Annotated in this window: 63 protein-coding genes (1 of these 63 cut by a window edge); 30 read left to right on the forward strand and 33 right to left on the reverse strand. The window is 65.8% G+C overall.

The features are described from left to right. Positions 1–20: 20 nt before the first annotated feature. From rpsC to SLG_RS17695, 13 genes are all read right to left on the reverse strand, one after another. Positions 21–716: a 30S ribosomal protein S3 gene (gene rpsC / locus SLG_RS17635; protein WP_014077873.1), complete on the reverse strand. Its 696-nt coding sequence runs from the start codon at positions 714–716 to the stop codon at positions 21–23. Between the two features lie 3 nt (positions 717–719). Further along, the gene (rplV, locus tag SLG_RS17640; RefSeq protein ID WP_014077874.1) at positions 720–1,103 is read right to left on the reverse strand and encodes a 50S ribosomal protein L22; all 384 of its coding nucleotides are present in this window, start codon (positions 1,101–1,103) and stop codon (positions 720–722) included. Next, positions 1,103–1,381, reverse strand: coding sequence for a 30S ribosomal protein S19 (gene rpsS, locus SLG_RS17645; protein WP_014077875.1), 279 nt, complete (start codon positions 1,379–1,381; stop codon positions 1,103–1,105). The genes rplV and rpsS overlap by 1 nt, the downstream gene beginning before the upstream one ends. A gap of 3 nt (positions 1,382–1,384) precedes the next feature. Further along, on the reverse strand, positions 1,385–2,221 hold the full coding sequence (rplB, locus tag SLG_RS17650; protein ID WP_014077876.1) for a 50S ribosomal protein L2: 837 nt from the start codon (positions 2,219–2,221) through the stop codon (positions 1,385–1,387). Positions 2,222–2,235: 14 nt separating this feature from the next. Next, positions 2,236–2,553, reverse strand: a complete 318-nt coding sequence (locus tag SLG_RS17655) for a 50S ribosomal protein L23 (RefSeq protein ID WP_014077877.1) — start codon at positions 2,551–2,553, stop codon at positions 2,236–2,238. Continuing rightward, positions 2,546–3,172 (reverse strand): 50S ribosomal protein L4, encoded by a 627-nt coding sequence (gene rplD / locus SLG_RS17660; protein ID WP_014077878.1) that lies wholly within the window; start codon positions 3,170–3,172, stop codon positions 2,546–2,548. Before rplD ends, SLG_RS17655 begins: the two co-directional genes overlap by 8 nt. A gap of 3 nt (positions 3,173–3,175) precedes the next feature. Continuing rightward, on the reverse strand, positions 3,176–3,937 hold the full coding sequence (gene rplC, locus SLG_RS17665; protein WP_014077879.1) for a 50S ribosomal protein L3: 762 nt from the start codon (positions 3,935–3,937) through the stop codon (positions 3,176–3,178). 239 nt (positions 3,938–4,176) lie between these two features. Next, entirely contained in the window at positions 4,177–4,488 is a 312-nt protein-coding gene (gene rpsJ, locus SLG_RS17670) for a 30S ribosomal protein S10 (RefSeq protein ID WP_014077880.1), read from the reverse strand. 142 nt (positions 4,489–4,630) lie between these two features. Next, positions 4,631–5,821, reverse strand: a complete 1,191-nt coding sequence (tuf, locus tag SLG_RS17675) for an elongation factor Tu (RefSeq protein ID WP_014077881.1) — start codon at positions 5,819–5,821, stop codon at positions 4,631–4,633. A 108-nt stretch (positions 5,822–5,929) separates the two neighbouring features. After that, a complete protein-coding gene (fusA, locus tag SLG_RS17680; protein ID WP_014077882.1) occupies positions 5,930–8,023 on the reverse strand; it encodes an elongation factor G in 2,094 nt (697 codons plus the stop codon). A gap of 256 nt (positions 8,024–8,279) precedes the next feature. Further along, a complete protein-coding gene (rpsG, locus tag SLG_RS17685; RefSeq protein ID WP_014077883.1) occupies positions 8,280–8,750 on the reverse strand; it encodes a 30S ribosomal protein S7 in 471 nt (156 codons plus the stop codon). A gap of 15 nt (positions 8,751–8,765) precedes the next feature. Next, positions 8,766–9,137, reverse strand: coding sequence for a 30S ribosomal protein S12 (rpsL, locus tag SLG_RS17690; RefSeq protein WP_014077884.1), 372 nt, complete (start codon positions 9,135–9,137; stop codon positions 8,766–8,768). Positions 9,138–9,428: 291 nt separating this feature from the next. Next, on the reverse strand, positions 9,429–10,748 hold the full coding sequence (locus tag SLG_RS17695) for a sensor histidine kinase (protein ID WP_014077885.1): 1,320 nt from the start codon (positions 10,746–10,748) through the stop codon (positions 9,429–9,431). A gap of 352 nt (positions 10,749–11,100) precedes the next feature. Here SLG_RS17695 and SLG_RS17700 point away from each other — a divergent pair, with 352 nt between their 5' ends. The 8 genes from SLG_RS17700 (at position 11,101) to SLG_RS17735 (ending at position 18,500) form a co-directional block, all read left to right on the forward strand. After that, positions 11,101–11,832, forward strand: a complete 732-nt coding sequence (locus tag SLG_RS17700) for a class I SAM-dependent methyltransferase (protein WP_014077887.1) — start codon at positions 11,101–11,103, stop codon at positions 11,830–11,832. 105 nt (positions 11,833–11,937) lie between these two features. After that, a complete protein-coding gene (gene ubiB / locus SLG_RS17705) occupies positions 11,938–13,476 on the forward strand; it encodes a 2-polyprenylphenol 6-hydroxylase (protein ID WP_014077888.1) in 1,539 nt (512 codons plus the stop codon). Positions 13,477–13,936: 460 nt separating this feature from the next. Continuing rightward, on the forward strand, positions 13,937–15,193 hold the full coding sequence (coaBC, locus tag SLG_RS17710; protein WP_014077889.1) for a bifunctional phosphopantothenoylcysteine decarboxylase/phosphopantothenate--cysteine ligase CoaBC: 1,257 nt from the start codon (positions 13,937–13,939) through the stop codon (positions 15,191–15,193). Continuing rightward, on the forward strand, positions 15,174–15,644 hold the full coding sequence (dut, locus tag SLG_RS17715; protein WP_014077890.1) for a dUTP diphosphatase: 471 nt from the start codon (positions 15,174–15,176) through the stop codon (positions 15,642–15,644). The genes coaBC and dut overlap by 20 nt, the downstream gene beginning before the upstream one ends. Then, positions 15,641–16,033, forward strand: a complete 393-nt coding sequence (locus tag SLG_RS17720) for a hypothetical protein (RefSeq protein ID WP_014077891.1) — start codon at positions 15,641–15,643, stop codon at positions 16,031–16,033. Before dut ends, SLG_RS17720 begins: the two co-directional genes overlap by 4 nt. Then, a complete protein-coding gene (locus SLG_RS17725) occupies positions 16,033–16,791 on the forward strand; it encodes a HesA/MoeB/ThiF family protein (RefSeq protein ID WP_014077892.1) in 759 nt (252 codons plus the stop codon). The genes SLG_RS17720 and SLG_RS17725 overlap by 1 nt, the downstream gene beginning before the upstream one ends. Beyond that, a complete protein-coding gene (locus SLG_RS17730) occupies positions 16,788–17,162 on the forward strand; it encodes a DsrE family protein (protein WP_014077893.1) in 375 nt (124 codons plus the stop codon). The genes SLG_RS17725 and SLG_RS17730 overlap by 4 nt, the downstream gene beginning before the upstream one ends. A gap of 87 nt (positions 17,163–17,249) precedes the next feature. Further along, on the forward strand, positions 17,250–18,500 hold the full coding sequence (locus SLG_RS17735) for an MgtC/SapB family protein (protein ID WP_041392189.1): 1,251 nt from the start codon (positions 17,250–17,252) through the stop codon (positions 18,498–18,500). 43 nt (positions 18,501–18,543) lie between these two features. Here the strand turns inward: SLG_RS17735 and SLG_RS17740 are convergent, their stop codons facing one another. Beyond that, positions 18,544–19,413, reverse strand: a complete 870-nt coding sequence (locus tag SLG_RS17740; RefSeq protein ID WP_014077895.1) for a pirin family protein — start codon at positions 19,411–19,413, stop codon at positions 18,544–18,546. A 73-nt stretch (positions 19,414–19,486) separates the two neighbouring features. Beyond that, positions 19,487–20,266, reverse strand: a complete 780-nt coding sequence (locus SLG_RS17745; RefSeq protein ID WP_014077896.1) for a class I SAM-dependent methyltransferase — start codon at positions 20,264–20,266, stop codon at positions 19,487–19,489. 153 nt (positions 20,267–20,419) lie between these two features. Here SLG_RS17745 and SLG_RS17750 point away from each other — a divergent pair, with 153 nt between their 5' ends. Then, entirely contained in the window at positions 20,420–21,502 is a 1,083-nt protein-coding gene (locus SLG_RS17750) for a branched-chain amino acid aminotransferase (protein ID WP_014077897.1), read from the forward strand. Positions 21,503–21,531: 29 nt separating this feature from the next. On the opposite strand, the gene SLG_RS17755 is transcribed toward SLG_RS17750, so the two are convergent. After that, on the reverse strand, positions 21,532–22,524 hold the full coding sequence (locus SLG_RS17755) for a proline iminopeptidase-family hydrolase (protein ID WP_041393672.1): 993 nt from the start codon (positions 22,522–22,524) through the stop codon (positions 21,532–21,534). A gap of 206 nt (positions 22,525–22,730) precedes the next feature. Between SLG_RS17755 and SLG_RS17760 the strand changes: the two genes are divergently transcribed. Next, positions 22,731–23,627, forward strand: coding sequence for a pirin family protein (locus SLG_RS17760; RefSeq protein WP_014077899.1), 897 nt, complete (start codon positions 22,731–22,733; stop codon positions 23,625–23,627). A gap of 61 nt (positions 23,628–23,688) precedes the next feature. Here the strand turns inward: SLG_RS17760 and SLG_RS17765 are convergent, their stop codons facing one another. Continuing rightward, on the reverse strand, positions 23,689–25,239 hold the full coding sequence (locus tag SLG_RS17765; protein ID WP_014077900.1) for a TetR/AcrR family transcriptional regulator C-terminal domain-containing protein: 1,551 nt from the start codon (positions 25,237–25,239) through the stop codon (positions 23,689–23,691). A gap of 216 nt (positions 25,240–25,455) precedes the next feature. On the opposite strand from SLG_RS17765, the gene SLG_RS17770 reads away from it, so the two are divergent. Then, positions 25,456–26,004: a hypothetical protein gene (locus tag SLG_RS17770; protein ID WP_014077901.1), complete on the forward strand. Its 549-nt coding sequence runs from the start codon at positions 25,456–25,458 to the stop codon at positions 26,002–26,004. A 76-nt stretch (positions 26,005–26,080) separates the two neighbouring features. Here SLG_RS17770 and SLG_RS17775 read toward each other — a convergent pair whose 3' ends face one another. Beyond that, entirely contained in the window at positions 26,081–26,974 is an 894-nt protein-coding gene (locus SLG_RS17775; protein ID WP_014077902.1) for an SDR family NAD(P)-dependent oxidoreductase, read from the reverse strand. Between the two features lie 536 nt (positions 26,975–27,510). Here SLG_RS17775 and SLG_RS17780 point away from each other — a divergent pair. From SLG_RS17780 to SLG_RS20705, 4 genes are all read left to right on the forward strand, one after another. Beyond that, on the forward strand, positions 27,511–30,687 hold the full coding sequence (locus tag SLG_RS17780) for a TonB-dependent receptor domain-containing protein (RefSeq protein ID WP_014077903.1): 3,177 nt from the start codon (positions 27,511–27,513) through the stop codon (positions 30,685–30,687). Between the two features lie 162 nt (positions 30,688–30,849). Further along, positions 30,850–31,785: an SDR family NAD(P)-dependent oxidoreductase gene (locus SLG_RS17785; protein ID WP_014077904.1), complete on the forward strand. Its 936-nt coding sequence runs from the start codon at positions 30,850–30,852 to the stop codon at positions 31,783–31,785. Between the two features lie 173 nt (positions 31,786–31,958). Then, positions 31,959–32,945 carry a zinc-dependent alcohol dehydrogenase family protein gene (locus SLG_RS17790; RefSeq protein ID WP_014077905.1) on the forward strand — a complete coding sequence of 329 codons (987 nt, stop codon included), beginning with the start codon at positions 31,959–31,961 and terminating at the stop codon, positions 32,943–32,945. 332 nt (positions 32,946–33,277) lie between these two features. Further along, the gene (locus SLG_RS20705) at positions 33,278–33,976 is read left to right on the forward strand and encodes an alpha/beta hydrolase (protein WP_083853432.1); all 699 of its coding nucleotides are present in this window, start codon (positions 33,278–33,280) and stop codon (positions 33,974–33,976) included. Between the two features lie 86 nt (positions 33,977–34,062). On the opposite strand, the gene SLG_RS17800 is transcribed toward SLG_RS20705, so the two are convergent. Then, a complete protein-coding gene (locus tag SLG_RS17800; RefSeq protein ID WP_014077908.1) occupies positions 34,063–35,232 on the reverse strand; it encodes an amidohydrolase family protein in 1,170 nt (389 codons plus the stop codon). Between the two features lie 206 nt (positions 35,233–35,438). Between SLG_RS17800 and SLG_RS17805 the strand changes: the two genes are divergently transcribed. The 3 genes from SLG_RS17805 to SLG_RS20610 all read left to right on the forward strand — a co-directional run bounded on the left by SLG_RS17805 (position 35,439) and on the right by SLG_RS20610 (position 37,767). Continuing rightward, on the forward strand, positions 35,439–36,176 hold the full coding sequence (locus SLG_RS17805) for a TSUP family transporter (RefSeq protein ID WP_014077910.1): 738 nt from the start codon (positions 35,439–35,441) through the stop codon (positions 36,174–36,176). Continuing rightward, positions 36,167–36,973: a ferritin-like domain-containing protein gene (locus SLG_RS17810; RefSeq protein ID WP_014077911.1), complete on the forward strand. Its 807-nt coding sequence runs from the start codon at positions 36,167–36,169 to the stop codon at positions 36,971–36,973. The genes SLG_RS17805 and SLG_RS17810 overlap by 10 nt, the downstream gene beginning before the upstream one ends. 95 nt (positions 36,974–37,068) lie before the next feature. After that, a complete protein-coding gene (locus tag SLG_RS20610) occupies positions 37,069–37,767 on the forward strand; it encodes a M23 family metallopeptidase (protein ID WP_148276640.1) in 699 nt (232 codons plus the stop codon). A gap of 45 nt (positions 37,768–37,812) precedes the next feature. Here SLG_RS20610 and SLG_RS21555 read toward each other — a convergent pair whose 3' ends face one another. Further along, a complete protein-coding gene (locus SLG_RS21555; RefSeq protein ID WP_014077913.1) occupies positions 37,813–37,962 on the reverse strand; it encodes a lmo0937 family membrane protein in 150 nt (49 codons plus the stop codon). 240 nt (positions 37,963–38,202) lie between these two features. Here SLG_RS21555 and erpA point away from each other — a divergent pair, with 240 nt between their 5' ends. Together erpA and xth are read left to right on the forward strand one after the other, a co-directional pair. Next, positions 38,203–38,526 carry an iron-sulfur cluster insertion protein ErpA gene (gene erpA / locus SLG_RS17820; protein ID WP_014077914.1) on the forward strand — a complete coding sequence of 108 codons (324 nt, stop codon included), beginning with the start codon at positions 38,203–38,205 and terminating at the stop codon, positions 38,524–38,526. Positions 38,527–38,575: 49 nt separating this feature from the next. Further along, a complete protein-coding gene (gene xth, locus SLG_RS17825) occupies positions 38,576–39,355 on the forward strand; it encodes an exodeoxyribonuclease III (RefSeq protein ID WP_014077915.1) in 780 nt (259 codons plus the stop codon). A gap of 6 nt (positions 39,356–39,361) precedes the next feature. On the opposite strand, the gene SLG_RS17830 is transcribed toward xth, so the two are convergent. The 3 genes from SLG_RS17830 to SLG_RS17840 all read right to left on the reverse strand — a co-directional run bounded on the left by SLG_RS17830 (position 39,362) and on the right by SLG_RS17840 (position 41,925). Further along, positions 39,362–39,697, reverse strand: coding sequence for a cupin domain-containing protein (locus tag SLG_RS17830; protein WP_014077916.1), 336 nt, complete (start codon positions 39,695–39,697; stop codon positions 39,362–39,364). A gap of 14 nt (positions 39,698–39,711) precedes the next feature. Continuing rightward, the gene (locus SLG_RS17835; protein ID WP_014077917.1) at positions 39,712–41,223 is read right to left on the reverse strand and encodes a YifB family Mg chelatase-like AAA ATPase; all 1,512 of its coding nucleotides are present in this window, start codon (positions 41,221–41,223) and stop codon (positions 39,712–39,714) included. Between the two features lie 84 nt (positions 41,224–41,307). Then, complete coding sequence (locus tag SLG_RS17840; protein ID WP_014077918.1) at positions 41,308–41,925, reverse strand: winged helix-turn-helix transcriptional regulator; 618 nt, start codon at positions 41,923–41,925, stop codon at positions 41,308–41,310. Between the two features lie 306 nt (positions 41,926–42,231). On the opposite strand from SLG_RS17840, the gene SLG_RS17845 reads away from it, so the two are divergent. The 5 genes from SLG_RS17845 (at position 42,232) to SLG_RS17865 (ending at position 45,058) form a co-directional block, all read left to right on the forward strand. Beyond that, positions 42,232–42,612 (forward strand): DUF1428 domain-containing protein, encoded by a 381-nt coding sequence (locus SLG_RS17845; RefSeq protein ID WP_014077919.1) that lies wholly within the window; start codon positions 42,232–42,234, stop codon positions 42,610–42,612. Next, the gene (locus SLG_RS17850) at positions 42,609–43,388 is read left to right on the forward strand and encodes a VOC family protein (RefSeq protein ID WP_014077920.1); all 780 of its coding nucleotides are present in this window, start codon (positions 42,609–42,611) and stop codon (positions 43,386–43,388) included. The genes SLG_RS17845 and SLG_RS17850 overlap by 4 nt, the downstream gene beginning before the upstream one ends. Then, the gene (locus SLG_RS17855) at positions 43,385–43,882 is read left to right on the forward strand and encodes a VOC family protein (RefSeq protein ID WP_014077921.1); all 498 of its coding nucleotides are present in this window, start codon (positions 43,385–43,387) and stop codon (positions 43,880–43,882) included. The genes SLG_RS17850 and SLG_RS17855 overlap by 4 nt, the downstream gene beginning before the upstream one ends. After that, on the forward strand, positions 43,879–44,529 hold the full coding sequence (locus SLG_RS17860) for a glutathione S-transferase family protein (protein ID WP_014077922.1): 651 nt from the start codon (positions 43,879–43,881) through the stop codon (positions 44,527–44,529). The genes SLG_RS17855 and SLG_RS17860 overlap by 4 nt, the downstream gene beginning before the upstream one ends. A gap of 73 nt (positions 44,530–44,602) precedes the next feature. Next, entirely contained in the window at positions 44,603–45,058 is a 456-nt protein-coding gene (locus SLG_RS17865; protein WP_014077923.1) for an SRPBCC family protein, read from the forward strand. A gap of 160 nt (positions 45,059–45,218) precedes the next feature. Here the strand turns inward: SLG_RS17865 and SLG_RS17870 are convergent, their stop codons facing one another. From SLG_RS17870 to SLG_RS21835, 9 genes are all read right to left on the reverse strand, one after another. Further along, on the reverse strand, positions 45,219–45,479 hold the full coding sequence (locus SLG_RS17870; RefSeq protein WP_014077924.1) for a hypothetical protein: 261 nt from the start codon (positions 45,477–45,479) through the stop codon (positions 45,219–45,221). 36 nt (positions 45,480–45,515) lie between these two features. Then, positions 45,516–45,779, reverse strand: a complete 264-nt coding sequence (locus SLG_RS17875; protein WP_014077925.1) for a hypothetical protein — start codon at positions 45,777–45,779, stop codon at positions 45,516–45,518. Positions 45,780–45,805: 26 nt separating this feature from the next. Then, positions 45,806–46,099: a hypothetical protein gene (locus SLG_RS17880; RefSeq protein WP_014077926.1), complete on the reverse strand. Its 294-nt coding sequence runs from the start codon at positions 46,097–46,099 to the stop codon at positions 45,806–45,808. Between the two features lie 10 nt (positions 46,100–46,109). Beyond that, on the reverse strand, positions 46,110–46,442 hold the full coding sequence (locus SLG_RS17885) for a hypothetical protein (protein WP_014077927.1): 333 nt from the start codon (positions 46,440–46,442) through the stop codon (positions 46,110–46,112). Between the two features lie 13 nt (positions 46,443–46,455). After that, on the reverse strand, positions 46,456–46,746 hold the full coding sequence (locus tag SLG_RS17890; protein ID WP_014077928.1) for a hypothetical protein: 291 nt from the start codon (positions 46,744–46,746) through the stop codon (positions 46,456–46,458). A gap of 196 nt (positions 46,747–46,942) precedes the next feature. Then, positions 46,943–47,323 (reverse strand): envelope stress response membrane protein PspC, encoded by a 381-nt coding sequence (gene pspC / locus SLG_RS17895; protein WP_014077929.1) that lies wholly within the window; start codon positions 47,321–47,323, stop codon positions 46,943–46,945. 1 nt (position 47,324) lies between these two features. Beyond that, entirely contained in the window at positions 47,325–47,591 is a 267-nt protein-coding gene (pspB, locus tag SLG_RS17900) for an envelope stress response membrane protein PspB (RefSeq protein WP_014077930.1), read from the reverse strand. Between the two features lie 3 nt (positions 47,592–47,594). Next, positions 47,595–48,266 carry a phage shock protein PspA gene (gene pspA / locus SLG_RS17905; protein ID WP_014077931.1) on the reverse strand — a complete coding sequence of 224 codons (672 nt, stop codon included), beginning with the start codon at positions 48,264–48,266 and terminating at the stop codon, positions 47,595–47,597. 89 nt (positions 48,267–48,355) lie between these two features. Beyond that, the gene (locus SLG_RS21835) at positions 48,356–48,526 is read right to left on the reverse strand and encodes a hypothetical protein (protein WP_014077932.1); all 171 of its coding nucleotides are present in this window, start codon (positions 48,524–48,526) and stop codon (positions 48,356–48,358) included. 183 nt (positions 48,527–48,709) lie between these two features. On the opposite strand from SLG_RS21835, the gene pspF reads away from it, so the two are divergent. Both pspF and SLG_RS17915 read left to right on the forward strand, forming a co-directional pair. Next, positions 48,710–49,762 (forward strand): phage shock protein operon transcriptional activator, encoded by a 1,053-nt coding sequence (pspF, locus tag SLG_RS17910; protein WP_014077934.1) that lies wholly within the window; start codon positions 48,710–48,712, stop codon positions 49,760–49,762. A gap of 202 nt (positions 49,763–49,964) precedes the next feature. Continuing rightward, a complete protein-coding gene (locus SLG_RS17915; RefSeq protein WP_014077935.1) occupies positions 49,965–50,576 on the forward strand; it encodes a superoxide dismutase in 612 nt (203 codons plus the stop codon). A 525-nt stretch (positions 50,577–51,101) separates the two neighbouring features. On the opposite strand, the gene SLG_RS17920 is transcribed toward SLG_RS17915, so the two are convergent. Next, the gene (locus SLG_RS17920; protein ID WP_041393676.1) at positions 51,102–51,557 is read right to left on the reverse strand and encodes a universal stress protein; all 456 of its coding nucleotides are present in this window, start codon (positions 51,555–51,557) and stop codon (positions 51,102–51,104) included. A 142-nt stretch (positions 51,558–51,699) separates the two neighbouring features. Between SLG_RS17920 and SLG_RS17925 the strand changes: the two genes are divergently transcribed. From SLG_RS17925 to lpdA, 3 genes are all read left to right on the forward strand, one after another. Continuing rightward, entirely contained in the window at positions 51,700–53,007 is a 1,308-nt protein-coding gene (locus tag SLG_RS17925; protein ID WP_014077937.1) for a pyruvate dehydrogenase complex dihydrolipoamide acetyltransferase, read from the forward strand. A gap of 68 nt (positions 53,008–53,075) precedes the next feature. Beyond that, positions 53,076–53,471: an acyl-CoA thioesterase gene (locus tag SLG_RS17930; RefSeq protein ID WP_014077938.1), complete on the forward strand. Its 396-nt coding sequence runs from the start codon at positions 53,076–53,078 to the stop codon at positions 53,469–53,471. Between the two features lie 60 nt (positions 53,472–53,531). Continuing rightward, positions 53,532–54,717 carry the 5' portion of a dihydrolipoyl dehydrogenase gene (lpdA, locus tag SLG_RS17935; RefSeq protein ID WP_014077939.1) on the forward strand. The gene runs 230 nt beyond the window's last position, so only the first 1,186 of its 1,416 coding nucleotides appear in the window; the start codon lies at positions 53,532–53,534; the stop codon falls past the right edge of the window.

Consider the following 54,717-nt stretch of genomic DNA (forward strand, 5'->3'; position numbering starts at 1 on the left):
CTCTACCTTGCTCTCAATTCTCAGCGCGCCGGACGCACGCCGGAGGTCTGAGCCTCCAGCATGAGCCGGTCGGTCGCCATCGGATCATGGCCGAGAATCTCGCCCTTGAAGATCCAGACCTTGATTCCGCAGACGCCATAAGCGGTGTGCGCCTCGGCCTCGGCATAATCGACGTTCGCGCGGAGCGTGTGCAGCGGCACCCGGCCCTCGCGATACCACTCGACGCGCGCGATCTCCGCGCCGCCCAGTCGGCCGCCGCAGGTGATCCTGATGCCTTCCGCGCCCAGGCGCAGCGCGCTCTGCACGGCGCGCTTCATGGCGCGACGGAAAGCGATACGCCGCTCGAGCTGGTCAGCGACACCCTGTGCGACGAGCTTGGAATCGATTTCCGGCTTGCGGATCTCGACGATGTTCAGGCTCACGTCGGAGCTGGTCATCGTGCCGAGCTTCTTGCGCAGCTTCTCGATGTCCGCGCCCTTCTTGCCGATGATGACGCCCGGGCGGGCGGCATAGATCGACACGCGGCACAGCCGCGCCGGACGCTCGATGACCACCTTGGAGATCGCGGCCTGCGGCAGCGTCTTCATCACGAACTTGCGGATCTTCAGATCCTCAAGCAGCAGGCGACCATAATCCTGGCCTTCCGCATACCAGCGGCTGTCCCAGGTGCGGTTGATCTGCAGGCGCAGACCGATCGGATTGCTCTTGTGACCCATGGATCAGGCCTCCTCTTCCGCTGCTTCACGCACGACGATGCGCACGCGGCTGAAAGGCTTCAGGATGCGGGTCGACTTGCCGCGACCGCGCGCATGGAAGCGCTTCATCGTGAACGACTTGCCAACCGACGCCTCGGCGACGACGAGCGCGTCGACATCGAGATTGTGGTTGTTTTCCGCATTCGCGACGGCGCTCGCGAGCACCTTGCGAACATCGACCGCCATCGCGCGCTTGGAGAAGGCGAGGACGTTCATCGCGTCCTCGACCTTGCGGCCACGGATCAGCGCGGCGACGAGGTTCAGCTTCTGGGCCGAGCCGCGGATCTGCGTGCCGACGGCCAGCGCCTCGTTCTCGGAGACGCGGCGGGGAGCCTTTGCCTTGCCCATTAGCGCTTGCCCTTCTTGTCAGCGGCGTGGCCGGGGAAGTAGCGCGTCGGCGCGAACTCACCCAGCTTGTGGCCGACCATGTCTTCGTTCACCGAGACGGGAACGTGCTTCTTGCCGTTGTAGACGTTGAACGTCAGGCCAACGAACTGCGGCAGGATGGTGGAGCGACGCGACCAGGTCTTGATCGGACCAGAGCGGCCACCCGCGTCCTGCGCGGCTTCTGCCTTCTTGAGCAGATGCAGGTCCACGAAGGGACCTTTCCAGACGGAGCGAGCCATCGCTTACCTCTTCTTCTTCGCGTGACGCGACCGGATGATCATCTTGTCGGTCGCCTTGTTGTGACGGGTACGAGCACCCTTGGTCGGCTTGCCCCACGGCGTGACCGGGTGACGGCCGCCGGAGGTCCGGCCTTCACCACCGCCATGCGGGTGATCGACCGGGTTCTTGGCGACGCCGCGCGTCAGCGGCCGCTTGCCGAGCCAGCGATTGCGGCCGGCCTTGGCGAGATTCTGGTTGGCGTTGTCCGGGTTGGACACCGCGCCGACCGACGCCATGCAGTCCGAGCGGATGTAGCGCTGCTCACCCGACCCGAGACGCACGATCACCATGCCGCGATCGCGACCGACGAGCTGCGCATAGGTGCCGGCGGAGCGGGCGATCTGGCCGCCCTTGCCCGGCTTCATCTCGATGTTGTGGATGATCGTGCCGACCGGCATCTGACCCAGTTCCATCGCATTGCCCGGCTTCACGTCGGTCTTCTTGCCGGCGATCACCTTGTCGCCTGCGGCGAGACGCTGCGGCGCGAGGATGTAGGCCACCTCACCGTCCGCATATTTCACCAGGGCGATGAAGGCGGTGCGGTTGGGATCATATTCCAGATGCTCCACCGTGCCCTCGACGTCCCACTTGCGACGCTTGAAGTCGATGATGCGATAGCGCTGCTTGTGGCCGCCCGCGATGCCGCGCGAGGTCACATGCCCCTTGTTGTTGCGGCCGCCGGTCTTGCGCTTGCCTTCGGTCAGCGCCTTGATGGGCTTGCCCTTGTGGAGCGCCGAGCGGTCGACGAGGATCAGGCCGCGCTGGGCCGGGCTCGTCGGGTTGTAATGCTTGAGTGCCATTTCTCAGTCCGCCCTCAAATGCCCGTGGTGACGTCGATCGACTGGCCTTCAGCCAGCGTCACGACGGCCTTCTTCACGTCGGAGCGCGTGTAGGGCTTGCCCTTCCAGCGCTTGGTCTTGCCCTTGGTGACGATCGTGTTGACCGACTTGACGTTGACGCCGAACAGCGCCTCGACAGCGGCCTTGATCTCAGGCTTGGAAGCGTCCTTCGCCACCTTGAACACAACCGCGTTGTGCTCGGAGACCAAAGTCGCCTTTTCCGTGATGTGCGGCGCAAGCACGACGTCGTAATGACGCGTCGCGACTGCTGCCTGTGCCTGCTTCTTAGCCATTGAAGCGCGCCTCCAGCTGCTCGACTGCCGCCCGGGTCAGCACCAGGCTGTCCGCACGCAGGATATCGTAGACATTGGCGCCGATGGCGGGGAGCACATTGACACCGACGAGATTGGACGAGGCCTTCGCGAACGAGACGTTGATCGCCTCGCCGTCGATGAACAGCGTCTTGCCGAGGTTGAGCTTGGCGAGATGGCCAGCCAGTTCCCGGGTCTTGCCGTCCTTGACGTCCAGATTGTCCAGAACCGTGAGCGAGCCGCCCTTGGCCTTGGCCGAGAGCGCCATCTTCAGGCCGAGCGCGCGAACCTTCTTGTTCAGCGAGTGGCCGAAGGTGCGGGCACGCTGGCCATGCGCCTTACCACCGCCGATGAAGATCGGAGCGCGGCGATCGCCGTGACGCGCCGTACCGCCGCCCTTCTGGCGACCGAACTTCTTGCCGGTGCGAGCGACGTCCGAGCGCTCGCGGGTCGCGGCGGCCGGAGCACGACGCTTCTCGAGCTGCCAGGTGACGACGCGATGCAGGATGTCCGCGCGCGGCTCGACGCCGAAGACGGCATCGTTAAGCTCCACGTCGCCGGACGACTTGCCGCCGTCGAGAGTGATAACCTTGACCTTCATCGATCAGCCCTCCTGGCCTTCGGTCGCCTCAGGCGCCGAAACATCCTGTGCGGGCGTCTCGGCCGGAGCATCGGCACTGTTGTTGTTCGCAGCAGCCTTCAGGCTCGCCGGATAGGGCGCGTCGGTCGGACGATCGACCTTCACGGCATCCTTCACCAGCAGCCAGGTGCCCTTCGAGCCAGGGACGCTGCCCTTGACGAAAAGCAGGCCGCGCTCGACGTCCGTGCGGACGATCTCGAGATTCTGCTGCGTGCGCTGACGGTCGCCCATGTGGCCGGCCATCTTCTTGTTCTTGAACACGCGGCCCGGATCCTGACGGTTACCCGTCGAACCATGGGCGCGGTGGCTGATCGAAACACCGTGGGTGGCGCGCATACCGCCGAAACCCCAGCGCTTCATCGCACCGGCAAAGCCCTTGCCCTGCGTGTGACCCGTCACATCGACGAACTGGCCCGCCACGAAATGGTCGGCGGCGATTTCCGCGCCGACATCGAGCAGGGCATCTTCGGCCACGCGGAATTCCGCGACCTGTGCCTTGGGCTCAACTTCCGCCTTGGCGAAGTGGCCGCGCTGCGGCTTGGCGACATTCTTCGCCTTCGCAACGCCTGCGCCGAGCTGAACGGCTACATAGCCATCACGATCCTGTTCGCGACGAGCGATGACCTGGTTGCCTTCGAGTGCCAGAACGGTGACGGGCACATGGCGGCCATCGTCCTGGAAAAGGCGGGTCATGCCCACTTTCTTCGCGATCACGCCGGTACGCATGATCAAATCCTCCAAATAGAGGCCCATGCGGTGCGCACGGGCTTATCCAACGAAAAACCGCCCGAGGCCCGAAAGCCCAAGCGGCCAACCCAATGTCTCGATGCGTGCACCCCGTCCGGGCTGGATGTTTTCCGATCCGACCAGCGGGGGAAAACGACGGAGGACGCTGCCCGGCCGGAGCCGGCGGTATCCAAATGTCCTTGCGAGGCACCCCTCAAGGGGGCACCCCGCCACGGCCATCAGGCCAGTTTGATTTCGACGTTCACGCCGGCAGCAAGATCGAGCTTCATCAGCGCATCGACCGTCTGCGGCGTCGGCTGCACGATATCAAGCATGCGCTTGTAGGTGCGAACCTCGAACTGCTCACGGCTCTTCTTGTCGATGTGCGGTCCACGATTGACCGTGAACTTCTCGATACGCGTCGGCAGCGGAATGGGACCACGAATAAGAGCGCCCGTGCGACGGGCGGTGTCGGCGATGTCGCCGGTCGCCTGGTCAAGCACGCGATGATCGAATGCCTTCAGGCGAATGCGAATATTCTGCGTTTCCATGTCCACTACCGATGTGAAAGAGCCAAAACAAAACCGCTCCACCCTGATGGCTCAGGCGCCCATCCGGCACTCACGAGCCCGCGCGAAGCGGCAAAAAAGCAAGCCGCCCGAATCATCCGACCCGAGCGGCTCGCTGCCTATATTACTTGGAGATCGAGCTGACAACCCCCGAACCGACGGTACGGCCGCCCTCGCGGATAGCGAAGCGCAGACCCGGATCCATCGCGATCGGAGCGATGAGCTTGACGCCCAGCTTCACGTTGTCGCCCGGCATGACCATCTCGGTGCCCTCGGGGAGCACGACTTCGCCGGTCACGTCCGTGGTGCGGAAGTAGAACTGCGGGCGATAGTTCGCGAAGAACGGCGTGTGACGGCCGCCTTCGTCCTTCGAGAGGACATAGACCTCGGCATCGAAGTCCGTGTGCGGGTTGACCGAGCCGGGCTTGGCCAGAACCTGGCCGCGCTCGACTTCCTCACGACCCACGCCGCGGATCAGCGCGCCGATGTTGTCGCCGGCCTCGCCCTGATCGAGCAGCTTGCGGAACATCTCTACGCCGGTGACGACGGTCTTCTTCGTGGGCTTGAGGCCGACGATCTCGACTTCCTCGCCAACCTTGACCACGCCGGTCTCGACGCGGCCGGTCACGACCGTGCCGCGACCCGAGATCGAGAACACGTCTTCGATCGGCATCAGGAACGGACGGTCAACCGGACGGGCCGGCTGCGGGATGTAGGCGTCGACAGCAGCCATCAGCTCCTTGATGGAGTTCTTGCCGATCTCGTCGTCACGGCCTTCGAGGGCCGCCAGAGCCGAACCCTTGACGATGGGAATGTCGTCGCCCGGGAAGTCGTAGCTGGAGAGCAGCTCGCGCACTTCGAGCTCGACGAGCTCGAGAAGCTCCTCGTCATCGACCTGGTCGACCTTGTTCATGTACACGACCAGCGCCGGGACGCCGACCTGACGGGCAAGCAGGATGTGCTCGCGGGTCTGGGGCATCGGGCCGTCGGCCGCGTTCACCACCAGGATGGCGCCGTCCATCTGCGCCGCGCCGGTGATCATGTTCTTCACATAGTCAGCGTGACCCGGGCAGTCGACGTGCGCGTAGTGGCGGTTGTCGGTCTCATACTCGACGTGCGCGGTCGAGATGGTGATGCCGCGCTCGCGCTCCTCGGGAGCCTTGTCGATGTTGGCATAGTCGGTGAACGTGGCGCCGCCCGTCTCGGCCAGCACCTTGGTGATGGCGGCGGTCAGCGTGGTCTTGCCATGGTCGACGTGACCGATGGTGCCAATGTTGCAGTGCGGCTTGTTCCGCTCGAATTTAGCCTTAGCCATTTCCTACCTCTTTTCGCTCGAATAGCTTGGGTTCAACCGCTCGGGGAAGCCTCGCGAAGGCGCCCCCATAACAGCATATTTTCATAAATCCAGCCTGAAACTGCCGGCTCAGGCGAGCTTCGCCTTCACTTCGTCAGCCACGTTCTGCGGCACTTCGTCATAGTGCGAGAACTGCATGGAATAGTTCGCACGGCCCTGGGTGAACGAGCGGAGCGAGTTCACATAGCCGAACATGTTGGCCAGCGGAACCATGGCTTCGACGACCTGCGCATTGCCGCGGCTGTCGGTGCCCTGGATCTGGCCACGACGCGAGTTCATGTCGCCGATGACGTCACCCAGATATTCCTCGGGCGTCACCACCTCGACCTTCATCACCGGCTCGAGCAGCGTGATGCCGGCCTTCTGCGCGACTTCACGCATCGCGCCGCGACCCGTGATTTCGAACGCCAGGGCCGACGAGTCGACGTCGTGATAGGCGCCGTCATACAGGTTGATCTCGAAGTCGATGATCGGGAAGCCGATGAGCGAACCCGTGGCCGCCGTCTCGCGCATGCCCTTCTCGATCGCGGGGATATATTCCTTGGGAATATTACCGCCCTTGATCTCATCCTTGAAGATGATGCCCGCACCGCGCTCGCCCGGCGTGACCTTCACCTTGATGCGGCCGAACTGGCCGGTACCGCCCGACTGCTTCTTGTGCGTGTAGTCGACGTCGACGGCCTTCTTGAGATACTCACGATAGGCCACCTGCGGCGCACCGACGTTCGCCTCGACCTTGAACTCCCGCTTCATGCGGTCGACCAGAATTTCGAGGTGAAGCTCGCCCATGCCCTTGATGATCGTCTGGCCCGACTCGTGGTCGGTGGAGACGCGGAAGGACGGATCCTCGGCGGCCAGACGATTGAGCGCGACGCCCATCTTCTCCTGGTCGGCCTTGGTCTTGGGCTCCACGGACAGCTCGATGACCGGCTCGGGGAACTCCATGCGCTCCAGGATGATCGGCTGACGCTCGGCGCACAGCGTGTCACCGGTCGTCGTTTCCTTCATGCCAGCCAGCGCGACGATGTCGCCCGCATAAGCCGTATCGATGTCCTCGCGGCTGTTCGCATGCATGAGGAGCATGCGGCCGATCTTTTCCTTCTTGTCCTTGACCGAGTTCAGGTACGTGCCCTTGGTCAGCGTGCCCGAATAGACGCGCAGGAAGGTGAGCGAACCGACGAACGGGTCGTTCATGATCTTGAACGCGAGGCCCGAGAACGGCGCATCATCGCTGGTCGCGCGGCTGTCCGGCTCTTCCGTGTCGGGGTTGATGCCCTGCACGTCCTCGATGTCCAGCGGGCTGGGCAGATAGTCGACGACCGCGTCGAGCAGCGCCTGCACGCCCTTGTTCTTGAACGCGGAGCCGCAAAGCACCGGCACGAAGCTCTGGTTCAGGGTGCCCTTGCGGATCAGCTTCTTGAGCGTTGCAACGTCGGGCAGGTTGCCCTCGAGATAGGCTTCCATCGCGGCATCGTCCTGCTCGACGGCAAGCTCGATCAGCTTCTCGCGATATTCGGCTGCCTTGTCGGCGAGGTCGGCCGGGATTTCTTCGTAGAAGAACTCAGCGCCCAGATTCTCATCCTTCCAGATGATCGCGCGGTCGTTCACGAGGTCGACGAGACCCTTGAACTCCGATTCCGCACCGATGGGCAGATACAGCACAGCCGGGGTCGCGCCGAGGCGATCGATGATCGTCTGCACGCAGTAATAGAAATTGGCGCCGGTACGGTCGAGCTTGTTGATGAAGCACATCCGGGGCACGCCGTACTTGTCAGCCTGACGCCACACCGTCTCCGACTGCGGCTCAACGCCGGCAACGCCGTCGAACGCGGCAACCGCGCCGTCGAGCACGCGCAGCGAGCGCTCCACCTCGATGGTGAAGTCGACGTGGCCGGGGGTGTCGATGATGTTCAGGCGATGCTCGGGGCCCTTGCCCTCATCTGCCTTCCACAGACAGGTGGTCGCAGCCGACGTGATCGTGATGCCACGCTCCTGCTCCTGCTCCATCCAGTCCATCGTGGCGGCGCCGTCATGGACTTCGCCGATCTTGTAGGACTTGCCCGTGTAATAGAGGATGCGCTCGGTCGTCGTCGTCTTGCCGGCGTCGATATGCGCCATGATGCCGAAATTGCGATAACGCTCGAGCGGGTGGCTGCGGGCCATGATATTCACTCCGTTGCCGGACGGTCCGGCGGTTTGGGGTCGTTAAGGATTCGGCGCGCCCATAACGCAATCCGTTCGTCCTGAGTAGGGGCTGAGCGACGTCAGACCTCTCTCGGAGAGCCTGTTCGCTCAAGTCCATCGATACGCCGCCCCGGCAGGTTGGGCGAGAGATCAGGACGAACGGCGGAGAAGGTCCGCCAGACATTCGGATGGCCGGGCACCGATCTCTCGATGCCCGGCCTCCAATATATAGTGCTTACCAGCGGTAATGCGAGAAGGCGCGGTTCGCTTCCGCCATGCGGTGCGTGTCCTCGCGCTTCTTGACGGCATTGCCGCGATTGTTCGCGGCATCCATCAGCTCGCCGGAAAGACGGGCAGCCATGGTGGTTTCGCTGCGGCTGCGCGCCGCATTGATGAGCCAGCGGATGGCCAGCGCCTGGGCGCGCTCGGGGCGCACTTCCACCGGGACCTGGTAGGTCGCACCGCCGACGCGGCGGCTGCGGACCTCGATGCCCGGCTTCACATTGTTGAGCGCATCATGGAAGAGCTGAATCGGATCCTTCTTGGCGCGCGCCTCGACAGAGTCGAGAGCGCCATAGACGATCGATTCGGCAACGGCCTTCTTGCCGTCCAGCATGATGTTGTTCATGAATTTGGAAAGGACCTGATCGCCGAACTTGGGATCGGGCAGGATGATGCGCTTTTCAGGGCGACGACGACGTGACATGGTTCTGTGTCTCCCTTACTTCGGCCGCTTCGCGCCGTACTTCGAACGGCTCTGCTTGCGGTCCTTGACGCCCTGCGTATCGAGCACGCCGCGCAGCACATGGTAGCGCACACCGGGAAGGTCGCGCACACGGCCGCCGCGGATCAGCACGACGCTGTGCTCCTGAAGGTTGTGGCCTTCACCGGGGATATAGCTGATGACCTCACGCTGGTTGGTGAGACGCACCTTGCAGACCTTGCGGAGAGCCGAGTTCGGCTTCTTCGGGGTCGTGGTGTAAACACGGGTGCAGACGCCGCGCTTCTGCGGGTTCTGCTCCATCGCAGGGACCTTGCTCTTGGCCTTCTGCGGTTCGCGGCCCTTGCGGACCAGCTGGTTGATCGTTGGCATGAAGCCCTTCACCTTTTCAGTTACTTTGCCGTCCGCGAAACCCTGTGACGAAAGCAGGCGGGCCGAGGCCAGCCTTCAAACGACAAGGGACCCGGTGGTCAGCATGACCCCCTGGCCCCGCAAGAGCATAGGCAATGTTCAAGCTCTGCTTGCCTCGAGCGACGCGTCACCGAATCTTCGGAAAAGCTCGGGTTCCAGGCCGAGAGGCAGGCGGCCCTATAGCGGCGGCCCGGCGCTCGGTCAAGCGCGGCCGCATCGAGGCGGCCGGCAGCTCGGACGCCGGCGCGCCCCTCAGGGTCCGGGCACGCCGAGGGTCACGACGAGGCCGCCGCCCGGCGCATTGGCGAAGTCCAGCGTGCCACCGAATCGCTGCAGGAGGCTGTGCGCTGTCGGGATGCCAAGGCCAAAGCCCGCCGTGTCCCGCGCGCGGGCATCGTCGATGCGGAAGAACGGGTCCAGGATGCGGGCGAAATGCTCCTCCGCGATCCCGGGGCCGTCGTCCGCCACCTCGATCTGCCAGCGGTCATCCTGCTGGCGGATCGTCACGCTCGCCCTGTTGCCATGATGGACAGCATTCTCGATCAGGGGCCCGAGCGCCAGCAGCAGGGGCTCGCGATAGGTCATGGTTTCGGCGCTGTCCGGCGCATCCAGGCTGATCTCGCCTTCCATGCCCTCCAGCAGGCCGCGCACCGCCGCGCTGAGATCCACGGGCTCGGGCTCGGCGGTCAGGTGCTGCGCGCGCAGATATTGCTGGAGCGACATCAGCATCGCTTCCATCTCGTCGGCGCTCGCGCCCACCAGCCGGGCAATGTCGCTGTCATCCACGAAGTCCGCCGCCACTTTCATGCGCGCCAGCGGCGTGCGCAGATCATGGCTGATCGCCTCGAACGAGCGCGCCTGCTCGTGAACGAGGCCGCTGATGCGCGCCTGCATGTCGTTCATCGATCGCGCGAGCTTGCGCAGGTCCGCCGGACCGCTTTCCTTGACCGGAACGAGCTGGCCCTGCGCGATCGCGGTGGCGGCTTCGGAGAGCCTGCGCAGCGGGGAGGTCAGCATGCGCAGCCCGATGAGCCCGCCGGCCAGCGAGAGAAAGGTGGTGCAGAGCGTCAGGATCGTCGCCCGCAGCGCGATCGGCCATGTGGAGGAGATGTCCCGTGAGCGGAAATTGAGCCAGACATCGCCCGAGAGCAGCATTGACCCCACCAGATCGACTCGCCCGCCGGCGCGCCGCTCCCGCGCGAGCATCAGTTGCCGGCGGGCGAGCACCGGCTCCCAGGCCAGAATCTGCCGGACGATCTCCTCGATCTCCTCGACCCTGTCCTGCTCGCGCACCATGGGCGCGGCAGCGAGCCGCACTTCCAGATGCTTGCTGGTCATGATCGCGCCGACCTGCTCGGGCGCGATGCGATGCACGCGGTCGCTGACCACCAGCAGCTCCGCGACCCGGCGGGCATGGTCCTCGCGCAGCGTCTGCCTGTCGATCGCATGATAGAAAAGCAGGCTCGCACCCACCTGCACCGTCCCGATGATGATGAACAGCAAGGCGACATAAGCCACCAGGCGCCGCGAGCGCAGCAGACCGACGAGCGCGCGATGATGCGGCAGTTCCATCAACAACTCTGCCTTGAAAAATTGAGGCTCCCGGCCGCCATCCGCAGCAGGCCGTCCCGCCCGGCGCGCCACGCGCCGCCTCGCGCATGGCGATTCCGGACAATGGCGGGCAAGTCGCGCATGACGCCCGCACTTCTCCTGAAAGCCCCGGTCACGCGATCCGCCGGACAGTGTCGGTCGTCATCATGGCAAGATGGCCCTGGCCATGGCGTGACGCTGTCATCGAACGCGCGGCAAGTCAATCGACTCGCTGGGCGGCAAAGCGGGCGGCAACACTTGCTTACCATCCGGCCACATCCCTTCCTGCGCGCGCCCTTTGCAGCCGGACCCAGAACCGCTAGAGGCCGGCACCATGACCGAGACTGTCTCCTTCGGCTATCGCGAGGTGGCCCCCGAGGAAAAGACGAAGCTGGTGGGCGGCGTCTTCTCCAATGTCGCCAAGAACTACGACATCATGAACGATGCCATGTCGGGCGGCATGCACCGGCTGTGGAAGGACCAGTTCGTCCGGCGGGTGAAGCCGCGCGAGGGCGAAGCGATCCTCGACATGGCGGGCGGCACCGGCGACATCGCCTTCCGCATGGCCGCGCGCGGCGCCCGGGTGACGGTGAGCGACATCAATGAGGACATGCTCGATGTCGGCATGGCCCGCGCGAAGAAGCGCGGCCTGGAGGGGCTGACATGGCAGCCGCAGAATGCCGAGACGCTGACCTTCGATGACCGGGTCTTCGATGCCTATACGATCGCCTTCGGCATCCGCAACGTGACGGACATCCCCGCGGCGCTGCGCGAGGCGCATCGGGTGCTCCGCTATGGCGGGCGTTTCTTCTGCCTCGAATTCTCGAGCACGACCTGGCCCGGCTTTGCGGACATCTATGATGCCTATTCGCACCGGCTCGTGCCGAAGCTGGGCAAGATGATCGCGGGCGACGAGGAGAGCTATCGCTACCTGATCGAATCAATCCGTCGCTTCCCGGACATGCCGCGCTTCGCCGCCATGATCGGCGATGCCGGATTCGTGCAGGTGAAGGCCGAGCCGATCCTTGGCGGCCTCGTCGCGATCCATTCCGGCTGGAAGGTCTGATCGGGCGATGAAAATTCCGTTGGCCCTGAGCGTGTCGAAGGGCTCACTCGCGCACCGGCCGGGCCATCCCGTCCGCTTCACCACGGCCCCGTGGAGTGCGGTGAAATGACGTCCCACGTCACGCATCTCTGGCGCCTCGGCAAATGGGGCTTCACGCTCGCACGGCGCGGCGCGCTGCGCGGGATCGCGCGGGACCGCAATGCGCCCCCATCGGTTCGCCGGTTCGCCAGGCTGGCCAGCCTGCTGACCTGGGCGCCGCAGCAGCCCCGCTATGGCGAGGCCTTCCAGGCGATCGGCCCGGCCGCCATCAAGCTCGGCCAGTCGCTCGCGACTCGGCCGGACCTCGTCGGCGAAGCCGCCGCGACTGATCTGCTGAGCCTGCAGGACACGCTGCCACCCCTCCCGTTCGAGGCCATCCGGCGCGAGATCGAAGCGAACTTCGGACGACCGATCGACGCGATCTATGCAGGCATCGACGAACATCCGGTTGGCGCGGCCTCCATCGCGCAGGTGCACAAGGCAGTGACGACCGACGGGCGCACCGTGGCGGTCAAGGTGCTGCGCCCCGGGATCCGGGAGCGCTTCGCCCGCGACATCGACACTTATGAATGGGCGGCGGCCCATCTGGAGCAGTTCGGCGGCGAAATCGCCCGGCTGCGTCCGCGCCTCGTCGTCGCCAACCTCAAGCGCTGGACCGCGCGCGAGCTTGACCTGCGCCGCGAGGCCGCCTCCGCGTCCGAGCTTGCCGAGGCCATGGCCGCCGTTCCGGGCTATCTGGTCCCCGCCATCGACTGGGACCGCACCAACGGCCGGGTGATGACGCTCGAATGGATCGACGGCATCAAGATCAGCAATCGCGAGGCACTGATCGCCGCCGGCCATGACGTGAAGGACATCGCGGCGCGGCTGGTCAACACGTTCCTGCGGCAGGCGATCGCGGATGGATTCTTCCATGCCGACATGCACCAGGGCAATCTCTTCGTGCGGGCGGACGGGGCCATCGTCGCGATCGATTTCGGCATCATGGGGCGCATCGACCGGCGTGCGCGCCTGTGGCTCGCGGAGATCCTCTACGGCCTCATCACCGGCAATTACCGCCGGGTCGCCGAAATCCATTTCGAAGCGCAATATGTGCCCGCGCACCACAATGTCGGCGAGTTCGCGACCGCCCTGCGCGCGGTTGGCGAGCCGATGCGCGGCAAGCCGGTCAGCGAGCTTTCCGTCGGGCAGATGCTGGACGGCCTCTTCGCCATCACGCGCGATTTCGACATGCAGACCCAGCCCCACTTGCTGCTGCTGCAGAAGACCATGGTGATGGTGGAGGGCGTGGCGACCATGCTCGACCCCGACATCAACATGTGGGACGTCTCGGGCCCCTATGTGAAAAGCTGGCTGCGCGACGAGCTTGGCCCAGAGGCGAAGCTCGCCGATTCGATCCACGAGACCATGGACACGATCCGGCGCCTGCCCGGCCTCGTCCGCCGGCTGGAGGATGCCTTTCCCGAGCCCGGCGGCGCTCCGCCCCCGCCCCCTCTGCCCGAGGTCAGGCTCGTGCAGGTGAAGACCGGCTGGTTCTGGCGCTATGCCGGCGTGGCGATCATCGCGGCAGCGGCCGGGGCAGGCGCAATGTGGGCGCTGGGATGACGCGCCATAGGCACCTCCCGGCCGCCGGGATGGTGGCCCGAGGCGCCGGCGGGGTTGGTCGTTTCGGGCGATGAGCGCGAGGTCGTGCCCGCCATGTCCCATCAGCATCGCTTTTCCCCTGTCCTACACCCCCACTTCCATGGCAGCCCTGCCCGACGTCTGTTCTCATCGACAGGGACAGGCACGGCTGTTTCTTATTGGAGAAGTCCCATCGTCCGGTCGGGCCGCACAGGCTTGCCGGAACAGGCTCTGGCGTCCGCCTGATTGGCCGTGCCGCAAAGTTCACAGGAAGCGGAAGATGAGGCGGACGTATCGTCATCTTTGTAAACTTCCAGAACGCAGCGCCGTGTTGGACCGGCATGCGAGCGATCACGCGCCACCTGTTATTGCTGGCACAGGCCAGGCGAAGACGGCATGATCTTGGTTGAGCTCTCATCCGGCGCTACATGAGGAGCGCATCATGACCCAACGCCGCATTCTCCTCATCGTCTCGGGCGGCATTGCCGCCTACAAGTCTCTGGAGCTGGTCCGCCTCCTCAAGGGCAAGGGGCTGGCCGTGCGCGCGGTGCTCACCGAGAGCGCCGCGCAGTTCGTCACGCCGCTCAGCTTCGGCGTGCTGACCGAGGACCATGTCTATGGCGACATGTTCGATCTCAAGGAGGAGCGCGAGATCGGCCATATCCAGCTCAGTCGCGAGGCCGACCTCATCGTCGTCGCGCCCGCCACCGCGAATATCCTCGCGAAGATGGCGGCGGGCATTGCGGACGACCTCGCCACCACCGTGCTGCTGGCCACCGACAAGCCGGTGCTGGTGGCCCCCGCGATGAACGTGCGCATGTGGCACCACAGGGCGACGCAGCGGAATCTCGAGACCCTGCGCGCGGACGGCATCCATGTGATGGAGCCGGGCGTGGGCGCCATGGCCTGCAATGAATGGGGCAAGGGCCGTCTGCCCGAGCCTGTGGAGATCGCCGCCGAGATCGAGCGGCTGCTGGCGGAAGGCGCGGCGCCGCATCCGCTGCTCACCGACACCAGCCGGACCATCATCGCCCCGGATCTGTCCGGCCCGACCCTGCATGGCCGCCATGTGCTGGTCACCGCCGGGCCGACGCACGAGCCGATCGATCCGGTGCGCTATATCGCCAATCGCTCGTCCGGGCAGCAGGGCTTCGCCATCGCGGCCGCCGCGGCCCGGGCCGGCGCGCGCGTGACGCTCGTGGCGGGGCCTGTCTCCCTGCCCACGCCCCGCGGCGTCGAGCGCATTGATGTGGAGACGGCGCGCGAGATGCTGGCCGCCGTGGAAGCAGCGCTGCCGGCTGATGTCGCCATCATGGTCGCGGCCGTCGCCGACTGGCGCGCCGCGGACGAAGCGTCGCAGAAGCTCAAGAAGGACGGCACCGGCGCACCGGCACCGCTCGCGCTTGCCGAAAATCCGGACATCCTGCGCAGCCTCGCCGGCCGTGCGGATCGGCCCGGCCTGCTGATCGGCTTTGCCGCCGAGACGGAGAATGTCGTCGACCATGCCCGCGCCAAGCGCGCCGCCAAGGGTGCCGACTGGATCGTGGCCAACGACGTCTCCGGGGACGTGATGGGCGGGACGCACAACAGCGTCCACATCGTCACGGCCGACGGCGTGGAGGACTGGCCGGACATGCCCAAGACCGCCGTCGCCGTGCGGCTCATCGAAAGGATCGCCGATGCCGTTGCCGGCCGTTGATATCGAAGTGAAGCGCTTGCCCCATGGGGAGGGCCTGCCCCTGCCCGGCTATGCCACGGAGGGCGCCGCCGGCATGGACGTCGTCTCCGCCGAGGACGTGACGATCGACAGCATGGCCCGCCACGCGGTCGCGACGGGCCTCGCCCTCGCCATTCCCGCAGGCTATGAAGTGCAGGTCCGGCCGCGCTCGGGCCTTGCGCTGAAGCATGGCATCACGCTTCCCAACACGCCCGGCACGATCGACAGTGATTATCGGGGGGAACTCAAGGTGATCCTCATCAATCTCGGCGCGGCCCCTTTCGAGATCAGGCGAGGCGATCGCATCGCCCAGCTCGTCGTCGCTCCGGTGCAGACCGGGCGGATGGTCGAGGTGGACGTGCTGGATGAAACCGCGCGCGGGGAAGGCGGTTTCGGATCGACGGGCTTCAGAATGGAAGGAGCGACATCATGATCACGGCTTTTCTGATGATGCTGGCTACGAGCACGAGCGAGATGCCAGCTGTTCCGACGCGACTGGATACGGTGCCGGTTATCGAGAACTGGCAGGGACGCAGCCTCTCCCCACGCTGGTCGTTCGATGCCCAGAAGGTCTACAGGCGCGGCGAATGTCACAGTGCCGTGAACTGGCGCGGCTCGCAGCTTCTCGAAGTGGACGTGCTCTTCCTGCTGGCCGGCGACGGCACGCTGCTCAAGGTGGTGCCGGTCAATTCGGAATGCGCCGAGATCGACAGTTTCATCGGCAAGCGCGTGACCGAGCGGCTGAAGTCGAGCTTCCCCGCCTCCGGCAGTACCGAGCCCCAATGGATGAAGTCGCAGGTGCGTTTCCTCTGGTCCGACTGATGGGATTCACCGACGAACAGCTTGAGCGCTATGCGCGCCACATCGTGCTGCGCGAGATCGGCGGTGCGGGGCAGGCGAGGCTGCGCGAAGCCCATGTCGCGATCGTCGGCGCGGGTGGCATCGGCAGCCCCGTCATCGCCTATCTGGCGGCTGCGGGCGTCGGCACTCTGCGCGTCATCGATCCCGATACCGTTTCACTGTCCAATCTCCAGCGACAGGTCCTGTTCGACACCCAGGACATCGGCCAGCCCAAGGCCGAGGCCGCTGCCACGGCCGCCCATCGCCTCAATCCCGATTGCCGGGTGATCCCCATCAATGCGGCGATCGATGCCGGCAACGCCGCGACCCTGCTGCGCGAGGCCGACATCATCCTCGACGGATGCGACAATTTCGAGACGCGGCTTGCCGTTTCGGATGCGGCGACACGGCTGCGCATCCCGCTCGTCACCGCCGCCGTCGGCCAGTTCGAGGGACAGATCGGCGTGTGGCGGGGCTGGGAAGAGGGCCAGCCCTGCTATCGCTGCCTCGTCGGCGAAACGACCACGGACCCCGCGCGCACCTGCGCCGAGGAAGGCATCGTCGGCGCGCTGACCGGCATCATCGGCTCCATGGCGGCGCTGGAAGTGATCCGAGCGCTGGTGCCGTTCGGCCAGAGCGCGACCGGGAAGCTGATCGTGTTCGACCTGCTCTCCCGCCGCCTGCGGGAGCTGGCCATTCCGCGCGATCCGGCCTGTCCTGCCACGCTCGCCACGGCATGAGCGGGCGCCCGCCCCTCGCGCTCGTCGTGGTGAGTGCGGACCCCGTGCGCTTGCGCGCGGCGCTCGCCTTGGCCCGCGCCGAAGTCGCGCTCGGCAGCGCGGCACGCATCTTCCTGCAAGGGGAAGCGGCCGCCCTGCTCCGCCCGCCCGTCACCGCGCCGCAGGACGCCGCCTGGCAGGCCGCGGGCGAACCCTCGCTCGCTCGCCTGCTCGATGCAGCGCTGGACGACGGCGTCGCGATCAGCCTGTGCCAGAGCGGCCTCGCCATGGCGGGAATGGATGCGCGCCAGCTCGATCGGCGGATCGAGCTGAGCGGCCCGGTCGCCTTTCTGGCTGCTGCCGGTCCCCAGATGAGGCTAATGGCGCTCTGACGGCGCCGCCCGGCCGGCGGCCTGTCCATGCCGGGTGTTTCCAGCCAGCCTGCAAATGCTCTATGCCCCATATATGAGAGCCCGGCCATGACAGCCTCCCTTCCCTCTTTCGCGACCGGCCTCATCGCAGCGCTGGCCGCGGGGCTGCTCATCGGGCTCGAGCGCGGCTGGACCCAGCGCCTGCTGCCACCGGGGCACCGGGTGGCCGGCTTCCGGACCTTCGGACTGGTCGGCTTCGTCGGCGGCCTTGCCGGCCTGATGCCCGATCTGCTGGCGGCCGTGATCGCGCTCGGCGTCATGGGCGCGCTGCTGATCGGCTTCGGCTCGGGGATCAGCGACGACCGGCTATCGGCGACCACCACGATCGCCGGCATCCTCACTTTCGTCATCGGCCTGGCTGCCACGCGGCTCTCGCCCGCCATCGCGCTTATCTGCGCGGGCGCCGCTTTCGTGCTGCTGAGCGCACGGCATTCCATGCACGCGCTGCTGCGTGGCCTGACGGAAGGGGAGATCGAGGGCGTCGCGCGTTTCGCGCTCGTCGCGCTGGTCATCCTGCCGCTGCTGCCGGACGCGGACCTGGGCCCTTATGGCGCGTGGAATCCTCGCCGTATCTGGATGGTGGTGGTGATGGTCGCCGCCTTCTCGTTCGTCGGCTATGTCGCCACGCGCCGGTTCGGCGCGAATCGCGGGGTCCTGGTGATGGCGTTCACCGGCGCACTGGTCTCCTCCACCGCTGTCACTGCGGACTATGCCCGGCGGCTGCGGGCGGAACCAACGCTGCGCGGCGTGCTGACGGCGGGCATCGCCATCGCCACCATCGTCATGTTCGTGCGTGTTCAGCTGCTCACCCTGATACTGGTGCCCCGCGCCCTGCCCACGCTCGCGCTGACGATGGCGCCGGCCCTGCTGGTCTCCGCCGTGCTCGCGCTCGTCGCCTGGCGGCGGCAGGACACGGGGGACGGCCAGGCGGTCAAGGTGGGCAATCCCTTCGATTTCGGCCCGGCGCTGTTGCTGGCAGCACTCGTCGCCATCCTCTCGCTTGTCGCCCGCTGGGCGCTGGAGGCCTATGGCGACCAGGGGGTAGCCGTCGTGCTGGGGCTCACGGGCATGATGGACGTGGACGCCGCTGTGCTCACCCTGTCCGGCATGCCAAGCGCGGCGCTGGACGATGCGACGGCGGGCTTCGTTCTCGCCGCGCCGGTGCTCGCCAACACGGCTTTCAAGGCGCTTCTCCCGCTCGTCATCACGCGCGGCAGGAACGGGCTGATCGCTGCCATGCCCTTGCTCGCCTCGCTCGGCGCGGCGCTGGCGGGGCTTGCGGTCTACCGGCTGATATAGCGGCGGATGCATCGGGGCATGACCTTCGCCATGCCCCGTGCTTTCAGGCCGCCTGCGTCACGAAACGGCCGTTGTTGAAGTCGTCGATCGCCTGCACGATCTCCTCACGCGTGTTCATCACGAAGGGGCCGTAACCGACAATCGGTTCCTCGATGGGCTCGCCGGTCAGCACCAGCATGGTCGTGTCGCCGTCCGCGCGAACTGCGATGTGCATGCCTTCGCGGCTGAGCTGCAGCACTTCCGCTTCGCCGACCGGCTGGCCGCCGTTCACGGTGACATGGCCGCTAAGCACCACCAGCATCGCCGTGTGCCCCTCGGGCAGGTCGATCGTCACGTCCGCACCGGCGGACAGCCGCACGTCCCAGACGTTGAGGGGCGTGAAGGTCCGGGCCGGGCCCTTCGCACCTGCCAGTTCACCGGCGATGACGCGCGCCGTTCCGGCTTCCCCGGGCAACGCGACCGTGGGAATCATGTCCGCCGTGATGCCCTGATAGGCGCCGGGCGCCATCTTGTCCTTCGCCGGCAGGTTCACCCAGAGCTGCACCACGCGGAAAGGGCCGCCTGCCTTCGCGAAGCCGGGCGAGTGATATTCCTCATGAATGATGCCGCCACCGGCCGTCATCCACTGCACGTCGCCCGGGCCGATCACCCCGCCATTGCCGGCTGAATCGCGATGCTCGACCTCGCCATCGTAGACGATGGTCACGGTCTCGAAACCGCGATGGGGATGTTCGCCGACACCGCGGCGCGCGCCCGTCGGCTCGAAGAGATGCGGCCCGGCATAATCGAGCAGCAGGAAAGGGCTGATCGCCTGGCCAAGGCCATTGTAGGAAAAGAGCGAGCGCACCGGGAAGCCATCGCCCACCCAGTGTCCCTGGTTGTTGCCGTGGCGGCCAAGCACCGTCTTCATCATGTCGCTGTCTCCAAGGCGGCGGCATCCTCGTGCCGGCCGCATGCAGAAGCCTATATGGGAATGCTCGCCGCCACTATGAAGGCCGGCCATCGTGGGGTTCAGTCGCAGGCGCGAGCGGCTTCTCCATGACGACGAGGCTCTGCCAGAAGGGCGGGTGCCGACTGGCATCCGTACCATCCGTGAAGGCCGGTTCGCCAAAGCCGATGTCGGAGGCCCACCAGCGAATCCAGTCCCGATGCAGGAATGTGTCGGGAAGCTCCAGCGCCCCGACCTTCTGCATGCGCCGGACCCGGCTGAAGAACACGCGGTGGTGCTCCGGCTCGGTCAGCTCCATGAAGGAAAAGATCAGGCGCCCGCCCGGCCTGAGCGCCCGGAACGTGTCCGCCATGTAGAGATAACATTCCTCGGGGCTTACATGCGTGAAGACGGACCAGTGAAACAACAGGTCGAGTGTAGCGTCTGGCGCCGGGATGCTCGGCGCATGATGAACGACGGCATCGTAATCCGGACACTTTCGTTTCAGTTCCGCCACGAAGCGCGGAATGACGTCGGCACCTGTATAGTCCCCCGTCCAGCCGGAACGAGCAAGCGCCTGGGCCGTCCGGCCGCATCCGCAGCCAAGATCGAACACCGCCATGCCGTCGCGCAGACCATATTCGCGCAGCACGGCCACATGCCCGTCTCCCTGCAGGCGGAACAACTCCACGCTGTCCGAGCCGATCGCCCGCGCGAACGCAAGATCACGATCAAGAGGATTTTGCCGTAGCATCCCGTCGAGATGCCGCTCGTAAGCGCCGAAAGCCCCGGAACGGCGACGGTAGAGTAGCCCGAATATGCCAAGGAACTGAAGCAATCATACCTCCTCACGAGCGCGCCGGTCGCCAGCATGGATGATGCGCCCGGGCATGTATCGCCAGCCACATGACCCCATGACAGGGCTGGACGATCCTGTTACCGGAACCGGCATAGCGCAGCGAGACTGTTTCAGAACGGACATATTTCGATCATGCTGGACTTCACCACTCATCCGCTCTCAGCTCCCACGTCGGCAGAGGACCGCACGGCCGCGATGGCGACGCTCGGCTTCGGCACGCTCTTCACCGATCACATGGTGACGATCCGCTACACCGAGGGGCAGGGCTGGCATGATGCGGTGCTGGGCCCGCGGCAGCCTATTCCGCTCGATCCGGCCGCCGCGGTTCTCCATTACGCGCAGGAGATTTTCGAGGGACTGAAGGCCTATCGCTTGCCGGACGGGTCCGTCGCCAGCTTCCGTCCGGAAGCGAACGCCGCGCGTTTCAACGAAAGCGCGACGCGCCTTGCCATGCCGCATCTGCCCGAGGACCTGTTCGTCGAGAGCATCCGCAAGCTTGTCGCCGCCGATGTCGACTGGGTGCCGGACGCTGACAAGGGTAGCCTTTACCTGCGCCCCTTCATGTTCGCGACCGAAGCGTTTCTCGGCGTTCGTCCGGCAAAGGAGTATATCTTCTGCGTGATCGCTTCCCCGGTCGGCGGCTATTTCAAGAGCGGCAAGTCGGCCGTGACGCTGTGGGTGAGCCATGATTATGTGCGTGCCGTGCCGGGCGGCACCGGCGCGGCCAAGTGCGGCGGCAATTATGCCGCGAGCCTCCAGCCCCAGTCGGTAGGCATCGAGCATGGCTGCGACCAGGTGTTGTTCCTCGATGCGGTGGAGCGCAAGTGGGTGGAGGAACTGGGCGGCATGAACGTCATGTTCGTGTTCGGCGACGGCACCATCATCACCCCGCCGCTCAACGGCTCGATCCTGCCCGGCGTCACGCGCGACTCACTTCGCACGGTCGCGGGCGAGGCAGGCTACACCGTCAAGGAGCAGCCCTACAGCTTCGACCAGTGGATGGAAGACGCGAAGAGCGGCAAGCTGCGGGAGGCTTTCGCCTGTGGCACCGCGGCCGTCATCACGCCGATCGGCGAGGTGCGTTCTGCGCGCGGGGACTTCGTGATCGGCAATGGCGATGGCGGCGAAGTCGCTCGCACGCTGCGCGAGGCACTGGTCGGCATCCAGCTCGGCCGCAAGCTGGACACGCATGGCTGGATGACGCGACTGGCCTGAACCGCCTTCCGCCTCCGCCACCAAGCCTATCATGCCTCCGCTTGTTCGTCGTGCTGCGCCAGCCATGGCCGCAGCACGGCAAGGAAGGCTGCGGGATTGTCGTTCATGATCGTGTGTGCCGCACCCGGAATCTCCCGGAACGGGGCATGGGCGCGGCGGGCGAAACCGGCAATGGTGGCGGGGATCGCCTCGTCATGCTCGCCGGCCACGAACAGCGTCCGCTTGCCATCCAGCCGGTCCAGCAGCGCTGTGCCGTCATAGTCCTTGAGCGTCCCCGCCGCACTGAATTCCGCCCAGCCCCACATGTGATTGTAGATCGACTCGGTGAAGCTGCGTGGCAGCGCGGCGCGATAGGCCGCGATGTCCGGCGGGACCTCGTGAAGGCGAACATGGCGCTGGTAGAAGATGTCCTTCGCCGCTTCGCACTGGTCCTCGGGCAGCGCGCCGGGCGTATCGCAGGCGGACAGCACGTCCCGCACCGGCCTAGGCAGCCGATCGCGCAGGCGGCGCGCATCGCGCAGCCAGACCGGCGTGGAGATGAGGGGCGACTGGACGATCGCGCTGGCCATTTCGGCCGGTCGCAGCGCCGCATATTCGGTCACGATGGTTCCGCCCCAGCTCGCGCCCAGCACATGCCAGCGGGAAATGTCGAGCGCCGTCCGCACGGCCTCGAGCTCGGCGACGAAGCGCGGCACCGTCCAGTTCGCGCTGTCGTTTGGATGATCGGAGCGCCCACTGTCGAGCTGATCGTAGAGAATGACGGCCCGCTCGTCGGCCAGCGCCGTGGCGTTGAGGAAATACCAGTGCGCGCTGCCCGGCCCGCCGTGCAGAAACACGATTGGCGGACGCGGACCGGCAAGGTCCCCATTGATCCGGGCATAGACGCGCCCGCCGGGCACCGGGATCATCTCCTCCCTGTCAGGACGGATGCGGATGCCGGGCATCACCGGCCCGGTGGCCGCCGTGGCAGCGGGCGCCCCCAGGGCCGCAGCAGCAACTGTGATGGCGGTCCTGCGTGTCATGTCCATGATGTGCCCCTGTGATCGAGGCGACTCCCATAGCCGATCCATGGCCGCGTCGTCACATCCTCTGCGCAATCGCGCCGCGACTGTTCGGCGGTTCGAAAAGGCGTGGTCCGCCCCGCCCGCATCCCCGCACCAATGCACCGCATCGACGCGCCCCGACCTGCCTGATAGAATGAGGCGACCATCAAGGGAGTGCTGCCACCATGACCCTTCGTCCCACCGATATCGACGCAGTCGACATGATCGTGCTGCCACCTGTCCGCGACCTCGGGGACGGGTTTCAGGTGCGGCGCGCGCTGCCTTCGCATCATCGACGGATGGTGGGGCCATTCGTGTTCTTCGACCAGATGGGGCCAGTGACGCTGCGCGCGGGTGACGGGCTGGACGTTCGGCCGCATCCGCATATCGGCCTCGCGACCGTCACTTATCTGCTCGAGGGCGAGATCCTGCACCGCGATTCGCTCGGCTCGGTGCAGACCATACGCCCCGGCGCGGTCAACTGGATGACGGCGGGGCGCGGGATCGTGCATTCCGAGCGGAGCGCACCGCATGTGCGCGCGGCAGGCGGCCCCCTCTTCGGCCTGCAGACCTGGGTGGCGCTGCCGAAAGCGGACGAGGAGACGGAGCCGGGCTTCTTCCATCATCCCGCCGACACCATCCCGCAGGACAGTGGCGACGGCGTGACCATCCGCGTCGTCGCCGGATCGAGCGACGGCATGACGTCCCCGGTGCCGACATTTTCGGACACGCTTTACGCAGATGTCTCGCTTGACGATGGCGCGCGCTACCGGCTCACGGCGGAGCATATCGAGCGCGCCATCTACGTCATCACTGGCACGGTCGAGGTGGAGGGGCAGGACGGCGGCTTCGCGGCCGGCGAACTGGTGATCTTCAAGCCGGACGTGGAGATCGTGATGCGCGCGGCCGGCCCGGCACGGATCATGCTGGTGGGCGGCGAACCCCTGGGTGAGCCGCGCAACATCTTCTGGAACTTCGTCTCAAGCTCCCGCGAGCGGATCGAGCAGGCGAAGGCAGACTGGCAGCAGGGCCGTTTCCCGGACGTGCCCGGAGAGCTGGACTTCATTCCGCTGCCCACCTGAAGCGAGCGACCGGGGAATAGTGCGGTGACCCGCCCGGAGGCCGCAATCGCACCGCGAAAGCTCAGTCCCGGTCCATCTCCTGGATCGCCTTTTCCCGGGCGAGCTGCACTTCGGCATTGCGCGAAAGAATGTCGAACGCGTCCATGAAGCTGTCGAGCTGCGGGGGCGGGATGCCCTGGAAGAGGAATTCGCTGCGCCGCGCGGCGGTGTCGCGAATGATGTCGCTGATCCGCCGGCCCTCCTCGGTCGGCGCGAAGAAGCCATGGCGCCGCCCCGGCTTGCCGGTGCGCTCGACAAGGCCGCTCTCCACCAGATGATTGACCGTTCGCCCTGCCTGGCTCTGGTCGCGATAGAGGGCCAGCACCAGCTGCGGCCAGCTGATTGGCGGATTGCGGCAGATCTCGGCAATGACCCAGCTCTCGAAGTTGGAAAGCCCGGTGCGCCGCTTGTGAGCGAGCGCCCCGCCCCGCAGCATGTACGAACACAGCGTAATGAACGGCGGAAGGATGCGCGAGCGATCCACGGCAATCCCGTTCTCGTCCGGCAGGCCCTCCGCGACCAGATCCTGGAAATCGACCGGTTCCTGCCGCTGGTTGGACGCGACGAGCTTGCGCTCCTTCTCGAACAGCGCGACGGCGCGGGTCAGCAGCGTGTCCAGCACGCCGAACAGCGTGACGATCTGCTCGTCCGTGATGCCGAACGTCAGCTCACGATTGCGCAGCTCAGCCTGCCGCAGCAAGCGCTCGGCAAGCTGGCGGCCGCTCGCACTCAGGCGGATCGGGCTGCGGATGCCGCCGCGGGCGAGCAGCGAGATCTCCGTCATGCGCTTGATCGCGCGGCTCACCTGCGCCTTGTCCACCCCCGTGGACAGGGAAATCGCGGCAAGCGTCATGTCGCCCTGCGCCTGAAGCAGCAGTAGGATGCGGCGATCCAGTTCGTTGATGTGGACAGTCCGCGCAAAGGAGATGTTGGCGCTTTCGCGCGCATCGCGCAGGAACACCCAGAGGCTTGACTGGAAGCGACGCAGCCGGTCGTCCCGCTGCGCCACCAGGCCGTCGGGGCGGGCGGAGGCAAGTCCGGACAGGACAATGTCAAGCTGGCTCTCGAAGCTTGCCGACGTCTCCGCACTGGCCGGCGCGGCCTGCTCGGCCACCGCGAAACCGACCGTGAACCGATCGACGAGCGCCACGGCGGCGCGCGCATCGGCCGGAGAAAAACCCACCTCGCAAAGGGCCGGCACACAGTCGAAGCCTGTTCCTCCAGGCGGGAAGAGAGACGGCATGTGCGCGAACAGCAATGCGCCGTCCCGCCGGGAAAGCATCAGCTGGCGCCCGGCACTGGCGCGCTGGACGAGCTGCGCCCGCCAGCCCTGCGCGGGCGGCGTGGCGCGGACGCCGCGGGCAATCTCGCGCGCCATGGCCGTCAGCAGGTCCGCGCGATCAGCGAAATGTCGGCTCACCTGCGTCTCGTCGACGCGCAGCCGTTCCGCGACTGCAGCGAGCGTGCAGCCCGCCAGCCCATGTTTCGCCTGCAGCGCCAGCGCAGCCGCGATGATCGCGTCCTTGTCGACCCCCACCGCAAAGCGGTCCAGCACGGCCTTTCCGCCCGTCATGATTTTCTACTCCCGGCTCGCCGCGACATGCCAAACCCGCGTGATGGTCCCATTTCGTCTGATGGTCAACGGCCCTTGGCGCGCCGGCGCTCCGCGCGCAAAGCCTGCCGAAACCGGGAAGATCGGCCGCCATGGAAATTGACGACTCGCCGGGCAGACGGCAGACAGACTCAACACAAGACACGAGGCCGCCATGCGGGGCCGGAGGAGCAAGGAATGCTGACTGGACGTTTGACACTGGCTGCGGCCGCCATCTCCCTCGGGGCGACGACCACCCCCGTCCTGGCCCAGGGGAGCCTGCCCGACCAGCTCGCCGTATGCGCCCGGATCAGCAAGAAGGATGCGCGCCTCGAATGCTATGATTCGATCGCGCGGGCAGCAGGCGAAGGCGCTTACACTTCCGGCTTCGGCGCATCTTCCATGCGCACGCCGCAGGCGCCTGCCACTCCTGCCCCGACATCGCCCCCGGCGCCCGCCGCCGGCGCCGGCTTCGGTGCCGAGCAGATTGCCCGTCCGCTGTCCGAGCGCCGGGCCGACGACGGCGCAAACGAGATCGACGTGGCGGTGGTCTCGGCGCGCGATAACGGCCTTTCCATGTGGCAATTCTCGCTGGCGGACGGCGCAGTGTGGCGCATGACCGAACGCTCCGTCAATTTCCGGCCGCCCGCGCCCAATGAGACCGTGACGATCCGCAAGGGTGCGCTCGGCAGCTATCTGATGCAGGTGGGCAAGCAGGCCGCGGTCCGCGTCGAACGCGTGCGATAGGCCTGACGTCTCGTCGGCGTCCGGCCCCCGTGCGGGGCGGCTATCCTGACCTGCCCCGTTACCGGATGCCCGTGGCTCAATCGCTACCCGGCATGTCCCGCTTCATCTGCTCGCGGATCTTCATGCGGCGCGCATAGTCCGGGTGGTCCGCATAGGACATCATGGCGTCGATGACTTCCTGATCCCGCGCTTTCTGCCCCTCAGCGAACTCGGGATAGGGCAACACCCAGAACCGATCGTTGCGCACGGCATCGAGCACCACGCGGCCGAGATCGACCGGGTCGAAGCCGTGCTCGATCACGCGCTTGAGCCCGGCGAACACGGCCTCGTCGCGCCCATAATAGCCGGTATTGCCATATTTCTCCGGCCGGGCTTCGACCGACCGGTGGATGTTGGTGTTCACGCCGCCGGGGCAAAGCAATGAGACGCCGATATTGTATTTCGGCATTTCCACCCGGAGCGATTCGGCAAGGCCGCGCACGGCATATTTGGTCGTGCAGTAGATTCCCGTCGTGGGCAGCGCCACGAAAGCGGACATCGACGCGGTGATGAGGATGTGACCGCCCTGCCCCCGCTCGATCATGCGCGGCATGACAGTCATCACGCCGTTGATGACGCCATTCACGTTGACGTCCATCTGCCAGTCCCAGTCGTCAAACGTCGCTTTCTCGATGGGGCCGAACTGGCTGACCCCGGCGGTGTTGCACAGCAGGTCGACGGGTCCGAACACCTGCTCGGCCTCGTCGACGGCGGCCGCATAGGCGGCGCGATCCGTCAGGTCGAGGCGGACGGGGTGGACGGCGACATTCTTCTGGCTGAAATAGCCCATCGCTTCGTCGAGATGGTCCTGCCGGATGTCGGCGATCACCACCTTCATCTGCGCTTCCTCGGCAAGCACCTTGGCCTGGCCGAGCGCCACCCCCGATCCCCCGCCGGTGACGAACGCGACTTTCCCTTCCAGATCCTGCACCCTTGCTCTCCTTTTCCTGCGGACCAGCGAGCGGCTGGAATGCCGCGGCGATCGATCCCTTGTTCTTTGCCGCCGGGCACCCGCGCCGGATAAAATCATCCGCGTCGAGTGCAGGCGCAGACACAATCAACATATCTTGTCGTTGTTCTTGTCCGGCTTTCCCAGCGAGCAGCTGGCTTTTCAGCGTTTATTGAAGGTCAAAGTCAATGATTCTCTAGCTGGACAAGTCTATTTGCCTCCCATAAATAAGACTTTCTCAAGCTGAGCCGCGGCAAGCGGCCGGACGCGATCAAAGGAGAGGATGAGATTTTCTCAACGCAGACCCACGCCCGGACTCCGTCCTCCCGCTCCCCCGCCTTGCTGCGGGCCGGTGCGGCTTCGTGGCATGCGTACCCGCTTCCGCGTGAGCATCCCGCCGCATGGCCCCACGCAAGGCCGAGATCGACCAACCGTCCAATATCAACGTGAGCATCCTCCGCCCGGGCCGCGCGCCGCGCGGGACGGACCGGATCAGGACATGGAAGGGGAGAAGTGCCTTGAAGACGGATATCGATATCATTGCGTGCGGGCCTCGCCGGGCCCTGCGGGTCGCGCTGCTGGCAAGCTGCGCCGGGATGACCATGCTGACGCTGGCCGCGCCGGCCCGCGCACAGGATGAAACAGGGCCGCAGGCCAGCCAGGACCAGGCCATCGTCATCACCGGATCGCGCATCGTGCGCCGCGACTATGAAGCCAACAGCCCGATCGTCACCGTAGGTTCAGAACTGCTGGAAAACAGTGCCAGCGGCGCCATCGAGCAGAGCCTCAACAAGCTCCCGCAATTCACGCCAACGCTCAAGAACCCGACCCAGGGCGGCGACATCCAGCCCACCGCGCAGAACACGCCCGGTGCGGCAACGATCTCGCTGCGCGGCATTGGCTCGAACCGCAACATCGTGCTGGTCGACGGCCGCCGCGCCACGCCCAGCAACGCAACGATGGTGGTGGACATCAACACCATCCCCTCCGCCGCCATCGACCGGGTCGAGATCATTTCGGGCGGTGCTTCATCCACTTACGGCGCGGACGCGGTTGGCGGCGTCGTCAACTTCATCATGAAGAAGAACTTCCAGGGACTGGAACTCGATGCCCAGACCGCGATCACGCAGCGGGGCGACAATTTCGAATATCAGGTGTCCGGCATCATGGGCGCCAATTTCGACGATGGGCGCGGCAACATCAGCCTCTCCTTCTCGATGAACGAGCGCCAGGATGCCCGGCAGTCCAACCGCCGCTGGTATCGGGACCTGTGGGAGAACCCCACGATCACCGGCACGCAGTTCTTCCCCGACCGGCCGGGCTTCAACATCGGCTTCGACCCCGGGCAGGCCATCCCCAATGCAGTGCTGAACTCGGTGATGGGCGTCACCGGCTGGACCAACAACGGTGTCGGCTCGATCATCTACACCAATCCGGACGGCTCGGCCTTCGCAGGGTTCGATACGGCGGGCATCGCCGGCGTTCCGGCCAACAAAGTGGTCGACGGGCTGACCTACAAGGAGCTTTCCAACGGCACGCTCGGGAAGAACTTCACCGATAACTACCTGATCTTCCCGCTCGAGCGGTTCAACATCTACACGCGCGGCAATTACGAGATCAACGACTGGATCGGCGTGTTCGCGCAGGGCATTTTCAGCAAGGTCAAGACAACGACCGTGCAGGAACCTTCCCCGCTGACCGGCGGCTGGGGCGTGCTGGTTCCCTATAACTCCGCCGCGCCGCAGGCCGGCATTCCCGATTCGATCGTGACCCTGCTCAATGCCCGCGCCAATCCCAATGCGCCCATCGACCTGCGCGGCCTGCTGCCGTTCAATCGCGGATCGGAAACGGAAGTCTACACCTACAACATGATCGCCGGCATCGAAGGCCGCATCCCCGGTTCCGACTGGACCTTCGAGATCTATGGCTCACATGGCGAATCGGAAACGAGCGTGCTCCAGACCGGCTTCGCCTCGCTGCAGCGCTTCCGCGCCGTGATGTCCGCGCCGGACTTCGGCAGAGGCTTCCGCTCGCAAGGCAACGCCGCGTTCGGCGGCTTCGGCGCGGCGACGGCGACCTGCACCAGCGGCCTCAACCCGTTCATGGACCCCGCGCTCATCTCGCAGGACTGCATCGACGCGATCAAGGCGGACATCAAGACCAAGGCCGTCATGCAGCAGACCGTCTGGGAAGCCAATTTCCAGGGCGGCCTGTTCAATCTGCCGGCGGGCCAGGTCCGCGCGGCGGTGGGCGCAACCTATCGCCACAACGACTACAAGTTCCAGAACGACACGCTCACCACGCAGGGCACATCCTTCCAGGAACAGGCGCTCGGACTCTATCCGAGCGGCAATTCCCAGGGCCGGATCGTCGCCAAGGAAATCTATGGCGAGCTGCTCATCCCGCTGCTGTCCGACCTGCCGTTGATCCGCAAGCTGGACCTCGAGGTCGGTGCCCGCTCGTCCGACTACAACACCACCGGCAACAGCTTCACCTGGAAGATCCAGGGCGACTGGCAAGTGACCGAGTGGCTGCGCTTCCGCGGCGGCTACAACAAGGCAGAGCGCGCGCCCAACATCGCGGAGCTGTATCTCGCGCCTGAGCAGACCTTCGCCATCGCGGAAGGCGGCGACGTCTGCTCGCTCAACAGCGGCCTCGGCTGGTCGGCGAACCCGGCCCGCAACAGCAACTGGGCCAATGTCGTGGGCCTGTGCGGCCAGATCATGGAAGCGTCCGGCGATGCCACCGCCGATCAGCAATATTGGGGCGTGGACTATCGCACCCTGGCTGCGGCCGGCAGCGAAGCGGCCGCACGCGCGCTGGTGACGATGCCGCAGGCAGCCGGCCAGGCCTTCGTCTTCCCGACGCTGGCAGGCAACAACAGCCTGCGCCCGGAAAAGGCGGACACCTGGACGGCCGGGATGGTGATCCAGTCGCCCTTCGAATCCGCGATGCTGCGGCGTCTCCGCCTCACGGTCGACTATTACAACATCAAGGTAACCGACGCGATCGGCGCCCAGACCGTCGACATCGCCCAGCGCCAGTGCTTCGATTCGGCCTTCAACGGCAGCTACGACCCCAGCTCGCCCTTCTGCCTCGGCATCGATCGCAACCAGACGGGCGCGCTCGGCAATGTGGTGCGCACCTTCTTCAACAATGGCCGGTTCCAGACCTCCGGCATCGATGCGCAGCTCGACTGGGCATTCGACCTCGGGCCGGGCACAGTGAACTTCAACAGCATCTTCAACTATCTGATCGAGATGAAGTCCGCGGAGCTGGACGTGCTGCCGCTCACCGAGTTCGCCGGCACACTCGGCGGCACGCAGAACGGCCTCAATGGCGGCATGTTCCGCTGGAAGCTGCTTACCACGCTCGGCTACACCTACGGGCCGGTCTATCTCGGCCTGCAATGGCGGCACCTGCCCTCCGTCAAGTCCGCGACCGCGGCCCAGGTCCCCAACACCAGCGTCGCCGGCGCGCCGGCCTATGACCTGTTCAACCTGCAAGGCTCGTTCGCGATCACGCGGGATGCGACGCTCCGCTTCGGCGTCGACAATCTGTTCGACAAGGCACCGCCCATGATCAACGTCGATACGGCGGCGGTTCCTCCGACGCTGGCGAACGGCTCATATGACAGCAACAATTACGATGTCGTCGGTCGCCGCTTCTATATCGGCGCCAAGTTCCGGTTCTGACTCTCCCGAGCATGAACCAGCTGGCGGCCCTCCTCCTTGCGGGAGGGCCGCCTTTCTGCTCCCTGAGCGGCAAGCAGCGGGGACACGCAGCGGCGGCAGCCAGACTATTCTCCGGCCCACGGCAAGCCGGACATATGAGCCTAGACAAAGGAGATTGATGCAATGTTGGACGTAAGCGGCAAGACCGCCTTCATCACCGGCGGTGCCAGCGGCATGGGCTGGGGCATGGCCAAGGCCTTTGGCGAGGCAGGCATGAAGGTGATCATCGCCGACATTCGCCAGGACGCCCTCGATCAGGCCATGGAGGGCTTTTCGAAGACCAATCTTGCCGTTCACTCCATCCTGCTCGACGTGACCAGCCGCGACGGCTGGGCCAGGGCCGCGGATGAAGCCGAAGAGCGGTTCGGCAACATCCATGTCCTCGCGCTCAATGCCGGGGTGGGCACCGGCGGATCGATGCTGACGGCCACCTACAAGGACTGGGATTTCAACATGGGCGTCAATGTGGGGGGCGTCGTCAATGGCCTCGTCACCATGCTGCCGCGCATGCTGGCCCATGGCGAGGAAGGCCAGCTCGTCGTCACCTCCTCCACCGGAGGCTTCTCCGCGGTAGGCGGCGCCGGGCTCTACTGTGCCGCCAAATATTGCGTGGCCGGCATGTTCGAGAGTCTGGCGACGGACCTGCGCGGCACCGCGCTCGGCGCCTCCGTCTTCTTCCCCGGCCCGGTGCAGACCCAGCTCGGCATCTCGACGCAGGCGACCCGGCCCGAGCATCTGCGCAACGAGGCGCCGCCGCCTCCGCCCGCCAGCGTGGGCGCTCAGCAGGACAAGCGCCCCGCGCCGGGCTTCGACCCGAGCCTGTTCATGACCAGCGAGGAAGTGGGCCAGCGCGTGCTGCGCGGCATCCGCCGGCGCGACCTGTTCATCATGACCCATCCGGAATTCACGAAAGGCATCGAGGCGCGCAACAACGCACTGCTGCGGGCCATTCCGGTCGAGGCGCCCAACGAGGCGCGGGCCAATCTGGTCGCCCAGTTCGGCACCCTCATGTACAACCCGATCTACGATGGGCAGCAGCCGCTCGACGAGCCGCTCTGAGCGCTGCGGCGCAGGCCACTGGCCCGCGCACGGGCTGAAGAGGGTTCGCCGCCGCCGGAGGTGGCGCGAACCCTCCTCAACCGCCGGGGATTTCACACAGCGCCTCGCTGTCCTGTTCCCCAGCCTTCCGGCCTTCCCTAGAAGGCAAAGTCCGCAATCAGGAGAGGGATGACATGGCGAAGGTCGTTCGCGTGCACGAACTGGGCGCACCCGAGAAGCTGGTCTTCGAGGATATCGAGATCGGGGCCCCGGGCCCGGGCGAGGTGCGCATCCGGGTGGAAGCCGTCGGCCTCAACCGATCGGAAGCCATGTTCCGTGCCGGCCGCTATCCGACGAAACCGAAACTGCCGACGCTGATCGGATATGAGGCCTGCGGCATCGTCGAGGCACTGGGCGAGGGCGTCACCGGATTCGAGGTGGGGCAGCGGGTCAGCGCGCTGCCCATGTATCCGCTCGGCCAATATGGGGTCTGGGGCGAGCAGGCCATCGTGCCCGCGCGCTGCCTCCTTCCTGCCCCCCCGGGCCTCTCCCCGGCAGAGGCGGCAGCAGTGTGGATGCAGTATATGACAGCCTTCGCGATCATCGAAGTGGGCCAGGCCGGCATCGGTGATTTCGTCATCATTCCCGCTGCCTCCAGCAGTGTTGGCCTTGCCGCGATCCAGCTCGCCAACTGGGCGGGCGCCGTGTCCATCGCCGCGACGCGGACCAGCGCCAAGGCGGACGAACTGAAGGCGCTGGGCGCGCAGCATGTCGTCGCCACGCAGGAAGTCGATCTGGTCGAGGAAGTGATGAGGATCACGGACGGCAAGGGCGCCCGTCTCGTCTTCGATCCGGTGCAGGGCCCCTATGTACAGACGCTCACCAGCGCCATGGCCGAGCGCGGCATCCTGTTCATCTATGGCGGCCTCTCGGAACAGCCCACGCCCTATCCGCACTGGAACATGGCGTTCAAGGGCCTCTCCATGCGCGGCTGGGTCGCTTCCGAAATCTGGAACCATCCCGCGCGCTACAAGGCGGCGCAAGAGCGCATCCTGCTCGGGCTGAAGCTCGGCCATCTCAAGCCGGTGATCGCGCGGACCTTCCCTTTCGACGAGATCGTCGAAGCCAACCGCTTCCTCGAATCCAACCAGCAGATCGGCAAGGTCGTCGTCACGATGTGAGCAAGCGGCGCAGCGGATCGCACAGAGCGCCGCAGGCGACACAATGGCCCAGGAGACTCCATGACCGATCCCGAACCGCAGGACCACATCCCCGTCAGCATCCGCGCGCGTGACATCGCGCCGCCCCTGACGATCAGCCCCGCCGCGCGTCAGGCGCTCTCGGAAGGCGCGGCGATGGCCATGCCCGGCTGGCCCGCACCCGACGACATGGCAGGCTGGCGCGAGCGGATCGGCGCGAGCGACGCCCTGTGGGAAGAGATGGCCGCGCCGATCCTCGCGAGCGCCGCGGCCACGGTGGAGACCGTCTCGATCGGCGGCGTTCCCTGCCATGACTGCCTGCCCGAGCGCGACGCCGCGCCGGATGGGCCGGCGCGTTCGTTTTCGGCGGCGGCGCTTATGCAAAGGCGCTTGGCGCACGCAACGCCGCCGCGCTCGGCTGCCGCACCCTGTCAGTGGACTACCGGATGCCGCCGGACCATCCTTTCCCGGCGGCCCCGGAGGATTGCGTAGCGGTCTACCGGGCCCTCATCGAAACGATCGACCCGGCTCGCATCGTCGTCGGCGGCGGCTCGGCGGGCGGCAACCTGGCAGCCGTAGCGACGCTGATGATCCGTGATCGCGGCCTGCCGCTCCCCGCCGGCACGATCCTGCTCACGCCCGAAGTCGACCTCACCGAAGCGGGCGACAGCTTCCGCACCAACGAGGATCTCGACGTGGTGCTCAAGCGAGGCCTGCCGGAATGCAACGCGCTCTATGCCGGCGGGCATGATCTGGCCGATCCTTATCTCTCGCCTCTCTTCGCCGATTTCACGCGCGGGTTTCCCCCCACGCTGGTGCAGAGCGGGACGCGTGACCTCTTCCTCTCCAACTCGGTGCTGATTCATCGCAAGCTGCGGCAGGCGGGGATCGATGCGGAGCTGCATGTCTGGGAAGCCATGCCCCATGGCGGCTTCGGCCGGGGCGAGGCGCCCGAGAACGAGGAGATCAATGTCGAGGTGGCGCATTTCATCCGCCGTCTGATGGCGGGCTGATCGCGCGAGCGAAGAGCCCCGCGCGATCCAGCACATAAAGACGTGCCCCGCACGCCCTCGTCATCGCCCTGAGAAGCAGGCGGCCCTTATTCGGCCGCGATGGCGTCCACTTGCGCAGGCAGGTCCAGGCCATAGAGCTTGGCCGCATTCTCGAAGGCGATCTTGCGCACGAAAGCGGGGTCCGCGCCTTCCGTGAACTCGGCCAGGATCTTGCGGCTGTTCGGCCAGATGCTGTCCGGGTGCGGATAGTCCGTGGCCCAGAGCAGCTTGTCCTCGCCATAGAATTTGGCGAGCGCGACAGCGGTGGGGCTTTGCTGGAAGGTGCCGTAGACCTGCCGCTTGAACAGCTCCGATGGTTTCATCTTGTGCGGGATGCCGCCGCGATCCGCCCAGAACTCCTCGGCTTCCCAGAGCCGCCAGTGGCGATAGTCCAGCTCCTCGATCACCCAGGGGAGCCAGCCGATGCCGCTCTCCGCAATCACGATCTTGAGCCCCGGATGGCGTTCCAGAATACCCCAGGCGAAGAGATCCACGAACGGATCGAGGAACTGTTCGATGAACATCTTCACATGCAGGAATGTGGCGCCGGGGCTGCCCTTGTACTTGTCGAACGCGCGGCTGACGCTGGCGAACACCGTGACGTGGAAGGAGAGGATGATGCCGCTCTTCTCCAGCATCTCCCACAAGGGCTCCCAGCGCGTATCCTCCAGGCGCGGCTGCGCCATCGCGATCTGCAGGTTGGCTTGCCGGAAACCGCCCAGCGCGATGATATGCTCCAGTGCGGAAACAGCCGCTTCCGGCTCCGGCGGCAACATCGGCACGCCGATCAGACGATCCGGCGCGGCCGCGCAGAATTCCTTGAGCCACTCATTATAGGCCCGGTAGCAGGCGTCGCGCAGCTCGGTGTCCTCGAAGTTCAGCGACGTGACCGGGCCGAAGATGACATGGGCATAGACACCGTCGCGGTCCATGTCCGCGAGGCGCAGTTCCGCGACCGCCGGGCGACGTTCCGTCTGGTCGACGATGCCGCCGCGATCCAGCGCGGTGAAAATGGGCTTGGGACCGGAAAAACCGCTCGCCACGCCCGACCAGGAGCCGAGATTCTTGCCTTCGCACATCCAGACGGCACGTCCGTCGAGCATTTCGACATGCGGGCCACGATCCTTGAGATGCGCGGGAAGCCGGCTGGTCCACAGGTCGGTCGGAAGCTGGTTGAGATCGAGATGATCGTCACAACTGATCAGGGGGTAGTCCACGTCTTCCGTCCTCTCTTGCCCTGCCTCGGCCTGAAGAAATCGACTCAGGGCGCCGGCGCTGGCCATGTCGTTAGTGCGCTAACGATATTGCCCCTAAAGCAATCGAATTGCAAGGTTGGCCTGCTGGCTGAGGCGGGTCGTGGCCGTGGAGCGCCTTCCAGGAGGAGGAAAGTGACGTTCCGGCGGAAAGCGTCTAACGCGCCGGCATGACGGGCGCGCTCATCATCGTTGCATCCTTCGCCACGGCGTTCCTGTCCGGCATCTTCGGCATGGCCGGCGGGCTGCTGCTGATGGGCGTTCTCGCCTTCCTGCTGCCAGTCTCGGCCGCATTCGTGACCCATGGCATCCTGCAGCTCGTTGCCAATGGCTGGCGCGCGGTGCTGCATCGCCGCCACATCGTCTGGCCGGTCATGAGGACCTATGCACTGGGCGTTTTTGCTGCAGCTGCGCTGGTCGCCGCCGTCGGTTTCGCGCCTTCGAGGCCACTGCTGTTCCTGCTGCTCGGACTGGTGCCGCTCACGGTCTGGCTGCCGCGCCGGTGGATCAGCTTCGACGCGGCGAAACCGCCCCACGCCTTCCTTGCCGGCTTCACGGTCTCCGGGCTCAACCTGAGCGCCGGCGTGGCCGGTCCGATGATGGACATCTTCTTCGTGCGCACAGGGCTCGGCCGGCACCAGATCGTCGCCACCAAGGCGACAGGCCAGGTATTCAGCCATCTCGGGAAGATCATTGTGTTCGGCGCGCCGCTGATTGGCGCAGGAGAAAGCGCGATGCCGCCGCTCTGGGTGTTCGCGATCGCCGTCCCTTTGTCGATGGCCGGCACCGTGCTGGGCGGCCGCTTTCTGGACCAGATCAGCGATGGCAATTTCAAACGCTATACCGCGTGGATCGTCACCGGCATCGGCGGTCTTTATCTCGTGAAGGCAGGACTGGAATGGAGCTGAAGGAAGAGCGAAGCGTGGCGGATGCTTGCCTCGCGGTGCTGCAGTGCAGCGAACCAAGGGCGAAAGTCATGGCGGCGCGCGCAGCGGCGCGGGACTGGCGATTGGGACGGCTCGCGCATCGGTTCGACAGTGCGCCGCCGGACCGCCCCGGCCGCCCCGAACGCCCCCTGCTGCTGCCGCCCCAGCGCATGCCTCGCCGGGGCCGCGGGGGATCGGAGCGCGCGCGCATCGCGATGGTCCACGCCCTGGCTCATATCGAGTTCGTCGCAATCGACCTCGCCTTCGATCTGGTCGCACGCTTCGGCGACGATATGCCGGCGGATTTCGTTACCGACTGGCTACGCGTCGGTGCCGATGAAGCCATGCATTTCGCCCTGCTTGCCCGTCGGCTCGCCGAGCTCGGGAGCGATTATGGCGCCTTGCCCGCCCATGACGGTCTCTGGGAAGCGGCGCTGGAAACGGCGCATGACGTCACCGCCCGTCTCGCCATCGTGCCGATGGTGCTGGAAGCCCGCGCCCTCGACATCACGCCGGAAACGGTCCTGCGTTTTCGGCATTTTGGGGACGAGCGGACGGCCCGGATGCTCGAACGAATCGTTGACGACGAGATTCGCCATGTCGCCGCAGGCACCAAGTGGTTTCTATGGGCGACGAACCGAGTGGGCGCTGATCCGCAGGAAACCTACCAAATGCTGGTCCGCCGCCATTTCCGGGGGGCCGTTAAGCCACCGTTCAACGACTCGGCGCGGAGTCAGGCCGGTCTGACGCGTGATTTCTATGGCCCTCTTGCGGGTTAACCCGATCTTCGCTCGAAAGGCTTCCAACGGCCGACATGAGCCGAAACAAAACAATCTTCGAGGGTCCGATCCCAGGGACCCGACATGGGGTCCGCATGATTCAGTCGCTCGCCGTCAGCTTCCTCCGGGACGGTTTTCATCGCACTGCAACCCGCGTACTGGCCATGGCCACGCTGCTGGTCGCATCACCCGCTCTGGCTGACGAAGCTGCCAGTGACGCGCAGTTCTCCTCGCTTTTCGCCGCCTGGGTGAACATGGAGCGCGCGACCGAACAGAGCACCACGACCAAGGCGTCCATCCCGTCGCGGGAGCCCGTCGAAAAGCTCATGCTGACTTCCAGCTTCGGCAACCGCTCAGATCCGTTCAACGGCCGCCGCCGCATGCATCAGGGTATCGACATCCCCGGCCCGGTCGGCACGCCGATCTACGCTACCGCAGACGGCATCGTGAAGCGCGCCGGATGGGCCAATGGCTATGGCAATCTCGTCGAGATCAACCACGGCAATGGCCTCGAGACGCGTTATGGCCACATGTCCAAGCTGATCGCCCAGCCGAACGAGCGCGTGCGCCGCGGCCAGCTGATCGGCCTGATGGGGTCCACTGGGCGCTCCACCGGCAGCCACCTTCATTATGAAGTGCGCATTGCTGGCGCGGCGGTAAACCCGATGCCCTATATCGAAGGCACCAATTACGAACTCGCTCTCGCCGAGGCCAAGGCCCATGACGAGCGTCTGGTCCAGGTTGCCATGGGTGGTCCTGAAGCTCGCAAGAGCACCGACAACAAGGACAATTGAGGTCCTCGCCCCGGTTTCGCCGGGGTTTTCTGTATCAGGCCAGCGTCAGACCACACGCCTGCCGGTGACGAGCTGATAAATCAGCACCGCCGCCGCCAGCACGAGCAGCAGATGGATCAGTCCTCCGCCCACATTGAGGGCAAGGAATCCAAGTGCCCAGAGCACCAGCAGCACGACGACTATGGTCCACAGCATGGCTCACCTCTCCTATTATTGCATCTCCGAGTGATGGAGGCATAACGCCCGGCTGAGCGGGAAGTTCCGCCTGCACATTTCACCTCCACATGAGGGAAAGGCGGGAGGGATGCGCAATCCATCCCTTGCGACCAGGTTCCGTACTTTACCCAGGCGCCGGGCGCCCCGCTGTTTTCCTCATCGCGGTCCATCCGGATCGGTTGCCTTGCGGGGGCGGCCGGACACGCCTATCTTGCGCGCATGGACGTCGCTCTCACCCCCTCGGCCGCAGCCCGCGTCGCTTCGATCGCCCAGCGGCAAGGCAAGCCGCCGATCCTGCGGCTCGCCGTGGAAGGGGGCGGTTGCTCCGGCTTCCAGTATCGCTTCGGCCTTGCCGAGGAGCCGGAGGAAGACGACCTGATCGTCGAAACCGATGGCGTCAGGCTCGTCGTCGATTCGATGAGTCTCGATCTGGTGCGCGGCGGCACCGTCGATTTCGTGGACAATCTCGGCGGTTCGGCCTTCCGGGTGGAGAATCCCAATGCCACGGCCGGCTGCGGCTGCGGCTCCAGCTTCTCGGTCTGAAGCCCTGCCTGCTCTTCCCCGGCCGGAGCGAAGCGGCTAGGGCAGGGTCATGCGCATCGCCACTTTCAACATCAACGGCATTCGGGCACGCCTGCCGCGCCTGCTCGAATGGCTCGCCGAGACGCAGCCCGACGTCGCCTGCCTGCAGGAAATCAAGACGCAGGATGAGGGCTTCCCCATCGCGGACATCGAGGCGGCCGGCTATGGCGCCATCTGGCACGGCCAGAAAGGCTTCAACGGCGTCGCCATTCTCGCGAGGGGAGCGACACCCGCCGAGGTAACGCGCGGGCTGGACGGCGAGCCGGAGGACGACCACAGCCGCTATATCGAGGCCGACGTGGCCGGCGTGCGGATCGCATCCATCTACCTGCCCAATGGCAATCCGGTGCCGGGGCCGAAATTCGATTACAAGCTGCGGTGGATGGCCAGGCTGCGTCAGCGCGCGGCGCGGATCCTCGCCGAGGAGATCCCGGCGGTGCTGGCCGGCGACTATAATGTCATCCCGTTCGACCGCGATGTCTGGAAGCCTGCCGCCATGGCCGCAGACGCGCTGATGCAGCCGGAGAGCAGGGCAGCCTACAAGGCACTCATGTTCGACGGATGGACCGATGCGCTGGCCGCGCGCCATCCGGCGGGCGGTGTCTGGACCTACTGGGATTATCAGGCCGGCGCCTGGCCACGAGACGCGGGCTTTCGCATCGACCATCTGCTGCTTTCGCCTGCCGCCGCAGACCGGCTGGTCGATGCGCAAGTGGACAAGGCCTATCGCGGCCGGGAGAAAGCCAGCGATCACGCGCCCGTGTGGGTGCGATTGAAGGATCAGGACTGATCAGCCCTAAGGCGCTTCGCCCCCTTCCGGCCCCCAGAAGATCACCCAGGCGGCGAAATCGTCACTCATCTCGACAAATCGGTGCTCGGCGCCTGCCTCGACGAAGATGGCGTCCTGCGGGCCGAAGGCGCGCTGCTCGCCATTCTTCACGAACAGTCCGCTGCCCGAGGCAATGATATAGAGCTCGTCCCGGCTATGGGGCGACTGCGTATCCGGGCCGCGCGGCGCATAAAGGCCGAGGCTCATCGTCCCGTGGCGCATGAGGTCCGCATAGCGCATCGCCTCGCCCGTCTCGGGCAGCGCCGCATGCGCCTCGCCCGGCGTCACCAGCCAGTCCCTCATCGCCTCTCCTTCCCTCAATTCACCGGCGCGCGCCGACGATAGCTCAAGGCCTCGGCCACGTGCAGTCGCCCGACCCGGTCCGCACCGGCAAGATCGGCAATGGTGCGCGCCACGCGGAGGACGCGCGTATAGCCGCGCGCCGAGAGCTTCATCGCTGCGGCCGCCTGCGCGAGCAAGGCGCGACCCGTCTCGTCGGGCATGGCGATCGTCTCGAGCGCGTCGCCCTCCAGCTCGGCATTGGTGCGCGCTCCGCCGGTGGCCGCCGAACGGGCGGTCTGGAGCGCCCGGGCTGCCGCGACCCGCGCCGCCACTTCCGCCGTTCCTTCCGCTGCCGGCGGCAGGACCAGATCGGCGGCCGTCACCGCAGCCACCTCGACATGCAGATCGATGCGATCGAGCAGGGGGCCGGAGAGCTTCGCCTGATAGTCCGCAGCGCAGCGCGGCGCGCGCGAGCAGGCCAGCGCAGGATCGGCGATGTGGCCGCAGCGGCAGGGATTCATCGCCGCGACAAGCTGGACCCGCGCCGGAAAGGTCACATGCGCATTGGCCCGCGCGACGCTGACTTCCCCGGTCTCCAGGGGCTGGCGCAAACTGTCCAGCACGGCTCGCTGAAACTCGGGCAGCTCATCCAGGAACAGCACGCCCAGATGCGCAAGGCTGACCTCGCCCGGTTTCACACGCAGACCGCCCCCCACCAGTGCCGCCATGGACGCGCTGTGATGCGGCGCGCGATAGGGCCGCGACTGGCTGATCCGCCCGGCCGAGAGCGTGCCTGCCACGGAGGCCACCATGGAGACTTCCAGGGCCTCGGCCGGGGTGAGCGGGGGCAGGATGCCGGGAAGACAGCTTGCCATCAGCGATTTGCCGGAGCCCGGCGGGCCGGACATCAGCAGATTGTGCCCGCCCGCCGCAGCGATCTCCAGCGCGCGCTTGGCGGTTTCCTGCCCCTTCACTTGCCGCAGATCCGGCCCGTGACGGGGCGGCTCCGCCTCGCCCGGCGCCGGACGGGGCAGGATCGTGCCCCCCTTCAGGTGATTGATGAGGCCGAGCAGATCGGGCGCGGCAAGCACGCCGTCCGAGCCTGCCCAGGCCGCTTCCGTGCCCTGCGAAGAGGGGCATATGAGCGTAAGATCGCGCGCGGCGGCGTGGAGCGCGGCGAGCAGTACACCCGGCACCGGCGCGATGCGGCCATCCAGGCCCAGTTCGCCGACGACAAGATGCTCGCTCACATGCTCGGCATCGATCACGCCCATCGCGGCCAGCAGGGCCAGCGCGATCGGCAGATCATAATGCGACCCTTCCTTGGGAAGGTCGGCCGGCGACAGATTGACGGTGATCCGCTTGGGCGGCAGCGACAGGCCGATGGCTGCAATGGCGTTGCGCACGCGCTCGCGGCTTTCCGCCACGGCCTTGTCGGCAAGCCCCACCACGATGAAATTCGGCAGGCCGGAAACGAGCTGGCATTGCACCTCGACCGGACGCGCCTCCAGCCCGAGAAAGGCGACCGTCGCCACCGTTGCGATCAACTTCGCCCCCCTTTTGTTCCCCCGCGCAGCTATGGAGCGGCGCGATGTGGAAGTCGAGGCTTTTCCGGTGGTCCCCGGACGGCGCTATGACGCCTGCGACGGCACATAGCGCGGCGGCAACGCGAAGAGATCGGCAAAACGCGCTTCGATCCCCGGGTCGCCGCGCATGGTGAGCACACCGGTAGCGGCAAGCTGCTCCGGGGGAACCTTGCCATAGAAGCGGGCGGCAAGCCCCCGCGCCGTGCTGCGATAGGCAATATCCGGCACCAGTGCTTCCCCCGCCGCGACGCTGAGCACGCCATGCTCCAGCTGGCCGCGATAAGGCGTGCCTTCGATGTCGAAACCCAGGGTCAGGGCGAGATCGCCCGCCTTGGCGGCATCCAGATTGATCCTGAGCGAAAGCAGCATGGCGACGCCGCTTAGCGGCAGCATGCGGTCATGCGCCGGCGAGCGATAGGCCCATTTCGCCATGGCCAGCACCATGGGTTCGGCCTCCCGCCCCCATTCGGTAAGGCCGTAGACCTGTACGCTCGCGGGCGGGGGCAAGCGCAGGCGCTCGATGACATGACGCTGCTCCAGCTCGCCCAGGCGCTGGGTGAGCACATTCGCGCTCAGCCCCGGCAGCGCGCCGCGCAGATCCGAGAAGCGCCGGGGACCGAGCAGAAGTTCCCGGATGATGAGCAGCGCCCAGCGCTCCCCCACGAGATCGAGACCGTGGGCGAGACCGCAAGCGTCCTCGAAATGGCGCTTCTGCCGGGGTATGGACTTGCTAGTTATTTTTTCTAACTCCGTAGTTGCCTTACCTAATTATATGCGCGAGACTCGTCAAGGTCGGTCGATTCGGCCGGACAAGGCGAAACAGGACGCTGCCGCGATGGAGAGGATGTTGGTTTTGGGCCTGCCGTGCGTGGATGCCCGGCGTTTTCCCGATCCAGCACCGTTGACCCGCCTGACCGCGCCGCGCCGCACGCCTCGCCCCTCCATGCCTGATGAGGAAGGAATGCCCGCATGACCTATGTCGATGGATTTCTCTGCCCCGTGAAGCCCGGCCGCAAGGCAGACTATGAGGAGATGGCGCGCATGGCCGCGCCGCTGTTCCTCGAATATGGCGCGCTCCGGGTCGTCGAGACGTGGAACGATGACCTGATGGTCGGCAAGACCAATGATTTCCGCACTGCCGTCATCGCGGAAGAGGGCGAGGATATCGTCTTCTCGTGGATCGAATGGCCGGACAAGGCGACGCGCGACACGGGCTGGGAAAAGCTCATGAAAGACGAGCGGATGAAAGGGCCGGACGACAATCCCATGGCCGGTGCCCGCATGATCTATGGCGGCTTCTCCACGATCCTCGATGCATCGGCCGAGGCGCCGGCGGGGGCCGGCGCGTGAGCAACCGGCAGGGCGAGTTCATCTGGTATGAGCTCATGACGACGGACATCACGGCCGCGCGCGCCTTCTATGGCGCCGTGGTCGGCTGGACGATCAGCGAGAGCAGCGACATGCCCGGCATGGACTACCGCATGGTCTCAGCGCCGGATGGCACCGTTGCCGGCATGATGCCGCTCGATGCCGACATGATCGCGGGTGGCGCACGGTCCATGTGGGTCGGCTATATCGCCGTCGACGATGTCGACGAAACGGCGGCGCGCATCGCGGCGACCGGCGGCCATGTCTTCGTGCCGCCGCGCGATATCCCGGAGGTCGGCCGTTTTGCCATGGCCGGCGATCCGCAGGGCGCGACATTCTACGTCATGCGCGGCTTCCCGGACGAACGCAGCGATGCGTTCCGGGCCGACGCGCCCGGCCATTGCGCCTGGAACGAGCTGACCACGCCCGACCAGCCCGGCGCCCACGCCTTCTATGAAGGCCTGCTCGGCTGGACGAGCCCGGACAGCATGCCGATGGGCGAACTGGGCGATTACAGGTTCCTGTGGGCCGGGGACCTGCGCCTCGGCGCCACCATGCCCGGCGACGGCCCCGCGCACTGGCTGTTCTATTTCGCCGTCCCGTCGATCACCCGGGCGATGGATGCAATCACTGCGCATGGCGGCACCGTCACCAATGGCCCGCACGAGGTCCCGGGAGGCGGACACATCATCACGGGCACCGATCCGCAGGGCGCGCGCTTCGCTCTCTTCGGCAGTCTTGAGGAGGCGGACATATGACGCAGCCGATCACGCCCTGCATCTGGATGGACGGCACCGCCGAGGAAGCCGCCACATTCTACGTCTCGATCTTCGAGGATTCGCGGATCGACTCGATTTCGCGCTACGCTGCGGATTCGCCCTTCCCGCCGCACTTCAAGGCTGGCACGGCCATGCTGGTGACCTTCACTTTGAAAGGGCGCCCCTTCGCCGCGCTGAACGGAGGTCCGCAATTCCCGCAGACGGAAGCGGTCTCCTTCGTCATTCCGGTGGAGGATCAGGCCGAGCTGGACCGCCTCTGGGACGCGCTCATCGCCGATGGCGGGGCGGAAAGCATGTGCGGCTGGTGCAAGGACCGCTTCGGCGTCTCCTGGCAGGTCGTGCCACGCAGGCTGCTGGAGATGCAGATACAGGGCACCGCCGAGCAGAACGCGCGTATGGGGAATGCACTCATGACCATGCGCAAGCTCGATATCGCCGCCCTTGAGGCGGCCTTTGCCGGGGAGGCGGCATGACGTACCAGCTCTACGCTCACCCCTTCTCGTCCTATTGCTGGAAAGCGATGATCGCCTTCCACGAGAAGGATCTGCATTATGAGCTGGAGATGGTGGAGAATCCCGGCGTCATGGCAGCGCTGAAACGCCACTGGCCGCTCGGCAAATTTCCCGTCCTGGTGGACGACGGCGCGCCGGTGATCGAAGCGACCACCATCATCGAGTATCTCGACCTGCGGCACTATGAGCGCGCGCCGCTGATCCCTGCCAACGCCATCGATGCGCTCGACGTGCGCTTCATGGACCGCCTGTTCGACAATCATGTGATGACGCCGATGCAGGCCATCGTGAACGAGGCGCTGCCCGGCATCACGCCCGACCCCGCCCGGGCAGCGCGCGGGGCCGAAGCGCTCGACACGATCTACGCCTGGCTGGACGTGCGGCTTGCCGGCCGGGAATGGGCATGCAGCCATGGTTTTTCGATGGCCGACTGCGCCGCCGCGCCCGCGCTTTTCTATGCCGATTGGGCGCGCCCGATTCCGGACTCCTTTCCCGAACTGCGCGCCTATCGCGCGCGGCTCAACGCACGACCGTCCGTGGCGCGCTGCATCGAGGGAGCGCGGCCCTATCGCCATTATTTCCCGCTGGGCGCACCCGAGCGGGATTGAAGGCGCCTGCGGATCCGGTGAACCCGCAGGCACCCGACGCCGTAGAGCCATCACTTGCCAGGAAGAGAAACCAATGACCGACCAGCCGGATCTTACGCTCAGCGTCTCCACTTATATCGCCGCCCCGCCCGAACGGGTCTGGCAAATACTCACGCAGCGGCAGGAGGAATGGTGGTGCCCTGCCCCCTGGACGATCGAGATCGTCGAGCAGGACTGGCGGCCGGGCGGTCGCTGCGCCATGATCATGCGCGGCCCCGACGGCGAGGAAATACCCCAGGACGGCGTCTTCCTTGAGGTCGTGCCCGGCAAGCGCTTCATCTCGACAGACGCGTTTACCGCTGGCTGGCAGCCCGCCGGTCCCTTCATGGTCGGCGTCTGGGAAATCGAGCCGGACGGGGAAGGCACACGCTACACCGGCTCGGCCCGGCACTGGAACCAGGAAGCTCGCGACCAGCATAGCGATATGGGCTTCGAGGCCGGCTGGGGCGCCGTCGCCGCCCAGCTCAAGGCTCTGTGCGAAGCATCCTGACAGGCGCGCGCGGCATGTAACGCACCATGGTCCGCGCTACGGGCAGAGGGAGCGGACCGTCAGGTCTGCTTTCTTTGCCGGTTCGCCCGAAGCGCCATCCGCTGCGCTCCACTGGAGGGAATCGCGGACCTGATGACAGGCCCGTACTGGCCTTCCCTTCTCAAAGATCGATGCCGGCCGCGATGGCTTCCAGCTTGCGGATGCGTTCCTTGAGATCGGCGACGTCGATGCGCGTCGCCGCTGTCGCGCTGCCCATGGCATCCATGCCTGCGCCGCGCTGCCCGAGGGCCATTTCCAGTTCGGCTCGCTTGAAAGCCAGCCAGCCGTTCCAGCCCTTGAGCCCGGCATAAGCGAGGATGCCGATCCAGCCGGTGACGATCAGCGCCATGGCGCCATATTGAATGATGCTGAGGTCGGTCATGTTCCTGCCTCCTTCCCTGAACGGGGCCTCACGGCCTCACATTCTGTCGATCTGCTTCAGTTTCTCGAATTCGCGATCAAGGGCGGTCGAGCTGTCGGTCGCGAGACGCTCCAGCACTGCCACCCGCTCCTTGAGCTGCTTGACTTCCTCGCGCAGCCGCTCGGCCTCCGCATCGGCCCGATGGTCACGTCGGACGATGTCCTCGCCCTTGCCGCGGCGCACGACGCCGTATTTCGCGCGGATGACGCTTGCGATGGCGGTGATCGCGACGATGGCGACGACCATTTCAAACGGATTCATATTTCACCCTCCTCCGGGAAATATTGTCAGTGCTCGATCGGGCGGGCGGGCACAGGCTCTTCGCGCAGCCCGTCGATCTCGGCGGCCAGGTCCAGGCCCTTGTCGGTGACGATCCGCTCGAGCACGCGCACCCGCTGCTCCAGGCGCTCCGTCCGGGCCGCATATTGAGCGGCTTTCTCCGCGGTCTGCGAACCCATGATCTCCAACTCGCGCTCGCGCAGGGCGGTGTTGCGCTTGTGGATCTTGTTCAGCACGTCCGCGATCACCGGGATGCCTACCACGATCAGGAAAAAGCCGAGAACCAGTGACGTCTTGTCCATGACAGGCTCCTCAGTTGCTCGAGCCGCGGAGGCTCTCGATCTCGTGGTTGAGATGCAGCGCGCCGTCGGTCACGATGCGCTCGACATTGGCGAGGCGATCCTTCACCGCGCCCAGCTCGGCGCGAAGTTGCGCATTCTCCTGGCTGAGCAGCTTGATGCGCTCGACCATTTCCTCGTTCTTCTGCGGATAGATCGCCTTGCCCCAGCTGTTTTCCAGCGGATAGCCGTTGCGGATGCGCAGCCAGGTGGTGAAGATCCATCCCGCCACGGCGAGGGCGCCGATGCCAAGGCCACCCATGGCAATGAAGGGCAGATAAGGGGCCAGTGCTTCGCTCGGTTCCATTGTGTCGTCTCCCTTATTTCAGCCGCTCGATCTCGGCGGACAAGCGCGCGGGCGCGTCGGTCGCGATGCGCTCCAGAACCGCGATCCGCTCCTCGAGCCGGCCGATCTTGTCCGTGAGCTTCGCATTCTCGTTCGTCAGAAGCTCGATCTTGCGCTCGGCCATGAGATCGCTCTTGCTGACCATGCCGCCCCATTCATTCTCGATGGGATAGCCATGCCGGCTTCTGATCCAGGTCGTCGCGATCCAGGCCCCGTATGACAAGGCGATGATCGCGATCACGAATGCCGGTCCACCCCAGCTCATCTTATTTCTCCCGTCCAGCGGCCGCGCTTAGCGCGAGCCCGCTCTTTCCCCGTGGGACCGGCCCCTTGCCGATCCCCTGTTCATCCTGCGTCGCCCATGGGCCTGGCCCAGAAGGATGCCGACGCTCCCAACCGCGAGACCCAGGACGAAGATCGGTACTGGATCCATGGTCTCCTCCCTTTCCGGCAACCCGCGCTCAGCGCAGGCTGTCGATCTCGTCCGCGAGGCGCGTGTTGCGGCTCGTGTAGAAGGCCTCGATGTCGGAGAGGCGCCGGTCGATGTCGCGGAACTTGCTGCGCACGTCCCGGGTCGAGCGGGCGGGATTGGTCCGCACCCCTTGCCAGAACTTCTCGTCATCCCGGTCGTGGTAGAGGCCCGAGGGTTTCGGGTCCGCCATCCACGCGGCCAGGAAATAGGCAATGAGCGTCCAGGGGAAAGCGCCCATCAGGGTGATCAGCACGGCGCCGATGCGAACCCAGAGCACGTCGATCCCGGTATAGTCGGCGATCCCGGCGCAGACGCCCATCCACTTGGCATTCTGCTTGTCGAGGTAGAATTTGGTGCGACGAGCGGACATCTCAGTTCCTCCTCTCGAAGTGATAATCATCTGCCTCCACCGGGCGGGCGGGGCGGAAATCGGGGTTGTCGGCGGCGATGATGCGTTCCACGGTCTGGAGCCGCTCCTCGAGCCGGCGGGCAAGGATGTGCATCTCGTCGAGCAAGCGCTCATCCTCGTCCGTGATCTTCGGGGCCTGCTTCCACTTGGTCACATAGTGGAAGATCAGCCAGGGCATGCCGATGAAGAGCATGCCGCAGATGATGATCGGCAGAAGCACGTCTTCCATGGCTTAGCCTTCCTTGTTGTGCTGCGCGGCCTTCAGCGCCGCCAGCTCGGCCTCGACCTTGTCGCTCGACTGCAGATCCGCGATTTCCTGCTCCAGCGTCTTGGGCTGGTTGCCCAGTCCCATCGCGTCGGCATGGCCTTCCGCCATGTCCACCCGGCGCTCGAGCATCTCGAAGCGCGAGAAGGCGTCCTGCACGCGCTCGCCATTGTACATCTCGCGGGCTCGCAGGCGGGTCTGTGCGCTTTCCATGCGGGTCACCAGGCTGTTCTGGCGGGCGCGCGCTTCGCGCAGCTTGCCCTGCAGCTTGGCGATGTCTTCCTCCGAGGCGGCGAGCGCATCGTCGAGCACGGCGATCTGGCCCTTGAGCTGCGCGGCCATGTCGGCGGCCTTCTGGCGCTCGACCAGCGCGGCCTTGGCGAGATCCTCGCGGTCCTTGGAAAGCGCCAGCTCGGCCTTTTCCTTCCAGCTGTCCTGGAGCGACTCGAGCTTCGCGATGTGGCGGCGCATTTCCTTCTGGTCCGCAATCGTGCGGGCGGCAGACGCTCGCACCTCGACCAGGGTTTCCTCCATCTCGAGGATGATCATGCGGATCATCTTCGCCGGGTCCTCCGCCCGATCCAGCAGATCGGTGACGTTGGCGGCAATGATGTCGCGGGTGCGAGAGAAGATACCCATCTGTTCATTACTCCAATTCGAAAATTCAGGGTGCCGGGGCGGGTGAGGGGCATCCGCCCCGGCTATCAAGCAAGCCGTCAAGCAAGGGATTATGCCGACTTGCCGGAACCATTATCATGATTTGCCGCCGCAATCTGCTGGTCCGCCTGCGGACCGGTGTAAGCAGGGCCCACCGCGCCGAGCACCATGGTGGCGCTGAAGACGATGGTGAGGAGGGTGGCGAAAACGCTGTTGCTGTAGTTGTTCACGAAGCGGGTCATTGTCTGTCTTCCTGATCCTGTATTTGGCCTTCAAAGCCCGCCTTCTGGCGGATTGCCCATATCATTGCACAGGCCGTGCCAATTTCCGGAAATGGCTGAAATCCGCCATTTTCATTCACCTGCCGTTCAGCGGCGCGAGTTTCATCTTGCCAAGATGTAGGAATTATCACTAATCGTTGGCTCGTGGAAAAAACGACGCATTTCGTCGGCCAGTCGCTGGCCTTTCTGGACGCGGTCGAACAGGCTGGCCGTGCAGCCGAACTCATCCGCCCCGTGCTGGTCATCGGCGAGCGCGGCACCGGCAAGGAACTGATCGCCGAGCGCATTCACCGCCTGTCCCCCCGCTGGGACGGCCCCCTCATCACCATGAATTGCGCCGCGCTGCCCGAGACGCTGATCGAGGCCGAACTGTTCGGCCATGAGGCCGGCGCCTTCACCGGCGCCACCCGCGCCCGTGCCGGCCGGTTCGAGGAAGCGGACGGCGGCACGCTGTTCCTTGACGAGCTAGGCACCTTGTCCATGGCCGCGCAGGAGCGCCTGCTGCGCGCGGTGGAATATGGGGAAGTGACGCGCATCGGCAGCTCCCGTCCCCTCAATGTCGACGTGCGCATCGTCGCGGCGACCAATGAGCATCTGCCTGCGGCTGTGGAGGCCGGCCGCTTTCGCGCCGACCTGCTCGACCGCCTTTCCTTCGAGGTCATCACCTTGCCCCCGCTGCGCGGACGCGAGGGCGATGCCGAGGTGCTGGCCGAGCATTTCGGCCGGCGCATGGCAACCGAGATGCGCTGGCCCGGCTGGCCGGGCTTTTCCGCGCGCGCGATGGCGGAGCTGGTCGCTTATAGCTGGCCGGGCAATGTGCGCGAACTGCGCAATGTGGTGGAGCGCGCCGTCTACCGCTGGCAGGACCCCGTCCATCCGATCGACGCCATTCAGCTCGATCCCTTTGCCTCACCCTGGCAACCGGCGCCCATGCCCTCCAGCCTTCCCCGGCCGGATGATAGCGCCCGCACCGCCGTGGCGCCCGCACCGGCCTCCAATGGCGATGCGCGCGAGGACCAGTTGTCGATCGCGCTGGATGACATCACCGATTTCCGCGCCGCGGTCGATGTGCATGAAGCCACGATCCTTCGCCGCGCGCTGGAACGACACCGCTTCAACCAGCGCGCCACGGCCAAGGCACTGGGTCTATCCTACGACCAGCTTCGCCACTGCCTCAAGAAGCACGCGCTGCTGTAGCACGCGCCCCGGATGCCGGCCGGGTGGTGCGATGCGCGCGCCAGCTTCATGTCATATCGATTTTATCTTCGCGCCTCATCGCTATAGTCTGTTGGCAAGTCGCGCCCGTCCGCGCCAATGCTGGCGGGCCCACCCGAACGATTCGCATGATCCATGCGTTTCGCCACCCAGAACAGAAACCACTGCTTCAGGAGCTTCAATCATGGCATTCACCCTTCCCGACCTTCCCTATGCGAAAACGGCTTTCGGCGAAGACATGTCGGCCGAGACGTTCGACTATCATCACGGCAAGCATCACAATGCCTATGTGACGAAAGCGAACGAGCTGGTCGCCGCCGACCCGGCGCTGCAGGGCAAGTCGCTGGTCGAGCTGATCCGCACCGCCAAGGGCGGCCTGTTCAACCAGGTCGGCCAGATCTGGAACCACAGCTTCTTCTGGCAGTGCCTCTCGCCCGAGACGCAGGAGCCGACCGGCAAGCTCGCCGAGCTGATCCAGGAAGGCTTCGGCTCGACGGACGCGCTGATCGAGAAGCTGAAGGCAGAGGCAGTGGGCCATTTCGCCAGCGGCTGGGCAGCGCTCAACCTCACCGACGGCAAGCTGGAAGTGACCAGCTATCATGATGCCGACTGCCCCGTCGCGCATGGCGCCACGCCGCTGTTCATCCTCGATGTGTGGGAACATGCCTATTATATCGACTATCGCAACGCGCGTCCCAACTTCGCCGACACGATCCTCAAGAAGCATGTGAACTGGGCCTTCGTGGCCGAGAATCTCGACGGCAACGGCGCCGAGCGCGCCAACCAGCCGGGCTGACCCCGGCCCGGCCCGATCGACGAAATGGGAAAGGGCGCCTGCGGGGCGCCCTTTTTTCTTGCAAGAGAGGCAAGGGGACGCCCAGAGGCGCCGGAGGGGCTCGTCGTCTCAAGCCATAAGCTTACTTTCCCCCTGTCCTACACACCCGCCACGATGGCAGACCAGCCGGACACCTCCTCCTGCCGACAGGAGGAAGCAAGGCAGGGCTCTTTCTCATCGCAGGGCTTCCATCGTCCGGTCGGGCTGCGCAGGCTTGTCGGAGCGGGTTCTCGCGCCTGCCTCATCGGATCTCCGGCAAAGTTCAGGGAAGCGGAAGATGACGGGGACGTGCCGTCATCTTTGTAAACTTCCAGACCGCTGTGCAGTGTTGGAGCGACATGGCGACGCTCTCAAGCCGTGAGGCGGCCCCACCCCAATTCAACCGTCTCGGACTCCCGAAGACCCGACGGTCACTCTGAACGCCACCTCGGCCACGGAGCCTCGGGCAGCTCCCCATCAGATGCCCGAGTCACCTCGTTGACTCCCTCAGCTCAGGCGCTCGATGTCCTCGTGGCTCAGCGAGCCGGGGATGATCATCACCGGGCAGGGCAGCGTGCCGGCGTCATGGCCCGCGAAATGCGTGACCAGAGGGCCGGGTGCGCCCTTGGGTGCCGCGCCGAGCACCAGGGCCGCCACCGGCTCGCCGGATGCCAGCATTTCCCGGACCGAGCCGACCGGATCGCCGATCTTCACGGTGATGGCCGGCTGGATGCCCGCTTCCGCCATCAGTGTGCCCGCCGCGCTCATGGCCAGCGCTTCCGCGCGGGCGCGGGCTTCCTCCTCCATGGTCGCCTGCACGGCGCCCCACTGGACGAACTCCGTCTTGGGCACGAGCGCGAGCATGTGAACGCCGCCGCCGGTCTTGGCCGCACGGCGCGCCGCGAAAAGCAGAGCGGATTCGGCCTCGGTGCTTTCGTCCACGACGACGAGATAAGTGCGCATCATCGGGCGGCTCTCCGGTTTTCTCTCACGCTTGGTGGGCGAAATTCGCGCCCGATGCAAGCGATGGCCTTGACCCGGCAAGGCAAAGCGTGAAGGTGGCCGTTGATTGTCCAACCGCAAGTAACAGGAAAGCCTGGCCCTCATGGCGATCAACATCCAGATGCCCGCCCTCTCGCCCACCATGGAAGAAGGCACGCTGGCCAAATGGCTGGTGAAGGAAGGCGACACCGTCAGCTCCGGCGATCTTCTCGCGGAAATCGAGACGGACAAGGCGACGATGGAATTCGAAGCCGTGGACGAAGGCGTGGTCGGCAAGATCCTCATTCCGGAAGGCACGGACAATGTGAAGGTCGGCACCGTGATCGCGGTGCTGGTGGAAGAAGGCGAGGCAGTGCCGGCGGATGCCGGTGCCGCCGCAGCGCCCGCCAAGGCCGATACGACGCCCGCCAAGGCGGAGCCGGCGAGCGCGCCGAAGCCCGAACCGGAAGTGGCCAGAGCCGCCACCAGCGCGCCAGCGGCCGCGCCCGTCGCGCAGGGTGAGCGCATCAAGGCAAGCCCGCTGGCCCGCCGCATCGCCGAGCAATCCGGCATCGATCTCGCCGCAGTCGCGGGGACCGGCCCCAACGGGCGAATCGTCAAGGCCGACCTCGAAGGCGTGAAGCCCGGCGCCGCGGCCGCGCCGCGCCCCGCAGAAGCGCCGGCGGCCGCCGCACCGGCACCTGCACCTGCGCCTGCCCCGGTGGCGGCTCAGGACTTCGGCATTCCGCACGAGGTCGAGAAGCTCTCCAACATCCGCAAGACGATCGCGCGGCGCCTCACCGAGTCGAAGCAGACCATCCCGCACATCTACCTCACCGTGGACGTGCGCCTCGATGCGCTGCTCAAGCTGCGCGGGGAGCTCAACAAGGCGCTGGAGAAGAGCGGCGTCAAACTCTCCGTCAACGATCTGCTCATCAAGGCGCTGGCCAAGGCGCTGCTTGCCTGCCCGAAGTGCAACGTGCAGTTCGCGGGCGACCAGCTCCTCAAGTTCAGCCGCGCGGACATCAGCGTCGCCGTCTCGATCCCCACTGGCCTCATCACGCCGATCATCGTCGATGCCGGCGCCAAGGCCGTGAGCGCGATCTCGACGGAGATGAAGGACCTCGCCAGCCGCGCCAAGGAAGGCAAGCTCCGCCCCGAGGAATATCAGGGCGGCACCGCCAGCCTCTCCAACATGGGCATGATGGGCATCAAGCAGTTCGAGGCCGTCATCAATCCGCCGCAGGCGATGATCATGGCCATCGGCGCGGGGGAGAAGCGCCCCTATGTGATCGACGACGCGCTCGGTATCGCCACGGTGATGTCGGCCACCGGCAGCTTCGACCATCGCGCCATTGACGGCGCGGACGGCGCGGAGCTGATGAAGGTCTTCAAGGAACTGGTGGAGGCGCCGCTGGGTCTGGTGGCGTAAATGCCCCGGACCGCAAAGCTGAGCCTCTCCCTCTCCCGGGAGGGGAGAAGGGCGGACAAGGCACTCTGATGCCCGACGCCGCTCCCACCGCCGCCCCGACCATCCGCGTCACCACCATGCCGGCGGATGCCAATCCCTATGGCGACATCTTCGGCGGCTGGCTGATGAGCCAGATGGACATGGCGGCCGGACTGGTCGCCGCGCGGCACAGCGCGGGGCGAGCCGTCACCATCGCCGTGGAAGGCATGCAGTTCCACCGCCCGGTGTTCGTGGGTGACGAGGTGTCCGTCTTCGCGACGCTGGTGAAGGTCGGCAACACCTCCATGACCATCGACGTCGAAGCCTGGCGGCGGGACCGCCACGGCGAGGCCATGGACAAAGTGACGCAGGCCCGTTTCGTCTTTGTCGCCATCGACGAGCAACGCCATCCCCGCAAGGTGCCGCCGATGGTGGCCGCCGCATGAGCCGTCTCATATTCACTCGCCGCGCTGCTGGTCGCGGCGCGCAGTTCTGGAGAACATGACGTGTCCGAATCCTACGATCTCATCGTCCTCGGTTCCGGCCCCGGCGGCTATGTCGCAGCGATCCGCGCGGCGCAGCTCGGGCTCAAGACCGCGATCGTCGAGCGCGAGCTGCTGGGCGGCATCTGCCTCAACTGGGGATGCATCCCAACCAAGGCGCTGCTGCGCTCGGCGGAGATCTTCCATTATATGAGCCATGCGAAGGACTATGGCCTCGCGGCGGAAAAGATCAGCGCCGACATCGAAGCCGTGGTGAAGCGCTCGCGCGGCGTGGCGAAGCAGCTCAATGCCGGCGTCACGCATCTGATGAAGAAGAACAAGGTCGCCGTGCACATGGGCACCGGCGTGCTGACGGCCGCGAACACGCTGACGGTGACGGACAAGGACGGCAAGAAGACCGAGCTCTCCGCGAAGCACATCATCGTGGCGACGGGCGCACGCGCGCGCGACCTGCCCTTTGCTCCGGCGGACGGCAAGCGCATCTGGACCTACCGCACCGCCATGACCCCGCCGGAAATGCCGGGCAAGCTGCTGGTCATCGGGTCGGGCGCCATCGGCATCGAGTTCGCGAGCTTCTACAATGACATGGGTGCCGAGGTGACGGTCGTCGAAATGATGGACCGCATCGTGCCGGTGGAGGATGCCGACGTGTCGGCCTTCCTCGAGAAGCAGCTCGTGAAGCGCGGCATGAAGATCGTGACCGGCGCCGCACTGGACTCCCTCAAGGCTTCGGACAAGGGCGTGACCGCCGCCATCAAGGGCAAGGACGGAAAGACGGAGACCAGTGAGTTCAGCCACTGCATCGTCGCCATCGGCATCGTCCCGAACACCGAGAATATCGGGCTGGAAGCGCTCGGCGTCACCATGGAGCGGGGACACATCAAGACCGATGGGCTCTGCCGTACCAACGTCGCCGGCCTGTGGGCGATCGGCGACGTCACCGCGCCGCCATGGCTTGCGCACAAGGCCAGCCACGAGGGCGTCACCGCCGCCGAGGCGATCGCGCAGGCGCTCGGCAACAAGGATGTTCATCCGCACGAGATGGACCCGCGCAACATCCCCGGCTGCACCTACTGCCAGCCGCAGGTCGCCAGCGTGGGACTGACCGAAGCCAAGGCGAAGGAAGCCGGCTATACGGTGAAGGCAGGCACTTTCCCCTTCATCGGCAACGGCAAGGCCATTGCACTGG

The organism is Sphingobium sp. SYK-6 (genome assembly GCF_000283515.1).
In the GTDB taxonomy this organism is placed as follows: domain Bacteria; phylum Pseudomonadota; class Alphaproteobacteria; order Sphingomonadales; family Sphingomonadaceae; genus Sphingobium; species Sphingobium lignivorans.

Bases quoted from the DNA above. Each gene is read 5' to 3' on its own strand.
- SLG_RS17720 (WP_014077891.1), top strand. From the start codon at position 15,641: ATGATCACGGCTTTTCTGATGATGCTGGCTACGAGCACGAGCGAGATG.
- SLG_RS17730 (WP_014077893.1), top strand. From the start codon at position 16,788: ATGAGCGGGCGCCCGCCCCTCGCGCTCGTCGTGGTGAGTGCGGACCCC.
- SLG_RS17885 (WP_014077927.1), bottom strand. From the start codon at position 46,442: ATGGAACCGAGCGAAGCACTGGCCCCTTATCTGCCCTTCATTGCCATG.
- SLG_RS17845 (WP_014077919.1), top strand. From the start codon at position 42,232: ATGACCTATGTCGATGGATTTCTCTGCCCCGTGAAGCCCGGCCGCAAG.
- SLG_RS17655 (WP_014077877.1), bottom strand. From the start codon at position 2,553: ATGGCTAAGAAGCAGGCACAGGCAGCAGTCGCGACGCGTCATTACGAC.
- SLG_RS17915 (WP_014077935.1), top strand. From the start codon at position 49,965: ATGGCATTCACCCTTCCCGACCTTCCCTATGCGAAAACGGCTTTCGGC.
- SLG_RS21555 (WP_014077913.1), bottom strand. From the start codon at position 37,962: ATGCTGTGGACCATAGTCGTCGTGCTGCTGGTGCTCTGGGCACTTGGA.
- rplC (WP_014077879.1), bottom strand. From the start codon at position 3,937: ATGCGTACCGGCGTGATCGCGAAGAAAGTGGGCATGACCCGCCTTTTC.
- SLG_RS17785 (WP_014077904.1), top strand. From the start codon at position 30,850: ATGTTGGACGTAAGCGGCAAGACCGCCTTCATCACCGGCGGTGCCAGC.
- SLG_RS17855 (WP_014077921.1), top strand. From the start codon at position 43,385: ATGACGCAGCCGATCACGCCCTGCATCTGGATGGACGGCACCGCCGAG.
- SLG_RS17735 (WP_041392189.1), top strand. From the start codon at position 17,250: ATGACAGCCTCCCTTCCCTCTTTCGCGACCGGCCTCATCGCAGCGCTG.
- SLG_RS17770 (WP_014077901.1), top strand. From the start codon at position 25,456: ATGCTGACTGGACGTTTGACACTGGCTGCGGCCGCCATCTCCCTCGGG.
- fusA (WP_014077882.1), bottom strand. From the start codon at position 8,023: ATGGCCCGCAGCCACCCGCTCGAGCGTTATCGCAATTTCGGCATCATG.
- ubiB (WP_014077888.1), top strand. From the start codon at position 11,938: ATGACGTCCCACGTCACGCATCTCTGGCGCCTCGGCAAATGGGGCTTC.
- SLG_RS17790 (WP_014077905.1), top strand. From the start codon at position 31,959: ATGGCGAAGGTCGTTCGCGTGCACGAACTGGGCGCACCCGAGAAGCTG.
- SLG_RS17860 (WP_014077922.1), top strand. From the start codon at position 43,879: ATGACGTACCAGCTCTACGCTCACCCCTTCTCGTCCTATTGCTGGAAA.
- erpA (WP_014077914.1), top strand. From the start codon at position 38,203: ATGGACGTCGCTCTCACCCCCTCGGCCGCAGCCCGCGTCGCTTCGATC.
- SLG_RS17750 (WP_014077897.1), top strand. From the start codon at position 20,420: ATGCTGGACTTCACCACTCATCCGCTCTCAGCTCCCACGTCGGCAGAG.
- rpsJ (WP_014077880.1), bottom strand. From the start codon at position 4,488: ATGGAAACGCAGAATATTCGCATTCGCCTGAAGGCATTCGATCATCGC.
- dut (WP_014077890.1), top strand. From the start codon at position 15,174: ATGCCGTTGCCGGCCGTTGATATCGAAGTGAAGCGCTTGCCCCATGGG.
- SLG_RS17700 (WP_014077887.1), top strand. From the start codon at position 11,101: ATGACCGAGACTGTCTCCTTCGGCTATCGCGAGGTGGCCCCCGAGGAA.
- SLG_RS17810 (WP_014077911.1), top strand. From the start codon at position 36,167: ATGGAGCTGAAGGAAGAGCGAAGCGTGGCGGATGCTTGCCTCGCGGTG.
- SLG_RS20610 (WP_148276640.1), top strand. From the start codon at position 37,069: ATGATTCAGTCGCTCGCCGTCAGCTTCCTCCGGGACGGTTTTCATCGC.
- SLG_RS17920 (WP_041393676.1), bottom strand. From the start codon at position 51,557: ATGCGCACTTATCTCGTCGTCGTGGACGAAAGCACCGAGGCCGAATCC.
- SLG_RS17740 (WP_014077895.1), bottom strand. From the start codon at position 19,413: ATGATGAAGACGGTGCTTGGCCGCCACGGCAACAACCAGGGACACTGG.
- pspA (WP_014077931.1), bottom strand. From the start codon at position 48,266: ATGGGTATCTTCTCTCGCACCCGCGACATCATTGCCGCCAACGTCACC.
- SLG_RS21835 (WP_014077932.1), bottom strand. From the start codon at position 48,526: ATGACCCGCTTCGTGAACAACTACAGCAACAGCGTTTTCGCCACCCTC.
- SLG_RS17725 (WP_014077892.1), top strand. From the start codon at position 16,033: ATGGGATTCACCGACGAACAGCTTGAGCGCTATGCGCGCCACATCGTG.
- SLG_RS17930 (WP_014077938.1), top strand. From the start codon at position 53,076: ATGCCCGACGCCGCTCCCACCGCCGCCCCGACCATCCGCGTCACCACC.
- pspB (WP_014077930.1), bottom strand. From the start codon at position 47,591: ATGGAAGACGTGCTTCTGCCGATCATCATCTGCGGCATGCTCTTCATC.
- rpsS (WP_014077875.1), bottom strand. From the start codon at position 1,381: ATGGCTCGCTCCGTCTGGAAAGGTCCCTTCGTGGACCTGCATCTGCTC.
- rpsC (WP_014077873.1), bottom strand. From the start codon at position 716: ATGGGTCACAAGAGCAATCCGATCGGTCTGCGCCTGCAGATCAACCGC.
- rplD (WP_014077878.1), bottom strand. From the start codon at position 3,172: ATGAAGGTCAAGGTTATCACTCTCGACGGCGGCAAGTCGTCCGGCGAC.
- SLG_RS17755 (WP_041393672.1), bottom strand. From the start codon at position 22,524: ATGACACGCAGGACCGCCATCACAGTTGCTGCTGCGGCCCTGGGGGCG.
- SLG_RS17695 (WP_014077885.1), bottom strand. From the start codon at position 10,748: ATGGAACTGCCGCATCATCGCGCGCTCGTCGGTCTGCTGCGCTCGCGG.
- SLG_RS17760 (WP_014077899.1), top strand. From the start codon at position 22,731: ATGACCCTTCGTCCCACCGATATCGACGCAGTCGACATGATCGTGCTG.
- rpsG (WP_014077883.1), bottom strand. From the start codon at position 8,750: ATGTCACGTCGTCGTCGCCCTGAAAAGCGCATCATCCTGCCCGATCCC.
- pspC (WP_014077929.1), bottom strand. From the start codon at position 47,323: ATGTCCGCTCGTCGCACCAAATTCTACCTCGACAAGCAGAATGCCAAG.
- rplV (WP_014077874.1), bottom strand. From the start codon at position 1,103: ATGGGCAAGGCAAAGGCTCCCCGCCGCGTCTCCGAGAACGAGGCGCTG.
- SLG_RS17765 (WP_014077900.1), bottom strand. From the start codon at position 25,239: ATGACGGGCGGAAAGGCCGTGCTGGACCGCTTTGCGGTGGGGGTCGAC.
- SLG_RS17925 (WP_014077937.1), top strand. From the start codon at position 51,700: ATGGCGATCAACATCCAGATGCCCGCCCTCTCGCCCACCATGGAAGAA.
- SLG_RS17880 (WP_014077926.1), bottom strand. From the start codon at position 46,099: ATGGACAAGACGTCACTGGTTCTCGGCTTTTTCCTGATCGTGGTAGGC.
- rplB (WP_014077876.1), bottom strand. From the start codon at position 2,221: ATGGCACTCAAGCATTACAACCCGACGAGCCCGGCCCAGCGCGGCCTG.
- SLG_RS17830 (WP_014077916.1), bottom strand. From the start codon at position 39,697: ATGAGGGACTGGCTGGTGACGCCGGGCGAGGCGCATGCGGCGCTGCCC.
- SLG_RS17870 (WP_014077924.1), bottom strand. From the start codon at position 45,479: ATGACCGACCTCAGCATCATTCAATATGGCGCCATGGCGCTGATCGTC.
- rpsL (WP_014077884.1), bottom strand. From the start codon at position 9,137: ATGCCAACGATCAACCAGCTGGTCCGCAAGGGCCGCGAACCGCAGAAG.
- SLG_RS17875 (WP_014077925.1), bottom strand. From the start codon at position 45,779: ATGAATCCGTTTGAAATGGTCGTCGCCATCGTCGCGATCACCGCCATC.
- tuf (WP_014077881.1), bottom strand. From the start codon at position 5,821: ATGGCTAAGGCTAAATTCGAGCGGAACAAGCCGCACTGCAACATTGGC.
- coaBC (WP_014077889.1), top strand. From the start codon at position 13,937: ATGACCCAACGCCGCATTCTCCTCATCGTCTCGGGCGGCATTGCCGCC.
- SLG_RS17805 (WP_014077910.1), top strand. From the start codon at position 35,439: ATGACGGGCGCGCTCATCATCGTTGCATCCTTCGCCACGGCGTTCCTG.
- SLG_RS17865 (WP_014077923.1), top strand. From the start codon at position 44,603: ATGACCGACCAGCCGGATCTTACGCTCAGCGTCTCCACTTATATCGCC.
- SLG_RS17890 (WP_014077928.1), bottom strand. From the start codon at position 46,746: ATGAGCTGGGGTGGACCGGCATTCGTGATCGCGATCATCGCCTTGTCA.
- xth (WP_014077915.1), top strand. From the start codon at position 38,576: ATGCGCATCGCCACTTTCAACATCAACGGCATTCGGGCACGCCTGCCG.